The organism is Yinghuangia sp. YIM S09857 (assembly GCF_051388915.1).
GTDB lineage: Bacteria > Actinomycetota > Actinomycetes > Streptomycetales > Streptomycetaceae > Yinghuangia.
Window position 1 is genome coordinate 237,091 of the sequence record NZ_JBPKBH010000005.1, and the last position, 46,410, is coordinate 283,500.

Annotated in this window: 41 protein-coding genes and 2 tRNA genes; 12 read left to right on the forward strand and 31 right to left on the reverse strand. The window is 72.1% G+C overall.

All coding sequences use genetic code 11. From position 1 onward, the window contains the following. From ACRX5S_RS12545 to ACRX5S_RS12560, 4 genes are all read left to right on the forward strand, one after another. Positions 1–662, forward strand: a 662-nt coding sequence (locus tag ACRX5S_RS12545) for a beta-ketoacyl-ACP synthase 3 (RefSeq protein WP_436772961.1), incomplete at its 5' end; no start/stop codon positions are given. 124 nt (positions 663–786) lie between these two features. Next, the gene (locus ACRX5S_RS12550; RefSeq protein WP_436772962.1) at positions 787–1,029 is read left to right on the forward strand and encodes an acyl carrier protein; all 243 of its coding nucleotides are present in this window, start codon (positions 787–789) and stop codon (positions 1,027–1,029) included. 231 nt (positions 1,030–1,260) lie between these two features. Then, positions 1,261–2,559, forward strand: coding sequence for a beta-ketoacyl-ACP synthase II (gene fabF / locus ACRX5S_RS12555; RefSeq protein WP_436772963.1), 1,299 nt, complete (start codon positions 1,261–1,263; stop codon positions 2,557–2,559). Positions 2,560–3,150: 591 nt separating this feature from the next. After that, the gene (locus ACRX5S_RS12560; protein ID WP_436772964.1) at positions 3,151–3,390 is read left to right on the forward strand and encodes a hypothetical protein; all 240 of its coding nucleotides are present in this window, start codon (positions 3,151–3,153) and stop codon (positions 3,388–3,390) included. Positions 3,391–3,645: 255 nt separating this feature from the next. Here the strand turns inward: ACRX5S_RS12560 and ACRX5S_RS12565 are convergent, their stop codons facing one another. Continuing rightward, on the reverse strand, positions 3,646–4,140 hold the full coding sequence (locus tag ACRX5S_RS12565; protein ID WP_358348110.1) for a DUF3145 domain-containing protein: 495 nt from the start codon (positions 4,138–4,140) through the stop codon (positions 3,646–3,648). Positions 4,141–5,043: 903 nt separating this feature from the next. On the opposite strand from ACRX5S_RS12565, the gene ACRX5S_RS12570 reads away from it, so the two are divergent. After that, entirely contained in the window at positions 5,044–5,754 is a 711-nt protein-coding gene (locus tag ACRX5S_RS12570) for an SGNH/GDSL hydrolase family protein (protein WP_436772965.1), read from the forward strand. Between the two features lie 229 nt (positions 5,755–5,983). On the opposite strand, the gene ACRX5S_RS12575 is transcribed toward ACRX5S_RS12570, so the two are convergent. Continuing rightward, positions 5,984–6,057: transfer RNA gene (locus tag ACRX5S_RS12575), tRNA-Ile, on the reverse strand. Positions 6,058–6,421: 364 nt separating this feature from the next. Beyond that, positions 6,422–6,494: transfer RNA gene (locus ACRX5S_RS12580), tRNA-Asn, on the reverse strand. Between the two features lie 263 nt (positions 6,495–6,757). On the opposite strand from ACRX5S_RS12580, the gene ACRX5S_RS12585 reads away from it, so the two are divergent. Further along, a complete protein-coding gene (locus ACRX5S_RS12585) occupies positions 6,758–7,066 on the forward strand; it encodes a YtxH domain-containing protein (protein WP_436772966.1) in 309 nt (102 codons plus the stop codon). Positions 7,067–7,224: 158 nt separating this feature from the next. On the opposite strand, the gene ACRX5S_RS12590 is transcribed toward ACRX5S_RS12585, so the two are convergent. The 3 genes from ACRX5S_RS12590 to ACRX5S_RS12600 form a co-directional block, all read right to left on the reverse strand. Next, entirely contained in the window at positions 7,225–8,691 is a 1,467-nt protein-coding gene (locus ACRX5S_RS12590) for an FGGY family carbohydrate kinase (protein WP_436772967.1), read from the reverse strand. Between the two features lie 109 nt (positions 8,692–8,800). Continuing rightward, complete coding sequence (locus ACRX5S_RS12595) at positions 8,801–9,886, reverse strand: RNA polymerase sigma factor (RefSeq protein WP_436772968.1); 1,086 nt, start codon at positions 9,884–9,886, stop codon at positions 8,801–8,803. 216 nt (positions 9,887–10,102) lie between these two features. Beyond that, positions 10,103–10,867: a TetR/AcrR family transcriptional regulator C-terminal domain-containing protein gene (locus tag ACRX5S_RS12600; RefSeq protein WP_436772969.1), complete on the reverse strand. Its 765-nt coding sequence runs from the start codon at positions 10,865–10,867 to the stop codon at positions 10,103–10,105. A gap of 124 nt (positions 10,868–10,991) precedes the next feature. On the opposite strand from ACRX5S_RS12600, the gene ACRX5S_RS12605 reads away from it, so the two are divergent. After that, positions 10,992–11,615 carry an NADPH-dependent FMN reductase gene (locus ACRX5S_RS12605; protein WP_436772970.1) on the forward strand — a complete coding sequence of 208 codons (624 nt, stop codon included), beginning with the start codon at positions 10,992–10,994 and terminating at the stop codon, positions 11,613–11,615. Between the two features lie 29 nt (positions 11,616–11,644). Beyond that, complete coding sequence (locus ACRX5S_RS12610; protein ID WP_436772971.1) at positions 11,645–13,210, forward strand: DHA2 family efflux MFS transporter permease subunit; 1,566 nt, start codon at positions 11,645–11,647, stop codon at positions 13,208–13,210. 106 nt (positions 13,211–13,316) lie between these two features. Here ACRX5S_RS12610 and dnaG read toward each other — a convergent pair whose 3' ends face one another. From dnaG to ACRX5S_RS12735, 25 genes are all read right to left on the reverse strand, one after another. Then, positions 13,317–15,224, reverse strand: a complete 1,908-nt coding sequence (gene dnaG, locus ACRX5S_RS12615; protein ID WP_436772972.1) for a DNA primase — start codon at positions 15,222–15,224, stop codon at positions 13,317–13,319. Between the two features lie 90 nt (positions 15,225–15,314). Next, on the reverse strand, positions 15,315–15,752 hold the full coding sequence (locus tag ACRX5S_RS12620; protein ID WP_436772973.1) for a GNAT family N-acetyltransferase: 438 nt from the start codon (positions 15,750–15,752) through the stop codon (positions 15,315–15,317). A 167-nt stretch (positions 15,753–15,919) separates the two neighbouring features. Further along, a complete protein-coding gene (locus ACRX5S_RS12625) occupies positions 15,920–17,191 on the reverse strand; it encodes a deoxyguanosinetriphosphate triphosphohydrolase (RefSeq protein ID WP_436772974.1) in 1,272 nt (423 codons plus the stop codon). Positions 17,192–17,308: 117 nt separating this feature from the next. Beyond that, complete coding sequence (locus ACRX5S_RS12630) at positions 17,309–17,881, reverse strand: YdcF family protein (RefSeq protein ID WP_436772975.1); 573 nt, start codon at positions 17,879–17,881, stop codon at positions 17,309–17,311. A gap of 355 nt (positions 17,882–18,236) precedes the next feature. Next, positions 18,237–19,082, reverse strand: coding sequence for an RNA polymerase sigma factor WhiG (whiG, locus tag ACRX5S_RS12635; RefSeq protein WP_436772976.1), 846 nt, complete (start codon positions 19,080–19,082; stop codon positions 18,237–18,239). Further along, complete coding sequence (locus ACRX5S_RS12640) at positions 19,057–20,043, reverse strand: tyrosine recombinase XerC (RefSeq protein ID WP_436772977.1); 987 nt, start codon at positions 20,041–20,043, stop codon at positions 19,057–19,059. The genes whiG and ACRX5S_RS12640 overlap by 26 nt, the downstream gene beginning before the upstream one ends. Before the next feature lie 349 nt (positions 20,044–20,392). Continuing rightward, positions 20,393–21,550 carry a DNA-processing protein DprA gene (gene dprA / locus ACRX5S_RS12645; protein ID WP_436772978.1) on the reverse strand — a complete coding sequence of 386 codons (1,158 nt, stop codon included), beginning with the start codon at positions 21,548–21,550 and terminating at the stop codon, positions 20,393–20,395. Further along, a complete protein-coding gene (locus tag ACRX5S_RS12650) occupies positions 21,550–23,274 on the reverse strand; it encodes a YifB family Mg chelatase-like AAA ATPase (RefSeq protein ID WP_436772979.1) in 1,725 nt (574 codons plus the stop codon). Before ACRX5S_RS12650 ends, dprA begins: the two co-directional genes overlap by 1 nt. Before the next feature lies 1 nt (position 23,275). Then, a complete protein-coding gene (locus tag ACRX5S_RS12655; protein ID WP_436772980.1) occupies positions 23,276–23,686 on the reverse strand; it encodes a YraN family protein in 411 nt (136 codons plus the stop codon). Between the two features lie 265 nt (positions 23,687–23,951). Continuing rightward, the gene (locus ACRX5S_RS12660) at positions 23,952–24,278 is read right to left on the reverse strand and encodes a DUF2469 domain-containing protein (protein ID WP_345673291.1); all 327 of its coding nucleotides are present in this window, start codon (positions 24,276–24,278) and stop codon (positions 23,952–23,954) included. 76 nt (positions 24,279–24,354) lie between these two features. Continuing rightward, positions 24,355–24,942, reverse strand: coding sequence for an NUDIX hydrolase (locus ACRX5S_RS12665; protein WP_436772981.1), 588 nt, complete (start codon positions 24,940–24,942; stop codon positions 24,355–24,357). 117 nt (positions 24,943–25,059) lie between these two features. After that, positions 25,060–26,208, reverse strand: coding sequence for a signal peptidase I (gene lepB / locus ACRX5S_RS12670; RefSeq protein ID WP_436772982.1), 1,149 nt, complete (start codon positions 26,206–26,208; stop codon positions 25,060–25,062). An 87-nt stretch (positions 26,209–26,295) separates the two neighbouring features. Next, positions 26,296–27,099 (reverse strand): signal peptidase I, encoded by an 804-nt coding sequence (lepB, locus tag ACRX5S_RS12675; RefSeq protein ID WP_436772983.1) that lies wholly within the window; start codon positions 27,097–27,099, stop codon positions 26,296–26,298. 349 nt (positions 27,100–27,448) lie between these two features. Next, a complete protein-coding gene (lepB, locus tag ACRX5S_RS12680; protein WP_436772984.1) occupies positions 27,449–28,129 on the reverse strand; it encodes a signal peptidase I in 681 nt (226 codons plus the stop codon). Between the two features lie 1,695 nt (positions 28,130–29,824). After that, the gene (gene rplS, locus ACRX5S_RS12685; RefSeq protein WP_436772985.1) at positions 29,825–30,193 is read right to left on the reverse strand and encodes a 50S ribosomal protein L19; all 369 of its coding nucleotides are present in this window, start codon (positions 30,191–30,193) and stop codon (positions 29,825–29,827) included. A gap of 167 nt (positions 30,194–30,360) precedes the next feature. Then, positions 30,361–31,170, reverse strand: a complete 810-nt coding sequence (gene trmD / locus ACRX5S_RS12690; RefSeq protein ID WP_436772986.1) for a tRNA (guanosine(37)-N1)-methyltransferase TrmD — start codon at positions 31,168–31,170, stop codon at positions 30,361–30,363. Continuing rightward, on the reverse strand, positions 31,167–31,754 hold the full coding sequence (rimM, locus tag ACRX5S_RS12695) for a ribosome maturation factor RimM (RefSeq protein ID WP_436772987.1): 588 nt from the start codon (positions 31,752–31,754) through the stop codon (positions 31,167–31,169). The genes trmD and rimM overlap by 4 nt, the downstream gene beginning before the upstream one ends. A gap of 188 nt (positions 31,755–31,942) precedes the next feature. Further along, complete coding sequence (locus ACRX5S_RS12700) at positions 31,943–32,182, reverse strand: RNA-binding protein (RefSeq protein WP_235052715.1); 240 nt, start codon at positions 32,180–32,182, stop codon at positions 31,943–31,945. A gap of 2 nt (positions 32,183–32,184) precedes the next feature. Then, positions 32,185–32,649: a 30S ribosomal protein S16 gene (rpsP, locus tag ACRX5S_RS12705; protein WP_436772988.1), complete on the reverse strand. Its 465-nt coding sequence runs from the start codon at positions 32,647–32,649 to the stop codon at positions 32,185–32,187. Between the two features lie 340 nt (positions 32,650–32,989). Beyond that, positions 32,990–34,402, reverse strand: coding sequence for a proline--tRNA ligase (proS, locus tag ACRX5S_RS12710; RefSeq protein WP_436772989.1), 1,413 nt, complete (start codon positions 34,400–34,402; stop codon positions 32,990–32,992). 132 nt (positions 34,403–34,534) lie between these two features. Beyond that, on the reverse strand, positions 34,535–35,083 hold the full coding sequence (locus ACRX5S_RS12715; protein ID WP_436772990.1) for a GNAT family N-acetyltransferase: 549 nt from the start codon (positions 35,081–35,083) through the stop codon (positions 34,535–34,537). Between the two features lie 55 nt (positions 35,084–35,138). Beyond that, the gene (gene ffh / locus ACRX5S_RS12720) at positions 35,139–36,686 is read right to left on the reverse strand and encodes a signal recognition particle protein (protein ID WP_436772991.1); all 1,548 of its coding nucleotides are present in this window, start codon (positions 36,684–36,686) and stop codon (positions 35,139–35,141) included. A gap of 296 nt (positions 36,687–36,982) precedes the next feature. Further along, positions 36,983–39,328, reverse strand: a complete 2,346-nt coding sequence (locus ACRX5S_RS12725; RefSeq protein ID WP_436772992.1) for a [protein-PII] uridylyltransferase — start codon at positions 39,326–39,328, stop codon at positions 36,983–36,985. A gap of 292 nt (positions 39,329–39,620) precedes the next feature. Then, a complete protein-coding gene (locus tag ACRX5S_RS12730; RefSeq protein WP_358348032.1) occupies positions 39,621–39,959 on the reverse strand; it encodes a P-II family nitrogen regulator in 339 nt (112 codons plus the stop codon). Further along, complete coding sequence (locus tag ACRX5S_RS12735; protein ID WP_436772993.1) at positions 39,956–41,269, reverse strand: ammonium transporter; 1,314 nt, start codon at positions 41,267–41,269, stop codon at positions 39,956–39,958. Before ACRX5S_RS12735 ends, ACRX5S_RS12730 begins: the two co-directional genes overlap by 4 nt. 701 nt (positions 41,270–41,970) lie before the next feature. Between ACRX5S_RS12735 and ACRX5S_RS12740 the strand changes: the two genes are divergently transcribed. The 4 genes from ACRX5S_RS12740 to ACRX5S_RS12755 all read left to right on the forward strand — a co-directional run bounded on the left by ACRX5S_RS12740 (position 41,971) and on the right by ACRX5S_RS12755 (position 46,331). Continuing rightward, positions 41,971–42,939 carry an ABC transporter permease gene (locus tag ACRX5S_RS12740; RefSeq protein WP_436772994.1) on the forward strand — a complete coding sequence of 323 codons (969 nt, stop codon included), beginning with the start codon at positions 41,971–41,973 and terminating at the stop codon, positions 42,937–42,939. After that, positions 42,936–43,850: an ABC transporter permease gene (locus tag ACRX5S_RS12745; protein WP_436772995.1), complete on the forward strand. Its 915-nt coding sequence runs from the start codon at positions 42,936–42,938 to the stop codon at positions 43,848–43,850. The genes ACRX5S_RS12740 and ACRX5S_RS12745 overlap by 4 nt, the downstream gene beginning before the upstream one ends. Before the next feature lie 64 nt (positions 43,851–43,914). Next, entirely contained in the window at positions 43,915–44,991 is a 1,077-nt protein-coding gene (locus tag ACRX5S_RS12750) for an ABC transporter ATP-binding protein (RefSeq protein ID WP_436772996.1), read from the forward strand. Continuing rightward, positions 44,988–46,331 (forward strand): oligopeptide/dipeptide ABC transporter ATP-binding protein, encoded by a 1,344-nt coding sequence (locus ACRX5S_RS12755; RefSeq protein WP_436772997.1) that lies wholly within the window; start codon positions 44,988–44,990, stop codon positions 46,329–46,331. The genes ACRX5S_RS12750 and ACRX5S_RS12755 overlap by 4 nt, the downstream gene beginning before the upstream one ends. Positions 46,332–46,410 lie beyond the last annotated feature (79 nt).

The following is a 46,410-nucleotide window of genomic DNA, read 5'->3' on the forward strand; positions in this document are numbered from 1 at the left end:
CCGCCTTCGACGTGTCGGCCGCGTGCGCGGGCTTCTGCTACGGCCTCACGCTCGCGAACGACATGGTGCGCGGCGGCAGCGCCGAGTACGTGCTCGTCATCGGCGTCGAGCGGCTGTCCGACCTGACGAACCCCGACGACCGCTCGACGGCGTTCATCTTCGGCGACGGCGCCGGCGCCGCCGTGGTGGGCCCGTCGGACGTGCCGGGCATCGGCCCGGTGGTCTGGGGCTCGGACGGCGCCAACAAGGACACCATCACGCAGACCGAGTCGTGGGAGGAGCTGCGGAACAACTCCGACGCCCCCTTCCCGACGCTGCGCATGGAGGGCCAGACGGTCTTCCGCTGGGCCGTGTGGGAGATGGCGAAGGTCTGCCAGGAGGCCCTGGACGTCGCGGGCGTGCGGGCCGACCAGCTCGACGCGTTCATCCCGCACCAGGCCAACATGCGCATCACCGACGCGATGATCAAGGCCCTCAAGCTGCCCGCCGAGGTGCCCGTCGCGCGCGACATCGCGGAGACCGGCAACACCTCCGCGGCGTCCATCCCGCTGGCCATGGAGCGCATGCTCGAAACCGGCGAGGCACCCAGCGGGGGCACCGCGCTCGTCATGGGCTTCGGGGCCGGTCTCGTCTACGCGGGCCAGGTCATTACGCTTCCCTAGTCCCGCGCAGACCCGCGGTCGCCCCCGGCACGCCCGGGGGCTCCCCAGGACTCCCGCACATCGGCCGGCACCACGCGGCCGAGGACAACCACCACACGCACCACCGACGCATTCAAGGAGCACCATGGCAACGCAGGAGGAGATCCTCGCGGGTCTCGCCGAGATCGTGAACGAGATCGCCGGCACGGACGTCGAGGACGTCCAGGCCGACAAGTCGTTCACCGAGGACCTGGACATCGACTCGCTGTCGATGGTCGAGGTCGTCGTCGCCGCCGAGGAGAAGTTCGACGTCAAGATCCCGGACGACGACGTCAAGGGCCTGCGCACCGTCGGCGACGCCGTCAACTACATCCTCAAGGCCGCCTGACCCGGGCCGCCCCGAGGCACCGCCCGGCGGCGCCGAGCAGCGCCGGACCGCGACACGCGGCTCCGGCCGACCTGCCGGACGACGCCGGGCGAGACAGCCGACAGGTCCGGGTCCCGGACACGACCGCCCGGGCCGTCCCGCCGGGGCACCGGGCCCGGACCCGTCGGCGGCTGGCCGCCGACCGGCACCAGAACCACCTTCCGTTCCAACCTTCGTGGGAGTGATCTTCCAGTGAGCCCGACCAAGCGCACCGAGACCCCGCGCACCGTGGTCGTCACAGGTCTGGGCGCGACCACTCCGGTCGGCGGCGACGTCGCCTCGACCTGGTCCGCGCTGCTGGCCGGCAAGTCCGGCATCCGCACGCTGACCGAGGAGTGGGCCGAGCAGCTCCCCGTGCAGTTCGCCGGCCGCATCGCCGTCGAGCCGCTGGAGGTGATGCCGAAGGTCGAGGCGCGCAAGCTCGACCGGTCCGCGCAGTTCGCCATGATCGCGGCCCGCGAGGCCTGGGCGGACGCGGGCTACGCGGCCAAGAACACCGCCGGCGAGGACGGCGCCGGCACCACCGTGGAGCCCACCCGGCTCGGCGTGGTGATCGCGTCCGGCATCGGCGGCGTGACCACGCTGCTCGACGCGTGGGACGTCTTCAAGGAGAAGGGTCCGCGCCGCGTCGGACCGCTCGTGGTCCCGATGCTCATGCCCAACAGCCCGGCCGCCAACGTCGGCATCGAGCTGAGCGCGCGGGCCGGGGTGCACACCCCCGTGAGTGCGTGCGCGTCCGGTGCCGAGGCGGTGGCGTACGCGCTGGAGATGATCCGCTCGGGCCGCGCCGACGTGGTCGTGTGCGGCGGCACCGAGGCGGCCATCCACCCGCTGCCGATGGCCGCGTTCGCCAACATGATGGCGATGTCGAAGCGGAACGACGAGCCGCAGCGCGCGTCGCGCCCGTACGACAAGGCCCGCGACGGCTTCGTCATGGGCGAGGGGGCGGGCTGCCTGGTGCTGGAGAGCGCCGAGTACGCCGCCGCCCGCGGCGCCCGCGTGTACGCCGAGGTCGCCGGGGCCGGCATGACCTCGGACGGCCACCACATCGCGCAGCCCGAGCCCGAAGGCCGCGACATCGCGCGCGCGATGGCCTTCGCCATCGAGGACGCCGGAGCGTCCGTCGACCAGGTCGTGCACGTCAACGCGCACGGCACCTCGACCCCGGCCGGCGACATCACGGAGCTCAAGGCCATTCGCTCGGTGCTCGGCGACGCGGCTGCCGACAAGGTCACGGTGACCTCCACCAAGTCGATGACCGGCCACCTCCTGGGCGGCACGGGCGCCGTGGAGTCGGTCGCGACCGTGCTGGCGGTGTACCACCGCATGGCCCCGCCCACCATCAACGTCGACGACCCCGACGACGAGGTCTGCCTGGACATCGTCCGGAACGACCCGCGGCCGCTGCCGGACGGGGAGATCGTCGCCCTCAACGACTCGTTCGGATTCGGCGGGCACGACGTGGTCGTCGCCTTCCGCAGCACGGGCTGACGTCCGTTCGGGACGGAGTTGTCCCGCACCACGACCGTCACGGGCAACCGCCCGGCGGCAGCCGCGCGCGGCAGGCCCCGCACCGGCGGGGCCGCTGCTCCTGTCCCCCCATGCTCGACCACGTCGCAACGTTCTGCACCCGCCAGATGTCCGGCAGGCCGACCGGGACAGCGCCCCGCGCAACCCGCGGCTCCGCGAGGCCATCGCGGAGCCGCCGCGGGTGCGCGGGGCGCACGGGAACATTTCGCTGTAGCGGGCCATGGCAGTGGGCGGCCAACGGTTGGCAGTTGGTAGGGCGACGGTTGGCAGTTGGCAGGCGACGGTCGGCGGTTGGCAGTTGTCGGTCGGCCACGCCGCCGTCCGCGCCGGTGGCACGCCCACGTCGCCTACCTCTCCCCGTCTTCCTCTCCTCCTGCCACTCCTGACTCCTCCTGCTTCTCCTGCGTGCCTGCGGTCGGCTGCGCGTACGTCTGCTCGGCTGCGGTTGCCCCGTTGGAGTGATGGAGTGTGCCGCCCGCGCGTGCGGGTCGTTGGGCCGGGTGTCCACACGCCCCGCACGCCGGGCCGTACCCCAGCCAGAAGGGCAGTCCCATGCGCGCAAGTCGAGCCGCGGCAGCCACCGTCGTCGCCCTCGGAGTCGGGGCGGCCGTCGCACCCGTCGCCCAGGCCGCCGAGACGACGGCTCTCCCGGTACCCATCGAGCAGGTCAACCCGGCCTCCAACTGGTTCGGCCCCAACGACCTCTGGTACGCCGGGGGTTCCTTCGGCGGTTCGGGGACGACGTCGTTCGGCGGCTCGGGCGACACGTCCTTCGGTGGCTCGGGGAGCTGAACGGGGCACCGGCTGCACGTTCCTGACGGTGTCGGCGGGCGCCCGGGCACCGGGACGACGCCCGCAGCACGGCAACAGGACAGCAGGACAGCAGGACAGCCACAGAACGCCCGCGGAAGGCACGCGAAGGGGCCGCTCCCTCTCCCGGGAACGGCCCCTCGCCTTACGGCTCTTGTATGCCCGTCCTCACCCCGCGGCCCGGCCCCGGCCTCAATACCTCGCCGGGCCCGTCCCGCGCGGGTCCGCGGTCTTCGTTCAGACGACCTGGTGCAGCCAGCGCACCGGCGCGCCCTCGCCCGCGTAGCGGAACGGCTCCAACTCGTCGTCCCATGGCTTGCCGAGGAGCTTCTCGATCTCGCTCTGGAGATCGCACTCGCCGCGCGCGGCCCGCCCGAGCACCGCGCGCAGGCGGTCCTCCGGAATCAGGATGTCGCCGTGCGCGCCCGTGACCGCGTGGAAGATGCCGAGGTCCGGCGTGTTGCTGTAGCGCTCGCCCTCGGCGCCGGGCGACGGCTCCTCGGTGACCTCGAAGCGCAGCAGGTGCCATCCGCGCAGTGCGGACGCCAGCTTCGCCGCGGTGCCCGGGCGTCCGTGCCACGACATCTCGGCGCGCAGCATCCCCGGCGCGGCCGGCTGACGGACCCAGTCCAGGCTCAGGCGCACGCCAAGAACGCCCTGTGCGGCCCACTCGACGTGGGGACACAGCGCGCGCGGCGCGGAGTGCACGTACAAGACTCCACGTGTCGTCACTGGGACCTCCAGGCTAAGGACGAGGTTCGCCTTCCCCAGCGGCCTCGGGTCCTGCCTTGGTCACCCGTGTCGACTCACGTGCCCTACCGTGCGTCCGTCTTCTTCTGTCCTCTTGCTCCTCGACTGCCGTGCGGTACCGGCCGCATGTGCTCCTACGTGCAGTTTGCGCGCTTCATTGTGCCTCACACACATCGGAAGCACCACGAGCAACAATCACTCTCCGTATGCACAAAGAGCAATACACCGATAACCGGAGTTCCAAACGTCACTCACAGTCTCGGATTCTGTGAGCCACTGCACTCACCCTGCCCCCCGCATCGCGAACCCATCCCTCGGCACCCGAGCATTCACCCGAAGGGATGACATACCGTCAGGAGGAGCCGCAAACGCCAACCGCCCGCGACACCCGATGTGTTCGAGGGTAGGCGGCGGGGCGCGGATGCGCAGGAGGATTCGACCGGGCAATCCGCGTGGGTGGGGACGGAGGGGGCGACAGTGGGCATGGGGAGCGGGGCGGGGCTGCCGCGCGGGCGGAGGGCGGCGCGTTCCACAGCGGCCGGGCCGGACGCCGGCGAGGCCGCGGGGGTTCGAACGCCGGGGCGTGGCAAGGCCGGACGCGGACCGCTGCGGCGCAGAGCCGGTGCCGTACTGGCGTCCCTCGCTCTTGCCGCCGTCGCCGCGTGCTCCTCGGGGTCGGGCTCCGAGGGCGTCGCACGCGCGGGCGAGGATCTGGGCGTGGTCCCGGCCGGACCGACGGGTACGTCCGCGGGTCCGTTGGCCACGTCGTCGCCGACGACCGCCGGGCGGACACCGACGACGGGGCCGTCCACGGGAACCTCCGCGGCGCCGAGCACGAGCAGGCCGCCGACCCGGCCGGCCGGGCCCTTCCCGCGGCCGAGGTCGATGGCCGCGCTCGGCGACTCGATCACGCGTGCGTACGACGCGTGTTCGGTGCCGCTGAAGGACTGCCCGTCGAAGTCGTGGGCGACCGGCGACGATGTCGACAGCCACGCGAAGCGCCTCGGCGTGCCGCGCCAGGCGGTCCACAACAACGCGCGGACCGGCGCGCGCATGAACGAGCTCGACGACCAGGCGCGCGTCGCGGTCGGCCAGGGCGTGGAGTACGTCACGGTCCTCCTCGGCGCGAACGACGCCTGCCGCGACAAGGAGTCGCAGATGACGTCGGTCTCCGAGTTCGAGCAGCAGGTGCGCGAGGGCCTGGCGGTGCTGCGCGACGGCCTGCCCGGTGTGCGGGTGCTCGTGGTGAGCATTCCGGACGTCGCGCGCCTGTGGGAGGTGGCCCGCGGCGAGCGCATGGCCCGGGCGGTGTGGTCGACGGGCATCTGCCAGACCGTGCTGTCCGATCCGGAGTCGACGAAGCCGGACGACATCGAGCGGCGGCAGCGCGTACGGGACCGGGTCGTCGCGTACAACGAGGTGCTGCGGAAGGCGTGCAACGAATGGGCGGCCCAGTGCCGTTACGACGGCGGCGCGGTGAACGCGCACCGCTTCACGAAGAACGACCTGAGCCACTGGGACTGGTTCCACCCGAGCGGGCAGGGCCAGGGCGTCATCGCCGATCTGACGAGCCGCAACGGCTTCCGCTGGCAGTAGCCCACTCGGGGACGTGCCGCTCGGGCGCCACCCCAACGCCACCCACCCGAACGGGTGAAACCTCGCGGTTCGTTGCGGACAGTGTTGCTAAGCTCGCGGGCGAAGCGCGACAGTAGCCGGGCAAACACAATCTGTGATCGGCGATCGCACCCGGTGCGCACGGTTCCCTCCGCAGTTCCGGAGCAAACCGCGCGACCGGCCGGACGATCATGCGCGCCTACGTGACTTGTGGGGCGGGTGGGACTCGAACCCACGACCGAGGGATTATGAGTCCCTTGCTCTAACCGGCTGAGCTACCGCCCCGTGCCGAACCTGACCGGTATCGGCCCCGGCAGCATAGCCGTTCGCGATGCAACCCTGCTCGCCGGGTTTCCGGTCGACCGCCTCCCGCACTCCCCACGCACGCCCCGGGTACGCCTTCCGCGCAGGGTCCCGGGCACCGCGCACCGCTTGGGGGCGGGCGAAAAGCCGTTCCCGGGTGCCTCTTTCGCATTCCGCCGGGCACTGTGCTGCTTTCGGGTGACGGGGGATGTGACCGCAACTGGCGTGGGTATTGCGGCAGGTGCGGTGCGACGCCGCGTTTGGGCCGGGCGCGCGTACCGGTCGGCCGACAGCAGAAAGCCCCATGGCTACGGCCATGGGGCTTGTCGTGATCCTCGCGGGGCTGCTCCCCCGACTGGACTCGAACCAGTAACCTGCCGGTTAACAGCCGGCTGCTCTGCCAATTGAGCTACAGGGGATTGCGCTGACCGCCTTGGCGATCGCTGCGTGGAATACATTAGCGCACTCCGAGGGGTACCTCGTACACGGGTTTTCCGGGGCGATACGCCCGCGCCCGGCGGGGCACACCCGGCCTGGGAGGCGCCACCTGGCAGACTCACGGTCGACCCCGGCCTCCCGTGCCGTGCCCCGGCCTGCCCCCGCGGCGGTTGTCCTGCCGTCCTCGCGGGTAGTCGTGGACTCGCAGCAACGGACGGGGCCGCACCTTATGGAGGGAATCCCCATGGGCACCCGCATCACCTTCGTCGCCGGCCTCGCCGTCGGGTACGTCCTGGGCGCCAAGGCCGGACGGGACCGGTACGACCAGATCCGCAAGGCGACGCGCAGCTTCGTCGACAGCGCGCCGGTGCAGAGCGCCGGCCACGCGGCGGCGGGCTTCAGCCGCGACGCGGGCGGCAAGGCCGTGCAGAAGCTCGGCGAGCACCTGCCGGAGCGCGTCGGGCGCCATTTGCCGGACAAGTTCGCGTCGTCGGACGGCGTGCACCACAACGGGCGCAGTGCGGCGAATCGGCGGTACGACGACGGGCTCTAGGAGCCTTTGGAGTCGGGCTCGGGAGCTTATGGCTCGGGGGCTTTGGCTTCGGAGGTTGGCTCCGGAGGTTGGCTTCGGAGAGTGGGGCCGGCCCGGCGGCGCTCGCCTCTGGAGTGTGACTCCGGAGCCGGGGCGATCGGACCCGACCGAAACCGCCCTCAGCCCCGCCGGTGCCGTCCCGTCACGCCGCCCGCCTCGCGCGCGGCGGCCTCGGGGTGGAGTCCGTCGCGGACCTCCGCGTACTGCTCGCGTACCGCCGCACCGACCGCGAGGTCTTCGTCGCCGACGGCCGCGAAGGCCGTCGCGGGCCGGGGCCAGGCCGGGACGTCGGGCTTGCCGGACAGCGCCCACGCGGCCTGCCGGGCGACGCCCAGGGCCGCCGACCGCGCCGCCTCGGTCGGCTCGGGGACCGCCACCGGGACGCCGAACACCATCGGGGCCACCGCGCGCACCGCCGCCGAGCGCGCTCCGACGCCGACCAGGATCACGCGTTCGACCGGCACGCCGCAGGTGCGCAGCACGTCCAGCGCGTCGGCGAGCCCGCACACCATGCCCTCGACCGCCGCCCGGGCGAAGGCCTCGGGCGTCATGCTCTCCCGGTGCAGCCCGGTCAGCGTCCCGGCGGCGTGCGGGAGGTTGGGGACGCGCTCGCCGTCCAGGTACGGCAGCATCACCAGCCCGCAAGCGCCCGGGGTCGCACGGAGCGCGAGTTCGTCGAAGCCCGCCGTGTCGACGCCGAGCATGGCCGCGGCGCCGCGCAGCACGCGGACGGCGTTGAGGGTGCGCACGATGGGCAGCCGCCGCCCCGACGCGTCCGCGAGGCCCGCGACCGCGGGATCGGCGGTCGGGGCGTCGTGCACCGCGAACGCCGCACCGGCCGCGCCGACCGCGATGACGGCGTCGCCGTGTTCGAGGCCGAGGCCGAACGCGAGAGCCGCCTCGGCGCCCGCGCCCGCCGAGATGACGAGCCCTTCCGGAGTACGCCCGGCGGCCTCGCCGGGCGCGACGAGGTGCGGCAGGCGCACCGCACGCCCGAAGGCCCGCTCGGCGAGGTCCTCGCGCCAGCCGCCGGTCTGCGGGGACCAGTAGCCGGTGGTCGACGCGTCCGAGCGGTCGGTGGTCAACTCGGCCGGGCAGCCGAGGAGTTGCCAGGTGAGCCAGTCGTGCGGGAGGGCCGCGGCCACGACGCGGGCGGCCTCCTCGGGCTGGAAGCGCAGGAGGCGGCGCAGGTGCGACACCGCCGTGGCGGCGTTCGGGACCAGGCCGGTGGCGGTCAACCACTCCTGGGCGCCGCCCAGTTCCTCCACCAGTTCGGCCGCGGCGCCCGAGGCGCTGATGTCGTCGTGCGCGAGCGGCGGCGCTACCACGACGCCCTGGGCGTCCAGCGCTATGAGGCCGTGCCCTTGGGCGGTGACGCCGATGGCCTCGACGTCGTCCAGGGTGCCCCCGCCGGCCGCCTCGCCGAACGCCCGCAGCCACGAAACCGGGTCGCCGTGCGCACCGTCCGCGAAGCGCACCACCGCCTGGCGGCGGATGTCGCCGGTGTCGCCGTCGCACACGACGATCCGGGCGGCCCGGTGCGAGCAGTGGACCCCGGCGACGAGACGACCGCGCATGCTGACCATGGCCCGAGTTTAGGAGGCGGCAGGTGTGGCGCGGGGCCGGACCGTGTGGCCGGCGGTGCGGCCGGGCGAGCGGTCGCGTGCGGCGTTCCCTGCCGCCTTCGCGCCGGTGTCACGTGTCGAGGTAACCGCGCAACTGGTCGGCGTACGTGCGGTCGCGGAGCTTGGACAACGTGCGCGATTCGATCTGCCGTATGCGCTCGCGGGTGACCCCGAACTTGCGTCCGATCTCCTCCAGCGTGTGCGGCTGCCCGTCGGCCAGCCCGTAGCGCATCCGCACCACGCTCTTCTCGCGGTCGCCGAGCGTGGACAGCAGGGCCTCCAGGTGCTCGCGCAACATGAGGTACGCGGCGGACTCGGGGGGCGAGGCGGCGTCGGCGTCCTCGACGATGTCGCCGAGCAGCACTTCGTCCTCGCCGACCGGGGTATGCAGCGAGACCGGGTCCTGGGCGAGGCGCAGGACGTCGACCACCCGCGCCGGGTCGAGGTCGAGCACGGCGGCCAGGTCCTCGGGGGTCGGCTCCTCACCGCGCTCCTGGAGGAGGCGGCGCTGCACGCGGACGACGCGGTTGATCAGTTCGACGACGTGCACCGGCACGCGGATCGTGCGGGCCTGGTCGGCAAGGGCCCGGCTCATTGCCTGGCGGATCCACCAGGTCGCGTACGTCGAGAACTTGTAGCCGCGCGTGTAGTCGAACTTCTCGACTGCCCGGATGAGTCCGAGGTTGCCTTCCTGGATCAGGTCGAGGAGGCTCAGGCCGCGCCCGACGTAGCGCTTGGCGACGGAGACGACGAGCCGCAGATTGGCCTCGATGAGGCGGCGCTTGGCGGCGCAGCCCTCGGCCACGAGGAGTTCGAGTTCGGCGCGCAGGGCGCGGTCGTCGCGAGCGCGGTCGTCGCGGGCCGGGTCGTCGCGGGCGTGTTCGCGGGCCAGCTTCTCTTCGGCGAACACTCCCGCCTCGACCGTGCGGGCGAGTTCGACTTCGTCGGCGGCGCTGAGGAGCGGGATGCGGCCGATCTCGCGCAGGTATTGGCGTAGGAGGTCGGCGGAGGGGCCGTGTGAGTCGTCCAGCGCCGCGGGGCGTTCGGGCGCGGAGTCGGGGTCGGGGTCGGCCGGGTCGTCGGGGGCGTCTGTCCTCTGGTCCTGCGGAGGCGGCCGGCCGGGCGCCTCCGAGCGCCTCGTCGTGTGCTGCTGCACGTTCCCCAGTTTGGGGCAAGCACTCCCGGAAGCCGAGAGTGTGAACCTCCCGAGAATGACGAAATTGCCAGCGGGCTATGGCAGATCCGGCGGAACCAGAGGGAACCCGGGGATTCCGCCGGCGCCGAGCCGGCCCCGCCGAGCCCGCGGGCGCCGAACCCGGGGCGTCGAGCCCCCGACACCGAGCCCGCGGCGCCGGCCCCGCACGCGCCGGGCTCAGATCCCGAGCTTGGCCGCAATCCCGTCGAGCAGGCATTCGAGCCCGAACTCGAAGCGCCCCTCGGTGTCGTCCTTGCGCAGCGCATGGAGTCCGTAGCGGCGGTACACGGGGTAGCGCCCGCTCTCCATCAGCCACTGCATGTGCGGGGCGTACGCCTCCCGCAGGTCGTCGCGGGACTGCCACTGGCGACTCTTGAGCAGTTCGAGGTGCCCCACCTCGTCGGCGATGGCGCCGCGCACGTACGACATGACGGCGTACTGCGCGTCCGCCATGGTGTCGATGTCGAGCCCCAGCCCGTCGAACGCGGACAGTGCGCGCTCCACACTCGCCATGACGCGCGGCGTGATGTTGACGACGCTGCGCGCCGAGAGTTCGACCGTCCACGGGTGGCGCAGCGCGACGCCGCGGATCTGGTGGGCGTGGGCGCGCATGACGTCGCGCCAGGTCTCGCCGGGGACGACGGGGTTGCCGTGCTTCGCGTACGCCTCGTCGAGCATCAGTTCCAGCAGCTCTTCCTTGGACGCCACGTAGCGGTACAGCGCCATCGTCGTGACGCCCAGGTGGCCGGAGAGCTTGCGCATCGAGACGGCGTCGAGCCCTTCGGCGTCGGCGATCTCGACGGCCGCGGCGGCGATCGAAGCGTGGGTCAGGGTCGTGCGGGGAGCCTTGGCGGGCTTCTCCATGCGCTCCCACACCGAGGCATGGGGTGCTTGGGCCTGCTTGTCGGTCGGGTCGTTCGCCTTCTCGTCCACCTGGGCCATGGCCGGGGGCTCCTCTCGCTGATTGCGTACACCGTATCAAGAGCTGTACACCGTACACATTCGTGTGTACGGTGTACGCAGCTCGATAACGCCGTACACAGCGCTTGCTTTCCGGAGGATCACCATGAGCACCACGACCACCCCCCAGACCGACGCCGCGGCGACCGACACGACCCCGGTCCGTCTCGCCGTCGTCCTCGCGAGCACCCGCGACGGCCGCTTCGGACCGACCGTCGGCAAGTGGTTCACCGGGCTCGCCGGGCAGCGCGACGACCTGGTGGTCGACGTCGTCGACCCGGTCGAGACGCCCGTCCCGTACGCGATGACCTGGGGTGACCCGACGCCGGACGACGCCGCGCTGTTCGCCGCGGTGACGCCGCGGCTGGCCGCCGCCGACGCGTTCGTGGTGGTGACGCCGGAGTACAACCACAGCTTCCCGGCGCCGCTGAAGAACCTGATCGACCAGCACTTCGCCGAATGGCAGGCCAAGCCGGTCGGGTTCGTCGCGTACGGCGGCCTCTCGGGTGGCCTGCGCGCGGTCGAACACCTCCGTCAGGTCTTCGCCGAACTGCACGCCGTCACGGTGCGGGACACGGTCAGCTTCCACGGCGCGGCCGGTGCCTTCGAGGGCGACGTGCCCCGCGACCCCGAGGGCTGCGGGACGGCCGCCAAGACGATGCTCGACCAGGTCGTGTGGTGGGCCCGGGCGCTCCGCGACGCCAAGGCGGCCCGGCCGTACGGCTCCTGAGCGCTCCCCGACGAGGAATCGGAGCCGTGATGGCCACGACCGCGCTGGAGAACGACGACGGCCCGGGGAAGCTCGCGGGTCCCGGCACCACGCCGGATCCCGGCACCGCGCCGGGGCCCGGCACCGCCCCGGGCCTCGGGAGCACGGAGACCCACCGGGCGGAAGGCGAGGCTGCTGGGCCGCCGGGGAAGATCGGGCGGCACCTGCTGGCTGTCGCACTGGTGGTCGTCCTCGGCATGGCCATGACCGGGCTCGACATGACCGCCGTCAACGTCTCGCTCAACAGGCTCTCGTCGGACTTCTCGACCTCGCTGGCGACCGTGCAGTGGGTCGCGACCGCGTACACGCTCGCGCTGGCCGCGGTGATCCCGGTGAGCGCATGGGCGATCGGCCGCTTCGGCACGCGGCGCGTGTTCATGGCTTCGGTGGCGCTGTTCCTCGGCGGTTCCGTGCTGTGCGGCACGGCGTGGTCGATCGAGTCGCTGATCGCCTTCCGCGTACTCCAGGGCCTCGGCGGCGGCATGATCATGCCGGTCGGGATGACGATCATGGCTCGCCAGGCGGGCGACCGGATGCCGCAGGTCATGGCCGTCGTCGGCATCCCGATGCAGGTCGCGCCGATGGCCGGACCGCTGATCGGCGGCTGGCTGGTCGACGCGGTCTCGTGGCGCTGGATCTTCTACCTGAACGTGCCGGTCGCGATCGGCGCGCTGCTGCTCGCGGCGCGCGTGCTCGGCCCCGACGAGCCGTCGCCCACCCGGCCGTTGGACGTCAAGGGGCTGCTGCTCCTCTCCCCCGGGCTGTCCGCGCTGATCTTCGGCCTGACGACGGGCGCGCACAACGGCGACTTCGCCGACGTCTCGGCCGCGCTGCCCACCACCGCGGGCGCGCTGCTGGTGGCGACGTTCGTGACACACGCGCTGCGCGCCGAGCACCCGCTGATCGACCTGCGGCTGCTGCGCGAGCGGGCGGTCGCCACGTCGGCGGCCACGCTGGCGCTGTTCATGTGCGGGTTCTTCGGGATGATGCTGCTCGCGCCGATGTACTACCAGATGGTGCGGGGCGAAAGCGCCACCGCCACCGGCCTGTTGCTGGTGCCGTCGGGGCTCGGCACGGTCGTCACGATGCCGCTGGGCGCGCGCCTCATGGGACAGGTCGGGCCGCGGCGGATCCTGCTGACCGGGCTGTCGCTGGCGACGGTCGGGCTGAGCACGTTCGCGGTGCTCGTGGGGTCGGACGCGTCCTACTGGGCCCTCGGCGCATCGCTGTTCGTCACCGGCGCGGGCATGGGGATGACGATGATGCCCACGATGACGTCCGCGATGCAGACGCTCCAGCCGGACGCCGTGCCGGTGGCCAGCACGCTGCTGAACATCATCCAGCAGGTGGGCGCCTCGGCCGGGACCGCGCTGATCTCGCTGGTGCTGGCGAACGCGCTGTCGGGACGCGCGGCGGCGGACGCGCCGGCGGCGTTCCAGATCAGCTACGCGGTGGGCATCGGCCTGCTGGTGCTGGCGCTCGTACCGGCGTCGCGGGTGGCGCGGGCGATGGCCCCGACCGAGGCACCGGGTCGGATCGGGCACGCACCGGGTTGAGTCCGGCCGCCAGGTTGAGTCCGGCCGCCGAGTTCGGTCCGGTCGCCGGGTTGGGCCGGGAACCGCTCCAGGTCGAGCCGGGACCGTCTGGGGGGCGCCCCGCACGTCACAGTGCGGCGGCACCCGCGTCGATGAGGGCCCGTCGGTACTTCTCCAGGTCGAGCAGTTCCTGCCACGTCGCCGTGTACTCCTCGGCGCCGGACACCGGGTCAAGGCGCTGGAGCCGCGACTTGACGTCGGCGATGCGCGTGTCGGCGGAGAACGTGCGCAGCCGGACGAGGCACACCCCCGCGTATATCTCGTCGGGCGCCCGTGGAGTACGCACCGGCTCCACGGCCAGTTCGGTGACCAGCGCGCGCACCGCGTCGTCGGCGGCGGCCTCGCGGACCGCGGCAATCCAGCCGCCGTGCGCGGAGGGGCCGTTCGGCCCGCCGGCGGCCGCTATGGCCTCGCGGACGGCAGCGTACGGCGGCACGGTGAACTCGTCGGCACCGTAGCTGTCGAACACCCGGGCGACGAGCTGCGGGTACTGCAACGCGAGCTTCAGGACCTCGCGCTGCACCATGTGCCGGGGGTCGCGGGCGTCCGGGCGGAACCCGTGCTGCCGAGACGCCGGAGCCGGCTGCTCGGGCGGGGCCGTACGGCCGTCGCGCCCCTGCTGGTTGCCGCGGGCGCGCTCGCGCTTCCAGCGGGCCAACTGGCCCACCCGGCCCACGACGAAGCGCTCGTCGAGGAAGCCGAGCCAGGAGTCGAGGCGTACCGCGTAGGTGTGGCGCAGGGCCTGGTCCTTGATGTCCGCGACGATGGGCGCGGCGGCGTCGAGCGCGGCGACCCGGCCCTCGGCGGTGGACAGGTCGTGCCCCTCGATGCGGCTGCGGATCGCGAACTCGAAGAGCGGCACGCGCGCGTCGACCAGGTCGCGCACCGCCTGGTCGCCTCGGGTCTGGCGGAGGTCGCAGGGGTCCATGCCGTTCGGCTCGACCGAGACGAACGTGCGGGTCACGAACCGCTGGTCCTCCTCGAACGCGCGCAGCGCCGCCTTCTGCCCGGCCGCGTCACCGTCGAAGGTGTAGATGACCTCGCCGCGGAACTCCCCGCTGTCCATCAGCAGGCGCCGCAGGATCTTGATGTGCTCCTCGCCGAACGCCGTGCCGCAGGTGGCGATCGCCCCCGTCACGCCCGCGAGGTGGCAGGCCATGACGTCGGTGTAGCCCTCGACGACGACGGCGCGGCCGGTGCGGGCGATGTCCTTCTTGGCGAGGTCGAGGCCGTACAGCACCTGGGACTTCTTGTAGATCGGCGTCTCGGGGGTGTTGAGGTACTTGGGCCCGTTGTCGTCGTCGCGGAGGCGGCGGGCGCCGAAGCCGATGACGTCGCCGCTGATGTCGCGGATCGGCCACACCAGGCGGCCGCGGAAGCGGTCCATGGGACCCTTGCGGCCCTCGCTCGCCAGGCCGCTGGTCAGCATCTCCTGGGGGGTGAAGCCGCGGCCGCGCAGGAAGCGCACGAGGTTCTCCCACCCGGCCGGGGCGTACCCGATGCCGAAGTGCTCGGCGTCCGCCTGCGTGAAGCCCCGGTCGGCGAGGAACTGCCGGGCGATCATCGCCTCGGCGGAGCCCAGGTGCTCGGTGAAGAACGCGGCGGCGACCTTGTGCGCCTCGACGAGGCGCGTCCGCTGCCCCTGCTGGCGCCCGGGGTTGTAGCCGCCCTCCTCGTAGCGCAGCTCGATGTTGTACTGCCCCGCGAGCCGCTCGACCGTCTCGGAGAACGTGAGATGGTCGACCTTCATCACGAACTCGATGACGTCGCCGCCCTCTTGGCAGCCGAAGCAGTGGTATAGACCCTTTGCGGGCGAGACGTTGAAGGACGGGGACTTCTCGTCGTGGAAGGGGCACAGGCCCTTGAGGTTGCCGCCGCCCGCGTTGCGGAGCTGGAGGTGCTCGCCGACCACGTCCTCGATACGAGCCGCGTCGCGGACCCGCTTAACATCCTCGTCCCGAATCCGGCCCGCCATGGGCTGAAGTCTACGTCTCCGGGGGGACACCTCCGGCGGCGTGGCCGGGCCGGGGTGACGGGGTCCTGCGGGGTTGTGGAGGTACCGGCCTTACCGCGTGACCTTGTACGTGAAGACGTAGTGCGGCGTGTGGGTCGGGGCCGGGTGGAACAGGTCTCCGGTGGGCGCGAAGCCGAGGTGCTCGTAGAAGTCCTGCGCGGACGTACGGCCGTTGCACCAGATCAGGTCCGCGCCCCGGGCGGCCGCCTCGGCGATGCCGGCCCGCAGGACGGCGGCCCCGTAGCCCTGGCCGCGCACGTCGGGCGCGCTGGCCATGCCGCGGAAGCGGTACGCGGGGGCGCCGTCGAGCTCGTCCGGGAAGAACGAGACACATCCGGCGACGCGGCCGTCGGGGTCGTAGGCGGCCAGGTGAAAGGTGTCGGGCAGCGCGTCGTCGGAGTAGACCGCGGTCTCGCGCGGGAGGCCTTCGCGCAGCACCGACCAGCGGAGGTCGAAGATCTCCTCGACCGGGACATGTTCTATGCGCACGTGATCTCTCTCCGTCGTTCCGTCTTCTCGCGGCGGCGGCTGGTCGTCCGCTTTGGTACGTGATGGCGCTCGGGTGTGCCGGCGTCGGCGTCCAGTTTCCCATGACGGACGAAGCGGGCTGTTTCGCTCGCGCGGAGGGTGGGTGGACGGCGATGCGGGGCGGCGGGTCAGACGCTCAGGGCCCGGTGCAGCGCCTGGGCCGCGTCGTCGGTCAGCGACGCGACCTGGTCGACGATGACCCGCAGGCGCGCGGCGGCGTCGGACGCTGCCTCGTGATCCGGGCGCAGCGCCGGGTCGAGCGCGTCGGGGGCGCCCGCGGCCAGCATCTCCACGAGGTCCGTCACCACCGCGCGCTGCCGGGCGCGCAGTTGTTCGAGGTCCGCGCGGGCCATGACGTAGTGCGCGGTGAGTGCCTTGAGGACGGCGCATTCGAGACGGGCCTCGCGCGGTACGAGGAGGTCTGCCGCGTACCGCACACCCGGGATCGGGCCGAAGAAGTCGCGCGTCTCGGTCTCGGCGGCCAGGCACAGGCGGCCGATCAGTTCGCTCGTGGTGTTCTTGAGGCGGGCCTGCGCGCGGCGCGAGGCGTCGAAGCCGGTGGGCCAGAACTCGGTGGCCAGCAGGCGGTCCAGCGCCTCGGCCAACTCGTCCTCGGGGGCGAGAGCGTAGCGGCGGGCCGCCAGGGCCAGGACGTCGGCGCGTTCGCCTGGAGCGTTGAGGCGGTCGAGGTCGATACGGCCGGAGTACACCGCGTCCTCGAAGTCGTGGACGCTGTAGGCGACATCGTCCGACCAGTCCATCACCTGGGCCTCCAGGCTGCGGCGGCCCTCGGGGGCGTCGCGGCGGATCCAGTGGAACACCTCGACGTCGTCCGCGTAGACGCCGTACGTGCGCACTCCCTCGCGGCGCGGCCACGGGTACTTGAGCACGGCGTCCAGCCCGGCGCGGGTGAGGTTGAGGCCGACGCTGCGCGACGCGTCGAAGGTCTTGGGCTCCAGGCGCGTGAGCAGCCGCAGGCTCTGGGCGTTGCCCTCAAAGCCGCCGCAGGGCGCCGCGGCCCGGTCGAGCGCCTCTTCGCCGTTGTGGCCGTACGGCGGGTGGCCGAGGTCGTGCGCGAGGCAGGCGGCCTCGACGAGGTCCGGGTCGCAGCCGACGGCCTTGCCGAGTTCGCGGCCGATCTGGCCGCATTCGAGCGAGTGCGTCAGGCGTGTGCGGGGGACCTGGCGGCCGTCGGGCGGGCTTTCGCCGGGTACCACGACCTGCGTCTTCCCGGCGAGCCTGCGCAGCGCGGCGGAGTGCAGGACGCGCGCGCGGTCGCGCTCGAACGCGGTACGTCCGACACGCTTGCCGGGCTCGGGGATCCAGCGCTCGCGGTCGGCGTCGTCGTACTCGGTCTGGGGTTGTGCGGGCACTCTTATCCGGCTTATCCGGTCGGGCATGGTCCAACAGTAAGTAGGGGATCGGACAAGAGCGGTCGGACCACGCCGACGACCCAGGTCGAGCGGGGCTCGGCGCGGGCGGAGCCGAACCGGGCAGGACCGGGCTTGGGGGCCGGGTCAGACCACGCCGTGGCCGAAGCCGGAGCTGCGGCGGAGGATCCACCAGTGCAGGTACGCCGCCGTCTCGCGTCCGACGTACTTCGCCTGCGTGGACCTACTACTGACCGCCGGGCCCTGCCGGGCGGGCGACGTCGAGGCGTCCAGTCCCTCAGCCCGGGCGATCGAGCGCGAACGCAACGCGTGCCAGGGGTCGGTGACGATGACGACGCTGCTCCAGCGGTACGTCCGCATCAGCTCGGCGACCGCGCGCACGCTCTGGAGCGTGTCGCGTCCCTCGGGGACCGCGAACACGCTTGTCTCGGCCACCTCGTGGGCGACCAGCCAGCGGCGGCCCGTGCCCGCCTCGGTGAAGCGGTCGCCGGGCATGTTGCCGCCGACGGTGACGATGCGCGGCGCGACGCCCTCCCGGTACAGCGCGAGCGCGTGTTCGAGACGCGCCAGCAGCACCGGGGACGGGCGGCCGTCGTACTGGCTCGCGCCGAGGACGAGGATCGCGTCGACGGTCGGACGGGCGTCCTGCCGGGCGACCCACCACACACGGGCCGCGGTGCCGACGATGACGGCGAGCACGGCGCACAGGGTCCACGCGACGAGTCGCCGCGCGCGACGCATGTACGTGCGCCCGCGCGAGGGCCGCGGGCCCGCGGCCTTGCGCCGTCCGCGCGCGGGCGGACGGCCCGCGGCACCGTCCTCCGAACTGGACACGCGCTCGGGGCCCGACCCGACACCGGCTTCGGGCCCGTCGTCGGACCTGTCGCCGGGCCCGTCGCCAGGTCCGCTGTGGCGCGGGACGTCGGATGACGTGCCGGAGGGACGGGGGGCCGGGAGGCGGAGATCCGTGCGCTGCATCGCGGCACAGCCTATGCCCTCAGAGTGATCAACTTGCAACACGCTGTGATGAATCGCAGGTCGGCGGCCTGCCCGGTCACCGCATATCCGAGAGCTTGCCGCGCAGTTGCAGCACCGCTTTCGTGTGGATCTGGCACGTGCGGCTCTCCGTCACACCGAGCACGTGGCCGATCTCGGCGAGGGTCAGCCCCTCGAAGTAGTACAAGGTGACCACCGTCTTCTCGCGCTCCGGCAGCGCGTTGACGGCGCGCGCGAGCAGGTGCCGCATCTCGCGCGCCTCGGCGACCTCGACGGGGTTGTCCGCGGTGGTGTCCTCCAGCGTGTCGACCAGGCTGAGCCGGTCGCCGGTCTCCGAGCCCGCGTGCAGGAGTTCGTCCAACGCCATGACGTTGACCAGCGAGAGCTGGCTGAAGATGGCGTGCAGGTCGTCGAGCGGGATGCCCATCTCCGTCGCCACCTCGGCGTCGGTGGGCGTGCGGGTGAGACGGCCTTCGAGGGTGGCGTACGCCTGCTCGACGTTCCGCGCCTTCTGCCGCACCGAGCGCGGGATCCAGTCGAGCGCCCGGAGTTCGTCGATGATCGCGCCGCGAATGCGGCTGATCGCGTACGTCTCGAACTTGATCGCCCGGTCGAGGTCGAACTTCTCGATCGCGTCGATGAGTCCGAAGATGCCGTACGAGACGAAGTCCGCCTGGTCCACGTTCGCGGGCAGGCCGACGCCGACCCGGCCCGCGACGTACTTGACCAGCGGGGAGTAGTGCAGGATCAGGCGTTCCCTCAGCCGCGGGTCCCCGGACAGCTTGAACTCACGCCAGAGGGCGTCCAACGCGCGGTTCGGGTCACCACCACCGCGCGGTCCGGCCGTTTCCGGCTCGGACACGGTCGTGGTGCTGCCGTCACGCCCTGGGATGTGCTTGGGCATACGTGGCCTTGAGTCGTTCCACCGAGACGTGCGTGTAGATCTGCGTGGTCGCGAGCGTAGCGTGACCGAGCAGTTCCTGAACGCTACGAAGGTCCGCGCCTCCTTCGATCAGGTGGGTCGCGGCGGTGTGCCGCAACCCGTGCGGACCGAGGTCGGGTGCACCCGGGACGTCCGCGAGACGGGCGTGCACCAGAGAGCGCACGGCCCGCTGATCGAGCCTGCGCCCGCGTACGCCGAGCCACAGCGCGGCGCCGCTGCGCTCCCCCCGGAGCGCCGGTCGCCCCCGCTCCAGCCAGGCGCACACCGCGTTGACGGCCGGTACGCCGAGCGGCACCGTGCGCTCCTTGCCGCCCTTGCCGAGCACGCGTATGACCCGGCGTTCGAGATCGAGGTCGTCGATGTCGAGGCCGACCAGCTCGCCGACCCGGACGCCTGTCGCGTACAGCACTTCGAGCACCGCGCGATCCCGGAGGTCCACGGGCGTGTCGGGCTCCGCCGGGCGCTCAGGGCCGTCATCTGTGCCCCCACGGTCGGACGCGGCGGCGCCGGTCGCCTCCAGCAGCGCGCGGGCCTGGTCCTGCCGCAGCACCGGCGGCAGCGTCCGGTGCGCCTTCGGCGTCGCGAGGAGCGCGCCCGCGTCGACGTCGACCACTCCGTTCGCCGCGAGCCACCCGGTGAAGGCCCGAGCCGCCGCGGCCCGCCGCGCGATGGTCGTGCGCGCCCGTCCGCTGCTGCCCAACCGCGCGAGCCAGCTCCGCAGCACCGCGAGGTCGACGCCGCGTGGCGAGGTCACCCCCATCCGCCGCGCGTGCTCCAGCAACGCGGCGATGTCCCCCGCGTACGCCCGCACAGAATGCGCCGACAACCCCCGCTCCGCCCGCAGGTGCCGGGTGAAGCCCTCAGCCGCATCAGCCAGTTCAGCAGGCAGCGCGCCACCGCCCGCACCATCTCCGGGAGCCATCCCCTTACGGTGATCAGTCCGCAAGCCATGGTCAAGCACCGCCACGGCCAATGGGCGCGGCCCCAACCAGCGAACCGGAACGACCCGAACGATGGAACCGCCACGGCAACGCCCCGCCCGACAGCCGGCAACCCGGCGGTCCACCGCAACGACCGTCGACCCGACCACCGCACGGCGGCAACAACCCACCGCACGGCTGTCCTGGCCCATGTGCGGCGCAGCGCGGCCGCCGCACGGCTGGGGACATCGCGGCGCAGCGTCCCCGCCGCCCGCGGGTCGTGCGGCGAGACACGTTGCCGGCGTCAGAGCTGTGGCTCGGTGTGGCTCGTCGGTGTCGCGGATCTCCGTGTCACTTCGGCATGGTGCGGATCCAGGTCTCCTCCCCCTCTGCGTCCTCCCCCGCGTCGTCGGTGTCCGGAGGCAACCGGGCCGCCACCAAACCCCGTTCGCTGAGGGCCTGGAGGTGGAGGCGTACTGCGGTCCGGCCTACCCCCGCGTCGCGGGCGATGGCGCTTTCCGAGGCCGGGCGGTGCGGCGGGACCGCTTCCAGGACGCGTGTCGGCTCGGGGTCGAGGGTGTCCCAGAGCTGTGGCGGGCCCTCCACGCACGGGGCGAGGTCGTCGCCGATCACGCCGATGTTCTCGATGACCTCGGCGGCGCTGGTCACCAAGGCGGTCTCCTCCTCACGCAGGAGCTGGTGCACGCCGGCCGACTGCGGGGCGGTGACCGGGCCCGGCACGCCTATGACCACGCGGCCGAGCAGGCGCGCTCGGCGGGCGGTGACGAGCGCGCCGCTGCGTACCGCCGCCTCCACCACGACGGTGCCGCGTGCCAGGGCGGCGATCACCCTGTTGCGCTCGACGAACCGCACCCGGCTCGGGGTGCAGCCCGGCGGCAGTTCGCTCACCAGTGTCCCGGTCTCGGCGATCCGGGCCAGCAGCCGCTCGTGGCCGCGCGGGTACGCCACATCCACGCCGCAGGCCAGCACCGCCACGGTCGGCCCGCCACACGCGAGGCTGCCCCGGTGTGCGGCACCGTCGATGCCGTACGCCCCGCCCGACACCACCGTCCACTTGCCGTCGGCGAGCCCGCTCGTCATCTCGTGGGTGACGTAGGTCCCGTAGTCGGTGCAGGCCCGCGAACCCACCACCGCGACCGAGCGCAGCACGGCATGTCTCAGGCGGACCGGGCCGCGCTCCCACAGCCCGACCGGGCGCGCGTCGCCCAGATCGTCCAACTGCGTCGGCCAGTACCGGTCGCCCGGGACCACGAACCTGCCGCCCATGCGCGTGACCGCCGCCAGGTCGTCCGCCGCCGCCGGGCCGCCGAGCCGGACCCGGTAGCCGTCCGGGTCGCGTCTGCGGAACTCGGTGGGCAGCGGTCCGTCCGCCTGCAAGGCGCGCAGCACCTCGTGCGGGCCGTGGACCCGCAAGGCCGCGCCGAGTGCGGTGTCGCCCGGTTCGGCGAGGCGGCTCAGCGCCGCCCTGGCCACCCGCTCGCCGTCCACTACGCCTCCCCCACGGTCTCGTACTCCGGATCGTGCAGCTCCCGGTCGACGTCCATCGTGGCGAGCTGGGCCAGCGTCGCCTGGGCCATGTCGGTGGTCATGCGCGGCGCCCGACCGGACCGCCCGACCGTGGCCGTCACGTCGGAGGCGGCGCCGCGCCGCACGCCGGTGCGGAACTCCAGGGCGGTGTCGACGTCCTCCATTGACGGCCGGTCACGCCCGCGGAGGTCGGCGATGGTCCACGCGACGCGCAGCACCCGGTCGAGGCCGCGCGCGGTCAGCATGCCGCGCTCCAGGTCACGAGCGGCGGTGCTCAACGCGTCCGGCTCCGTCGCCCAGCGAGTACGCAGCTCCCGGCCCGGCACCTCGGCATTGGTGGCCCACGGTGTGCCCTCGAACCGGTACGCCGCGCGCTCCCGGGCCTCCCGCACCCGGGCCGCGACGACCTTGGTGGACTCGCCCGTGCCGCCGGGCTCCAGCAGCTCGGCCCGCGAGACGGGATCGACCGTGACGCGCACGTCGATCCGGTCCAGCAGGGGCCCGGACAGCCGGGCGAGGTATTTCGCCCGCATCGCCGCCGAGCACGTGCAGTCCAGGCCCTTGCCCGCGAAGCGCCCGCACGGGCACGGATTCGCCGCCAGGACGAGCAGGAAGCGGGCCGGGAACCGCAGCGTCCCGGCACTGCGCGCCACGGTGACCGTGCCGCTCTCCAACGGCTGCCGCAAGGCGTCCAGCGCCCGGCTGCTGAATTCGGGCGCTTCATCCAAAAATAGGACGCCCTGATGCGCCAAGGAAACGGCTCCCGGGCGCGGCAGCCCGTTGCCGCCGCCGACGAGGCTCGGCATGGTCGCCGAGTGGTGCGGGGCGCAGAACGGCGGCTCCTCGACGAGGGGGCGGTCGGGGGGCAGCGTCCCGGCGACCGAGTGCACCGCGCTGACCTCCAGCGCGGCGGAGGTGTCCAGCGGCGGCAGCAGACCGGGCAAGCGCTCGGCCAGCATCGTCTTGCCCGCCCCGGGCGGCCCCAGGAGGTACAGGTGGTGCCCGCCCGCCGCACACACCTCCAGGGCGCGCCGCGCCCTCGCCTGACCGGCGACCTCGGACATGTCCGGCGCCAACGCGCCCAGCACGCTCGGTCCGCTCACCAGCATCGGCCCGACCGTGTCCGGATCGGGGCCGGGACGCGTGTCTGGCGTCGGCTCGTCGGGCACCGGCTGCCCGCGCAGCACCGCGAGCAGGTGGCGCAGCGAGCGGACGCCGAGCACGGAGACGTCCGGCACCAAGCGCGCCTCGACCGCCACCGACTCCGGGACCACGACCCGGCGGCAGTCGGCGGCCGCGGCCGCCATGACCGACGGCAGGATGCCGCGGACCGACCGGACCCGGCCGTCCAGCCCCACCTCGCCGACCATCACGAGGTCGGCCAGCCGGTCGGGGTCGAGCTTGCCATTGGCGGCGACGATCGCGCAGGCCACCGCGAGGTCGAAGCCGCTGCCGGTCTTGGGCACGGTCGCGGGCGACAGGCCCACGGTGATGCGTCTCGGCGGCCACTCCTCGTCGCTGTTGACCAGCGCGGCACGCACCCGGTCGCGCGACTCGCTGACGCTCTTGTCGGGCAGCCCGACCAGGTTGAAGACGGCGAGACCCGGCTCGATGTCGGCCTGCACCTCGACCAGGACGCCGTCGACGCCGAGCAGGGTGACCGAGCGGGTGCGGGCGAAGGCCATCTCAGCACGCCCCCTTCACGTGCTCGACCAGGGCCGCGCCGCGGACGGCCGGGATCACCGAGACGAGGTCGATCCGCACCTCGCAGTCCGCCCGCACGAGGTGCGGGTGCGCGGCGATCCAGTGCTCCGCCAGGATTCTGAGCCGCGCGGCCTTGTCGGGGCCGACCGCGGCACACGGATGCTCGAACGAGGCCGAGCTGCGGGTCTTGACCTCGCAGACCGCCAGCACCGGGCCGTCGAGCGCGACCAGGTCGAGCTCACCCGCCGCGCAGCGCCAATTGCGGTCGAGCACGACCAAGCCCGCCTCGACCAGGCGGCGCTCGGCCACCCGCTCGCCGTACCCGCCCACGGCGGTGTTGCGGGGAGCCCTCCCCGAAGGCCCGGGACCCGGGATTTTCGCGTTGCCGGTCATGCGACCACCTCCGCCCCCGACCCTGCCGGGTCCGGGGGCGGAGGCGCCTTTTCAAGATCACCGGCCTGTGGAAAACCCCGCCCTGTGGACGGGGAGTCCCCCTTTCGGCCGCTTGTGGTCCACCGTCGAAGCAACCGCGACAACCCACGGCACTCACCGCGCTCACCGCACTCACGGCACTCACCGCACTCACGGCCACGGATCCGCACACCCCACGACCGCTACATCCCGAATGCCGCCACGGGCCCGCACAACCCCGCGACCGCTACGTCCCGAATCCCTCGTTACCCGAAGGCATCTCCAGGTCGCTCTTCGTCAGCTCCTCGACATTCACGTCCTTGAAGGTCAACACCCTGACGTTCTTCACAAAACGGGCGGGCCGATACATGTCCCAGACCCACGCGTCCGCCATGGCGAGTTCGAAGAACACCTCGCCGTCGGCCGAGCGCACATGCAGCTCGTATTGGTTCGTGAGATAGAAGCGCCGCTCCGTCTCGATGACGTACTTGAAGAGGCCGACGACATCGCGGTACTCGCGGTAGAGCTGAAGCTCCATCTCGGTCTCGTACTTTTCGAGATCCTCCGCACTCATGCGCGCCCCTCGCTCCTGCGCTTCGCTGTCGTTCCCATTGTGTACCGGGGTCCGGTCCACACTCGCGCGGTACCGCTCAGTTCCACCACTCGAACGGCTCGTCCACCAGTTCTCCGGCCAAAAACCCGGGCAGCAGCGCAGGGAGCCGTCCGGGGTAGAAGTGCATCGGACTGGTGACGATCTCCTCCAGGGTCCACCACCGCGCGCCCACGTACTCGTCGACCTCCTCCTCGGTCCACCCGTGCGCGTCGATCTCGGGCGCCTCGGCGTCCACCCTGGCGGCCACGACATACTCATGCTGCACCCGACGGTACGTCCCACGCGTCCACGTCGAGCTCCGCCGCCACAACGGCGCCCCTATCCCCTCCGGGTCCAGGCGCAGGCCGGTCTCCTCCGCGATCTCCCGCACCGCCGCGTCGACGTACGTCTCCCCCGGGTCGAGGCCGCCGCCCGGCAGGTCCCACCATTCGTCCGGAGAACTGGCCGACACCTGGTTGTGGAACAGCAGGATGCGGTCCGAGGCGTCCAGCAGGACCACCCGCACGGCCTTCCGGACCAGGTCGACCCGCAGATCCGGCGGGTAGTCGGGGACCGGATGCGGCAATGCCTCCGGCCACGGGTTCAGGTGTCCCGCCGGCTGCGGGACGGCGGCGTTCGCAGTCATCTGCCGATTGTGCCCCCACCGGACGGACAAGAGGCCGGATTCGCACTGGCGTACGAATTCCGGCCTCTCCCGACCACGGTCCGCAAGCGGACCGGAACGCACAAAGGGCGACGCCTGTCAGGCCGGCGGCGCACCCGCTCCCGCGTCCGACCGCCGCGCCTCGATCCAGCGCCGACGCCACAGCAGCAGCGGTACGGCTCCCGCCGCGCCCAGCGCCATCGGCGCCGCCGACGACGCCAGGCCCTTCTGGTCGAAGGTGTCGGGGACGCCCAGCCAGTGCATGCGCCCCAGCGGCCAGATCACCGTGAACGCCCGCCCGATGACCTGGTCCTTGTCGACCGTCGCCGCCACCGGGTCGCCGCCGCTCAGCTCGTAGTGCGCACGCGAGTCGCGCGAGTTGCTGCGGTTGTCGCCCATCACCCAGATGCGGCCCTTGGGCACCGTCACCTTGAACGGCTTGTCCGACGGCAGCACACCCGGCTTCAGGTAGGTCTCGTTCAGCGGCACGCCGTTGACCAGGATGCGGTTCTGCGCGTCACAGCACTCCACCGTGTCGCCGCCCACCCCGATGACGCGCTTGATCAGGTCCTTCTCGTTCGTCGACGGCATCAGGCCGACGAACGACAGCCCCTTTTGCAGCCCGCGCACGAACCCGTTGCTCGACTGCTCGGGCTCACCCTCAAGCCAGCCGCCCGGGTCCTTGAACACCACGACCTCGCCGCGCTCCGGCTCGGATCCGAACCACGGCGTCAGCTTGTCGACGAGCACGCGGTCGCCGACCTTGATGGTGTCCTCCATCGACTCCGACGGAATCGAGAACGCCTGGACGAGGAAAGTCTTGATGATCAGCGCGAGGACCAGCGCGATGCCCAGCAGCAAAGGCAGTTCACGCCAGAAGGAGCCCTTCTTCGCGGGCTTCTTGGGCTTCTTGCCCTTCTTGCGCCCGGACGCCTCGCCCTGCACGTCGCCCTCGCGCGCGGCGGTGGCGCCTCCCGCACCCGCGTCAGAGTCGGGAGAGCCCGGCGTCCCCGGCGGTACGGCCCCCTCCGCACCGGACGGCCGCCCCTCGGCACCCTGGTCCGGCGCGGTCCCGGGATGCGGTACGGACGGCCCCGCGGAGTCGGAATCAGGCACCGGAGCACCGTCCGCCGGAACGCCGCGCGCCCCGTCACCCCCCTGCGGATCGTGCGGACGCGGCTCCTCGGGCCGCCGACCCGACTCGTCGTCCCCACCTGCGGACCGTGCTCCGACCACGACTTCCCCCACGGCGCCTCCTCGTACCTGTGACGGCGTCGTCCGGCGTGCCGGCGCGCTGCCATCCGTCCATCGTCATGCTTCTCGATTCGGCACGCATCACGTGCCGGGGAGGCGCGCCTGGAAGTCCCGGTCCCGCGGGCGCGAGCGTACACGCCGACGGACCAGCACCACCGGAACGGCACCCGCCACCCCCATAACGACCGGAAGGGTCGGGAGAACCGCAGCCGTGTTGCCAGGATTGGTAAATTTCCCGGCCCCCTCGAAGGTCTTCGGGACCGGCAGACCGCGCCACCTGCTCACCGGCCAGGCCACCGTGAACGCGCGTCCTATGACGTCGCCCTCGGAGATCGTGCCCTGGTAGGGACGGTCCTGGTGGGCCCGCGAGTCCGAGGAGTCGCCGCGGTGGTCGCCCATCACCCACAGCCGCCCGGGCGGCACCTTGACGGAGAACGGCAGGTTGGACGGGGCGTCGCCGGGATAGACGTACGGCTCGTCCAGCGGCACGCCGTTCACCGTCACGCGTCCCGTCGCGTCGCAGCACGCCACGGTGTCACCGCCGACACCGATGACCCGCTTGATCAGGTCCTGCTCGTCGTCCGAGGGCAGCAGCCCCACGAAGACCATGGCCTGCTTGAGCTGCTTCACTCCCGGCGGCGGCTCGGACTTGTGCTTCTGGCTCAACCAGCCGCCGGGGTCCTTGAACACGACCACTTCGCCGCGTTTCGGCTTGGCGCCGAACCAGGGGGTGAACTTGTCGACGAGCACCCGGTCACCGATGCCGATCGTGGTCTGCATCGAACCCGAAGGGATGAAGAACGCCTGTACGAAGAAGGTCTTGATGACCAGGGCGAGTATCACCGCCACGACGATCAGCAGCGGCAGTTCGCGCAGCAGCGACACCGGGCGGTCCTTGCGGCGGAAACCCCGGCGCGGCGTCCGCCCGCGGGCGGCGGCACGGCCGCGGTAGGGCTCCGGGGACTCCGGTGGCACCGCGCGCAGTTGTGCGGTGGCCTCCGGATCGGGCGGGGTCCCACCGTCGAGGGACGCGGGATCCGGGACGCGGGGGGCCGTCGGGCCGGACGGCGTACCGCCGGGGGGCGTTCCCGAAGAACCACCCGAACGGGGTACACCGAGGGCTCCGTCGCGCGCGACGCCGTTGCGGGACCCCGCGTCCGCCGCCTCCCCCGCTCCGGTGGCCCCCAACCGCTCGCGTCCGCCCGGAAACCGTGACTCGCGGGGCTTTCCCCGCTTACCCACGGCCCGGGACCACCGCAGGCTCCTGCCGGCCGATGCCCGGCTGCGAGAACGTCGACGGCCGGTCGACGCCGCCCATCCGGCCGAACGGCCAGATGATCCAGTCGACGCGCCCGATGACGCGGTCCTCCGGAACGAAGCCCCCGCCGGGCGCGGCGATGTGCTCGCGCGAATCGGCGGAGTTGGAGCGGTGGTCGCCCATCACCCACAACTCGCCCTTGGGCACGATCACGTTGAACGGCATCGCCGAGGGCACGTCACCGGGATAGAGGTATCCGGACTCGTCGAGCGGCACGCCGTTCACGGTCACGCGCCCGTGGGCGTCGCAGCAGATGACGTGGTCCCCGCCGACACCGATGACACGTTTGACGAAGTCGGTCTCGTCGGAGTCGCCGAACCCGAACATCGACCCGACGCCCTCGAACGCCTTGCCGAACGGGTTGGAGGAGTGGCCCTTGCCCTGCTCGGTGAAGATGCCGGTGCCGTCGAACACCACCACATCACCGCGCTGCGGCCGATCGCCGAACGTGTACGCGAGCTTGTTGACGAGCACCCGGTCGCCGACCTCAAGCGTGTGCTCCATGGAACCGCTGGGGATCACAAACGGCTGAGCGACATAAGAGTGCAGCACAACGACAACCAGCAGCCCGAACGCCAGCATGAGCGGCAACTCCACCCAAGCCGGCAACCGCCGTCGCCGCCGTTCCTCGTCGTCCGCCTCTTCCTCATCCGCGACCGACCGCTCGACCCCGCCCTTGGTCAGGTCAACCTTCGGCGCAACCGCCGACGCCTCGCCCCCACCGTCAGGCGACTTCGCCGCAGGCGTCGGACGTTCCCCGTCACCGGACGACGGACGGGGACGGGACGGAGACGCAACCGCCGGACCACCGGGACGCGAGGCCCGCACGGTGCGGCCAGGCGGCGGCGAGTCGGTCTCGTCGGCGTCGGGGGTCGTGGCCTTGGCGGACCCGGCCGAAGGAGCCGAACCCTCACCGTCGTCGCGCGACTTCGGGGCAGCGGGCGGCCGGACGTCGCCGGGTGCGCCACGCGGCGGGGCACCACCAGCAGCACGCGACCCGCCCGGGCCGTCGGCTACCGGACGGCCTGAACGGGCGGCGCGCAACTGCACCGTGCGGTCAACCGTGCCGGTGGCGTCGCCGTTGTCGGGATCGGGGTCGGCGGCGTCAGCGGGCTTGGTGGGCTTGGTGGGCTTGGTGGGGGCAGGCGACGATCTGCCGTCGCTCCCCCGCGGCTTCGCCGAGTCGGCGGGCGGCTTGGGCTCGCCCGGCGCACGGCGGGGTGATCCGCTTTCGCCGTCAGGTGACTCGCAGGAGCCGTCACCGGGTGCCGGACGGCCCGGTCGCGCGGCGCGCAGTTGCACCGTGCGGTCGGGCGCGGGGGTGTCACTTTCGGGGGGATTGGCATCGGAGGTCGCGGATCCGGCCGACCCGGCACGAGCGGGCGAACCGTCGTCACCGCCGGACTCCGACGCAGCGGACCGCTCGGGGTCGCCGGGGGCGCGGCGGCGGGGAGCAGCTTCGGCCGAACCCTCGCCGCCGTCGCGTGACTTCGGGTCAGCAGGTGGGCGTTGCCCGTCGACGGACGCGGAGCCGCCGGGCCGGGGCGCGCGCAGTTGCACGGTCCGGTCGCCCGAAGCGGCCGCATCGTCGGAGCCGCGGTCGGCAGCCCCGGCTTCGGCTTCGCCGTCACGCGACTTCGCCGGAGCGACCGGCCGCCGCGGAGTGCCCGGCGCACGACGAAGCGGTGCGCCTTCGGCGGTGGACGACGCGCCGGAGTCGTCGGCGACCACTGCCGAACGGCCCGGTCTCGCGGCGCGCAGTTGCACGGTGCGGTCGGGCGTCGGGGGGTCGGCGTCCGGAGAAGTTGTCTCGGAGGCCGTCGGCTCGGCGGACCCCTCCGGCGCGGGTGAACTCCCGTTGCCGGGGCGCGATTTCGGTGCGGGGTTAGGACGCCGGGCGTCGCCTGGGGCGCGGCGGCGCGGCGGCGGACCGTCCGTGGCCTCCGACTCGACCGCCGGGCCGCCGGGGCGCGGGGCGCGCAATTGCACCGTGCGGTCGGGGGCGGGGTCGGCCGGGGGCGAGGCGGCTGCTGCATCCGGCTCGGCTGCCGCAGCCCCGGCGGATTCCGCAACCCCGACGGAGGCCGGGGGCCGGGCGGATTCCGGGGGCCGGGCGTGGGGCGGCCGCGGCTCCGGGCGGTCCTTGGGGGGAGCGCCGGTGGAGGATTCCACCGTGGAGCCGCGGCCGGGGTCCGGTGTGGCGGGTCGCGGGGTCTTCCCCGTGTCGACCGCGCGCGCTGCTTCGTCCATTGCGAAGGAGCCTAACGGGCAGGTCGGCCCGCCTTCTCGGGACTAGACCGTGGTACGGCCGGAAGCGTCGCGCTTCTCCTTGATCTTCGCGGCCTTGCCGCGCAGGTCACGCATGTAGTACAGCTTCGCGCGACGGACGTCGCCGCGCGTCACGACCTCGATCTTCTCGATCACCGGCGTGTGCACCGGGAAGGTGCGCTCGACGCCGACGTTGTAGCTGACCTTGCGGACCGTGAAGGTCTCGCGGACGCCCGCACCCTGGCGACGCAGCACGAAGCCCTGGAAGACCTGGACGCGGGACTTGTTGCCCTCGATGACGCGCACGTGCACCTTGAGGGTGTCGCCGGCGCGGAAGGCCGGGATGTCGTCGCGCAGGGAGGCCGCGTCGAGGCCGTCGATGATGTTGGCCATGGTGGCGTCGCTTTCTCGCGGGTGCCACAGGTCACCCACGGCATGTCGTGGTTTCTACGAAGAGAGGGCCGTCGACCTTCGCGGTGGTACTCCCCCTGTGGCAGGGGCACCCCGGCGCCTCCGCGGTTGGAGCGCGGCGCCGGATCAGGTCGTACGGCAACAGCTGTTCAGTCTGCCACAGGGGTGGCGTCCGGAGAAAACCGGCCGTCCCGCTCCGTCCACCCCACGGCCGCGAGAGCCGCCCGGTCGTGCTTGTCCGCGTCCTCCGCCGGAAGGCGTTCCAGCAGGTCGGGGCGGTTTTCCGCAGTCCGCCGGAGGGCCTGGTCGCGGCGCCAGCGGGCGATCGCCCCGTGGTTCCCGGACAGGAGTACGGGCGGCACCTCGCGCCCCCGCCACTCCGCCGGCTTCGTGTAGACCGGCCCTTCCAGAAGGTTCGCCATCGCCCCGGGGGCGAAGGAGTCGTCGCGTACGGACTCCGCGTTGCCGAGCACGCCCGGCAGCAGCCGCGCGACGGCCTCGACGATCACCAGCACCGCGACCTCGCCCCCGGCGAGGACGTAGTCGCCGATGGAGACCTCGTCCACGCGCATGCGCGTCGCCGCGTCCTCGATGACCCTGCGGTCGATGCCCTCGTAGCGCGCGGGGGCGAAGACCAGCCAGGGTTCGGCGGCGAGTTCGACCGCGAGTTCCTGGGTGAACGGCCGTCCCGACGGCGTCGGCACGATCAGGCGCGGCACCTCCCCGCCGTCCGGCGGCGCGACCGCCTCCAGCGCGGCCGCCCACGGCTCGGGCTTCATCACCATGCCCGGACCGCCGCCGTAGGGCGTGTCGTCCACCGTGCGGTGAACGTCGTGGGCCTGGTCGCGGAGCTGGTGCAGGCGTACGTCCAGCAGTCCCCTGGCCCGGGCCTTGCCGACCAGCGAGACGTCGAGCGGCGCCAGGTACTCCGGGAAGATCGAGACGACGTCGATCCTCACGACCCGGGCTCGCCTTCCAAGGCATCGGCCCCGTCCCCACCGGAGTCGTCGCGCGAGGACGCCACCTCCGCGTCGTCCGGGTCGATCAGCCCCGGCGGCGGCGTGACGACGAGGCGCTGTTCCGCCAGGTCGATCTCCGGCACGATCTCCTCGACGAACGGCACCATCACCTCGCGGCCGTCCGGCCGTACGACGATGAGCAGGTCCTGCGACGGCAGGTGCGCGATCTCGCGCACCTCGCCGATCTCCGTCCCGTCGGCCAGCACGACGTCCAGCCCGACGAGCTGGTGGTCATAGAACTCCTCGGGGTCGTCCGGGAGTTCGTCGGGGTCGACCTCCGCGATGAGGAGGACGTTGCGCAGCGCCTCGGCGCCGTTCCGGTCCGCGACGCCCTCGAACGTCAGCAGCAGCCGTCCGCTGTGCACCTTGCCCGCGGCGATGGTCAGCGGCCCGGCCGACGGCGGGTCGGTCATCAGCACCGCGCCCGGCGCGAGCCGCAGTTCCGGCTCGTCCGTGCGCACCTCGACGCTGACCTGCCCCCTGATGCCGTGGGCCCGGCCGATGCGGGCGACCACCAGTTGCACTGTTCTCTCCTCAAGGGCGCGGAAAGGCCATGGACCTTCCCCGGCGTGCGGTCCGCCGCCGGGGAAGGTGGAAGTCCGAAGAAGTCGGCAGAGGTCGGGAAACAGAGCGGCCCCCCACATCGTTCGCACGGATTCGCACGGATGTGGAGGGCCGCCCATTGCGCTGTGACGCGCGCCGGGTGCTCGGGTCAGCGCACCTGGTCGACGTCGACGAGGTCGACGCGGACTCCCCGGCCGCCCAGGGCGGTCACGACGGTACGCAGCGCCCGAGCCGTACGCCCACCGCGCCCGATGACCTTGCCCAGGTCGTCGGGGTGGACGCGGACCTCAAGGATGCGGCCGCGGCGCAGGTTGCGCGCGCGGACCTTCACGTCGTCCGGGTTCTCGACGATGCCCTTGACCAAATGCTCGAGGGCCTCCTCGAGCATGGTCAGCCCTCGCTCGGCGCCGACTCGGCGGCGGCCTCGGCGGCGGGAGCGGCGTCGGCTGCGGGGGCCTCGGCCTTCTTCTCCTTCTTCGCCTTCGGCGTGGTGGCGCCGTCCTTCGGCTCGTCCGCAGCTTCCTTGGCGGCGGCCTCGAACAGGGTCTTCTTGTCGGCCTTCGGCGCGGCGACCTTGAGCGCGTTCTCCGGAGCCGGCAGGCCCTTGTGCTTCTGCCAGTCGCCGGTGAGCTTGAGGAGCACGGCGACCGCGTCGGTCGGCTGCGCGCCGACACCCAGCCAGTACTGCGCCCGGTCGGAGTCGACCTCGATGCGCGAGGGGTTCTCCATCGGGTGGTAGATACCGATCTCCTCGATCGCGCGACCGTCCCGCTTGGTACGGGCGTCGGCGACGACGATGCGGTAGTGCGGGCTGCGGATCTTGCCCAGGCGCTTCAGCTTGATCTTGACTGCCACGAGAGTGGTGTCTCCTGCATCTTGACGTGGGTGAGCGACCGCGTCGTCACGTGGGGACATGCGACCGGCCGGTCAGTGGACACGAAGTCATGCGGAGAGAGGGTCCGACGATGCTCCGGGTACTCAGCGGGCCATTCTGCCAGACCCACACCCGGGATCCCAAACCGCGCGGACGCCCCCGTCCACGACAACCCGCGCCGCCGGACGCCCCGCGCTCCGGGACAGCACCGCTGCCTCCGAGCCGGGGCGTCCGCACGACAACGACACACTCACGGCGGACCAGCCCGTCGGACCGGCCCGTCGGACCGGCCCCGTCAGATATCCGTGTCGGACGACCGCGTCAGTACGCGCGGGCCAGGATCGCCACGTTGCCCGCCTGGTCCTCGGCGTCCGGCATCCCGCCGTCGTCGGCCACCAGGCAGCGCACCGAGACGCCCTGCTCGGCGAGCTTCGCCTCGCCCTCGGCCCCGAGGTCGGCCCACGGCATCCGCGCCCAGCCGGTGGCCGCGGCCTCGACCGCCTCACCGATCGAGGTGACGTCGACGGTACGCGCCACGCGGCGCTCGCCCGACTGCGCAAGGAGCAGCGCCTGGTCCTCGTCCAGCACCGCCGCGACCGTGTCCACGACGGAGTCCAGCGCCACCGGGCTCTTGCCGCCCGCGATGCGGCGGGCCAGCATCGCGGTGCCGCCCTCCAGGTCGCGCGGCCCGATCTCCAGGCGGATCGGCACGCCCTTGAGCTCCCAGTCGACCGCGCGGCGGCCGAAGGGGGTGTCGGTCCTGTCGTCCACGACGACCCGCACGCCCGCTGCCTTCAGGCGGTCGCCGAGCGCGCGCACCGCCTCGACCACCGCGTCGTCGCCCTTGATCGCCATGACGACGACCTGGACGGGCGCGAGGCGCGGCGGGATGCGCAGGCCGTTGTCGTCACCGTGGCTCATGATGAGTCCGCCGACCATGCGCGTGCTGCTGCCCCACGAGGTCTGCCAGACGTACTCGCGCTCGCCGGTGTCGGCCAGGTACTGCGTGTTGAAGGCCTTGGCGAAGTTCTGGCCGAGTTCGTGCGACGTGCCCATCTGGAGGGCCTTGCCGTCGCCCATCATGCCTTCGAGGGTCAACGTGTTGATGGCGCCCGCGAAGCGTTCGCGCGCGGTCTTGCGGCCGAGCACGACGTCGATGGCCAGCACGTTGCGCATGAAGTCGTCGTAGACCTCGTGGTGGATGCGTGAGGCGTACGCGCGCGCGTCCTCGTACGTCGCGTGCGCCGTGTGCCCCTCCTGCCACAGGAACTCGGTCGTGCGCAGGAAGATGCGCGGCCGCAGCTCCCAACGCACCACGTTCGCCCACTGGTTGATGAGCAGCGGCAGGTCGCGGTACGACTGCACCCACTTGGAGAAGTACTCGTTGATGATCGTCTCGGAGGTCGGCCGCACCACGACCGGCTCCTCCAGTTGCTTGCCGCCGCCGTGCGTGACGACCGCGAGCTCGGGGCTGAAGCCCTCGACGTGCTCGGCCTCGCGCGTGAGGTAGTTCTCCGGGATGAACATCGGGAAGTACGCGTTCTGCGCCCCGGCGTCCTTGATGCGCGCGTCGACCTCGGCCTGCATCCGCTCCCACAGCGAGTAGCCGTACGGTCGGATGACCATGGTGCCGCGCACCGGCCCGTTGTCCGCCAGTTCGGCCTTGCCGATCAGGTCCTGGTACCAGCGCGGAAAGTCGTCCGCCTGGGGGGTGAGGATGGGAGCCTTTGCCATGAGGCCACATGGTACGGGCATCCCGGCCGCGGTCCGAACCCGTTCCCGCGCCGCCCCCGCCCGACCCCCGCACCGCCCCGCCGCGCGACGCGTCCGCGAGGCGCCCCACCACGCCTCCCGTCCGCGAGGCCGTCAGCCGAGTCCCGGCCACTCCTCCGCGGTCATCGCGAACCGCTCGTGGTCGCGCCACGCTCCGTTGATGTGGATCATGCGCGGCGAGAAGCCCTCGTGCCGGAAACCGAGCCGCTTGGCCAGCGCGATCGAACGCTCGTTGCCCGGCTGCACGTTGACCTCCAGCCGGTGCAGCTCCAGTCCGCCGCGCGACGCGGGGGCGAAGCCGCGGTCCACGACCAGGGCCAGGCCCTCGCTCATGCGGCCGGTCCCCGCGTACGGCAGGTACGCGTCGTAGCCGATCGTCGCGTTGCGGAAGCCGCCGCGCACGATGTTGGCGATGTTGATCTTGCCCGCGATGCCGCCGTCGGCGAGGTCGACGACGAAGAACGTGCGCATCGTCGCGCCCTGTGCGGCCAGGATCTCCGGGAACCCGTCGGGCCGCGCCGGGTTCCACGCGGTGATGTGCTCCAGCGAACGCAGCACCGCGGCCCGGTACGCGGCCGCGTCCTGCTCCCGAACCGGCCGGATCCCGACCCGGTACCCGGGACGCGTGTACGCCGCCGTCACGAGGGGCCCCCGCCCGGCACGGGAAGTACGGGAAGTGCCATGTCCGTCTCCCGGACTACTTCAGGTAGTCCTCGAATCCCTTCGGGAGCTCGAAGTCCGTCGGGTCCGCGGCCCCGTCGCCCGGCATCTGGAAGGCGTTCGCGGCCCGCTCCTCGCGGCGCTGCGCCGCGGCCAGCTCCTCCTGCTTGCGCTTCATCGGGTTGCCCGACTGGCGCTTGCCCTTGGCCTGCTTGGGGGCCTTGCCCTTCTTCTTGCCGCCGCCGGCGCCCGGCATCCCGGGCATCCCCGGGAAGCCGCCGCCGCGCGCCATCGAGGTCATCATCTTGCGGGCCTCGAAGAACCGCTCGATGAGGTTGTTGACCTCGGTGACCGTGCAACCGGAGCCCTTGGCGATACGGGCGCGGCGGGACCCGTTGATGATCTTCGGGTCGTCGCGCTCACCGGGAGTCATCGACTTGATGATGGCCGCGACCCGGTCCAGGTCGCGGTCGTCGATGCTGTCGATCTGCTCCTTCATCTGCCCCATGCCGGGCAGCATGCCGAGCAGCTTGGAGATGGACCCCATCTTCTTGACCTGCTCCATCTGCTGGAGGAAGTCGTCGAGGGTGAAGTCCTTGCCGCCCTTCTGGATCTTCTCGGCGGCCTTGAGCGCGAGGTCGGCGTCGTACTTCTGCTCGGCCATCTCGATGAGGCTGAGCATGTCGCCCATGCCGAGGATGCGCGACGCCATGCGGTCCGGGTGGAACGCGTCGAAGTCGTCGAGCTTCTCGCCGTTGGAGGCGAACATGATCTGGCGGCCGGTGACCTGCGCCACGGACAGCGCGGCACCGCCGCGCGCGTCGCCGTCGAGCTTGGAGAGCACCACGCCGTCGAATCCGACGCCGTCGAGGAACGCCTGCGCGGTGGTCACCGCGTCCTGGCCGATCATCGCGTCGACCACGAACAGGATCTCGTCGGGGCTCACCGCGTCGCGGATGTCCGCGGCCTGCTGCATCATCTCGGCGTCGATGCCGAGGCGGCCGGCGGTGTCGACCACGACCACGTCGTACTGCTTCTCGCGGGCGTACTCGATCGAGTCGCGGGCGACCTTGACCGGGTCGCCGACGCCGTTGCCGGGCTCGGGCGCGTAGACCGCGACGCCCGCCCGCTCGGCGACCACGCTGAGCTGGTTGACCGCGTTGGGGCGCTGGAGGTCGCAGGCCACCAGCAGCGGCGAGTGCTTCTGCGTCTTGAGCCACTTGCCGAGCTTGCCGGCGAGGGTGGTCTTGCCCGCGCCCTGGAGGCCCGCGAGCATGATCACGGTCGGCGCGGTCTTGGCGAAGCGCAGCCGCCGCGTCTCGCCGCCGAGGACGCGGACCAGCTCCTCGTTGACGATCTTGATGATCTGCTGGGCGGGGTTGAGCGCCTGCGACACCTCCGTGCCGCGCGCCCGCTCCTTGACGTGCGCCACGAACTCGCGGACGACGGGCAGCGCCACGTCGGCTTCGAGCAGCGCGACCCGGATCTCGCGGGCGGTGGCGTCGATGTCGGCCTCGGAAAGGCGACCCTTGCCACGGAGGTTCTTGAAGGTCGCTGCGAGGCGGTCGGAAAGAGTGTCGAACACGTCGGCAGAGGTCCTTCGTCGCGGGAGTTGGGGTTGCGGTCCGCTCCAGCCTACCCGGGGAGCGCTCGCAAACGTCCCGAGCGGTCCGGCCGACTTGCGGCCCGGCTCCCGGTCCCGGGGGCGGGTCTTGGCCGCCCAAGGGTCGGCCCGGCCCGTGCCCAAGGGTCGGCCCGGCCCGTGCCCAGGGGCCGGCCCGGCGCACGCCCCGGGTCGGGTCTTGGCCGCCCAAGGGTCGGCCCAGCTCATGCCCAGGGGGCCGGCCCGTGCCCAGGGGGCGGCCCGGCGGCGCCCCTGCCTCAGGCGAGGGCCTTCTCCAGTGTCCTGGCCAACTGCCGGGCGGCGTCGGCGGCCAGCGGCTCCCCGTCGCCGTCCACGACGTAGAACGCGTCGACCGCGTCCGCGCCGTGCGTGCTCACGCGCGCCTGCCGCACGCTCACCCGGGCGTCGGCGAGCGCCTTGCCGATCCGGTGCAGCAGGCCCGGGCCGTCGTGGGCGCGCACCTCCAGGACGGTGGCCGTCTCGGACGCGCCGTGCACGACCTCCACGCGCGGGGGCGCGGGGACGGCCCCGCGCCGGGGGGCGTACGCCGCCTCCCGCCGCGCCAGCTTGCCCGCCACGTCGAGCCCGCCGTCCAGCGCGCGCCGCACGTCCTCGCGCACCGCGGCGGGGTCGGGGAGGCCGCCGAACTCGGTCTCGACGGTCCACACCGTGATGCCCGTGCCGTCCACGACGTCGGCGACCGCCGAGCGCACGGTGAGCCGGTGCAGGGCCAGCACCCCGGCGGCGAGTGCGAGCAGCCCGACCCGGTCGGGGGCCGCGACGGTGACCTCGGCGCCGTACGACAGCGGTTGCAGGGTGACCGCGAAGCCGCCCGCGCCGGCCCGCTCGAACTGCTCGGCCAGGCGTACCCGCGCGGTGTCGATGGGCTGCCCGACGGCGGCCGGACGGCCCGCCAGCACCGCCCGGGCCCGCGCGACCAGGTCGCGGCACAGCGCGTCGCGCCAGTCGCTCCACGCGGCCGGTCCGGTGGCCGCGGCGTCGGCCTCGGTGAGGGCGTGCAGCAGCTCCAGCGTCTCCACGCCGCCGATCGCCTCGGCGAACGCCGACACGGTGACGGGGTCGTCCAGGTCGCGGCGGGTGGCGGTGTCGACCAGCAGCAGGTGGTGCCGGACCAGGGTGGCGATGACGTCGACGTCGTCCTTGGGGAAGCCCATGCGGGCGGCCGCCTCGCGCGCGATGACCTCGCCGCTGACGCTGTGGTCGCCCGGCCAGCCCTTGCCGACGTCGTGCAGCAGCGCGGCCACCAGCAGCAGGTCGGGGCGTGCGACTCGGCGGGTGTGCGCGGCGGCCTGGATGGCCGTCTCGACCAGGTGGCGGTCGACGGTGAAGCGGTGCACGGCGTTGCGCTGCGGCCGGCAGCGCACCCGCTCCCAGTCCGGCAGCAGCCGGGTCACCAGGTGTTTGGACTCCATGGCCTCCCACACCGGGAGGGCGCTGCGGCCGGCGCCGAGCAGCGCGACGAAGGACTCGCGGACCGCGGGCGGCCACGGGTCGGGCAGCGGCGGGCTCTCCACCGACAGCCGCTCCACGGCGTGCCGGGACAGCGGCAGCCCGGCCTGCGCGGCGGCCGCGGCAGCCCGCAGCAGCAACCCGGAATCGCGCGCCGGGTTCGCGCCGTGCGCGAGGACCGCCTCGCCGCCGTGCTCCACGACGCCCTCGGCGAGCGGGCGGCGCTCGGGTCCGGGCGCGCGCCCGCGCAGGACCCGGCGCACGGGTCCGACGCGCGCCGCCAGCACGCGGTTGACCTCGCGCCAGGTGATGTCGAAGGCGTACGACATGGCGCGGGCCGACTCGGAGACGCGCCGCAGCAGGGTGTCGGCGTCCAGCAGGCCCAGGCCGCGGGCGACGGCGTCCTGCTCCTGGAGCAGCAGGCGGTCCCCGGCCCGGCCGGTGGCCAGGTGCAGCGCGTCGCGTACGTCGAGCAGCGTCGCGCGGGCGCCGTCCACCTCCTCGTGCGGGGCGTCCGCGACCCACGAGGCGGCCACGGCGCGCAGCGCGGCGGCGTCGCGCAGCCCGCCGCGTGCCTCCTTGAGGTCCGGTTCGAGGAGGAACGCCAGCTCGCCGAACTTCGCGGCGCGCTCGTCGCACGACTCCAGGAGCTCCGGAAGCCGCTTGGGGGCGTTGGTGCGCCAGGCCGTGAGGGCCGCGGTGCGGACCTGTCCGGTCAGGTCGGCGTCGCCCGCGACGTGCCGGGCGTCCAGGAGGCCGAGGTGGACGCGCAGGTCGTCCTCGGCCGCGCGGCGCGCCTCGTCGGGGGTGCGCACGGAGTGGTCGAGGGACAGGCCGGAATCCCACACGGGGTACCAGACGGAGTCGGCGAGGGCGGCGATGTCGCCGCGGCCGTCGTGCAGCAGCACCACGTCCAGGTCGCTGCCGGGCGACAGTTCGCGCCGGCCGTAGCCGCCGACCGCGACGAGTGCCACGCCCGGCCGGGCTCCTCCGGCCTCGTCCAGCAGTTCGGCGAGCCAGCGGTCGGCGAGGGCGGCCAGGGCGCGCCGTCTGGTCGGGCCTGTCTGGTCGTCGGCGCCGAGCAGCGCTTCGCGGTCGCGGGTGTAGCGGGCGGTCGACGGGCGGGGTTCCACGACGGGCGGCCCTCCTTGTCGGTGACGGCCGTGATCACCGTAAGTCATGATCGGCGATCGTCTCGGGTGCCGGGCCGAGGCGGGCGGGTGCCTCGGCCGACCGGTGCCCGGCCGTGGGCCTGCCGCGAGCGGCGGGCCCTTCCGGCCACGGCACGGTCGGGGGACGGCGCAAGCCCGCCCGCCGGGTGGGCGGTGCGGGCTCGCGTCGCGGTGCATGTCGCACGGGCGGTTCTGGGCGGGCGGTGCGCGCCCCGCGGATCCTCACGGTCCCGCGGGGAATTTGCGGACACGACTAGAGCGCCTCGGGGCCGCGTTCCCCGGTCCGGACCCGGACGACGCTGTCGACCGGGACCACCCAGGCCTTGCCGTCGCCGATCTTCCCGGTGCGGGCGGCCTTGACGATGACCTCCAGCAGTTCCTCGGCGTCCTCGTCCTCGGTGACGACCTCGATGCGGACCTTGGGGACCAGGTCGACCTGGTACTCGGCGCCGCGGTAGACCTCGGTGTGGCCGCGCTGCCGGCCGTAGCCGCTGGCCTCGGTCACGGTGAGGCCGTGCACCCCGTACGCCTGGAGCGCGTTCTTCACGTCGTCGAGCCGGTGCGGCTTGACGACCGCGGTGATGAGCTTCACGCGTCCACCTTCGTCTCGGTCGTCTCGGTCGCGCTCGGGGCGCCGGCGCCGACGGTCGCACTCGGGCGCCCGACCGAGCCGCCCAGGCTCGCGAAGTCGTAGCCGGTCTCGGCGTGCTCGACCTGGTCGATGCCGTTGACCTCGTCGTCCTCGCTGATCCGGAACCCGATGGTCTTCTGGATCAGGGTGCCGATGACGAACGTGGCGACGAAGGAGTACGCCATGACCGCGGCGACCGCGGTGACCTGCTTGACGAGCTGCTCGGTGCCGCCGCCGTAGAAGAGGCCCTCGGCGTCGCTCTGGATCTTGCCGGTGGCCAGCAGGCCGGGCGCGATCGAGCCGATGATGCCGCCCACGAGGTGGACGCCGACGACGTCGAGGGAGTCGTCGTACCCGAGCTTGTACTTGAGGCCGACCGCCCAGGCGCAGACCGCGCCGGCGACGATGCCGAGGGCGATCGAGCCCATCGGGCTGAGCGCGCCGCACGCGGGGGTGATGGCGACGAGGCCGGCGACCGCGCCGGAAGCGGCGCCCAGGGTGGTGAAGTGGCCGTCGCGGATCTTCTCCAGGGCGAGCCAGCCGAGGACCGCGGCGGCGGTGCAGATCTGGGTGTTGATGGCGGCACGTGCGGTGACGCCGTCGGCGCCGAGCCACGAGCCGGCGTTGAAGCCGAACCAGCCGAACCACAGGAGGCCGCAGCCGAGCATCACGAACGGCAGGTTGTGCGGGCGCATGGGGTCGCGCTTGAAGCCGACGCGCTTGCCGACCACGAAGACCAGGGCCAGCGCCGCGATGCCCGCGTTGATGTGCACCGCGGTGCCGCCCGCGAAGTCGATGACGCCCTTCTTGAACAGCCAGCCGTCGGCGGCCCACACCCAGTGCGCGACCGGGAAGTAGACGATGGTGACCCACAGGGCCACGAAGACCGCCCACGAGACGAACTTGACGCGGTCCGCGACCGCGCCGCTGATCAGGGCGGGCGTGATGATCGCGAACATGAGCTGGAAGATCGCGAACGCGGTGATGGGGATCGAGTAGCCGTCCCAGAGCTCGCTGAGCCCGATGTCGCGCATGCCGTACAGGTCGAGGTTGCCGACCAGCCCGCCGAAGGCGTCCGTGCTGAACGCCATCGAGAACCCGTAGAGCACCCACAGCACGGTCACGACGGCCAGGCAGATGAAGGACATCATCAGCATGTTGAGGACGCTCTTCACGCGGACCATGCCGCCGTAGAAGAACGCCAGCCCGGGCGTCATGAGCATGACCAGTGCGGCGCTCAGGAGTACGAAAGCGGTGTTACCCGTGTCCATACTCTGCCTCTCTTCTCCGTGCCCCGGCCGACCCCCGGGGCTCATGGGAAGGAGCTTCGAGCCGTGAGGTTTCACGGCGTGTCGCCGCGTGTTTCGCACGCGTGACGGTTCCCGCACGAGTGTTTCGGGAACGTGAACGCCTGCTCACGGCCGGATACGCAGCCCCGGTTCGGCCGCGGAGCCGGCCAGACGGCACCCACCGCGTCGCGACGCGGCGTGGTCGGCCCCTCACGCGTACGCGTGAGGGGCCGACCACGCCGCGTCGCGACGCGGCGTGGTCGGCCCCTCACGCGTACGCGTGAGGGGCCGACCACGCCGCGTCGCGACGCGGCGTGGTCGGCACCTCACGCGTACGCGTGCGTATGGAATGACATCCCGTCAGATCCGCCGACCGAAGCCGAATCGTTACTGGTCAGACGGGATGCGGAAACTGCCACCGTACGGTTGGCAAAGCCTGGACGGGCCGGTGAGACGGATCACTCGAATGCATTGACATTGATCGCACTCACTGCCGTAATTAATCACCGCGCTTAACTGACGGGTCGTCATGGCACGTGTCACCAACCGGAATCGCCCCGTCACCCCGCGCGCGGCCGGTGCGACGCACCCCGAGCGTCCCGCACCGGCACAGAGCTCCACACAGCCCCGAAAATCTTCCACACCGTCAGCCGACCAGACCTGCGAGAGGGGGTGACGCCGTCGTGTTGCGCCTGCTCGGTCGCAAGGTCCTTCATCTGATCCCGGTGTTGTTCCTGGTCACGCTCGCCACCACAGCGATGCCGGACATCATGAAGCTCGGCGATTCGTCCGCAACTCCGGTGGCGCCCTTGCTCACCGCCGACATGACACCCGCGGATGTCAAGGCGCTTGAGCACGAGTACGGATACGACCAGCCGCTGTTCGAACGCTACGGGCGGTGGCTCGGCGACGCCCTCCAGGGCGACCTGGGCACCGCCATGGTCAGCCAGCAGCCCGTGATGGAGAGCGTCAAGGACCGGTACCCGGTCACGCTCGAACTCGCGCTGGTGTCGCTGCTGCTGGCCCTTGCCGTCTCCGTACCGCTCGGCGTATGGGCCGCGGCGAAAGCGGGTCGACTACCGGACAAGATCCTGGGCGGCGTGTCGTCAGGCCTCCTGGCCGTGCCGCCGTTCATCAGTTCGATCCTGCTGGTCTACCTGTTCGCCGCTCCCGGAACCCTTGGACAGGTATTTCCGAACACCGGCTGGATCTACGCCTCCGATTCCCTGTCAGGGAATATCGAGCACCTGATGCTCCCGGCGATCGTCCTCGCACTCGCGGAGATTCCACAGTTCCAGCGATTGCTGCGCAGTGACATGCTGGGCACTCTGCAAGAGGACTACATCCTGACGGCCAAGTCGAAGGGCATGTCGTCACCGTACGTACTGTTCAGACACGCCCTCAGACCGTCGTCCTTCTCGCTGATCACCATCTCCGGCCTGACTCTCGGCCGCCTCATCGGCGGCACGGTGATCGTCGAGGTCTACTTCAGCATCCCGGGCCTCGGAAAGAACATCGTCGACGCGATCACGAGCAATGACGTCGTCGTCGTGCAGGGCACGGTCGTCATCATCGCCGTCGGCTACGTACTGCTGAACACCCTGGTCGACGTCGCCTACATGCTGATCGACCCGAGAGTGAGGGCGCGATGAGCCTCGTCGATACCGAGAACAGCCTCGGCCTGACCGAATCGGGCGTCGAGACGCCGGGTGAGGCCGCGGCCGAGCGCAAGGGCAAAAAGAAGAAGAAGACCGCCGGCCTGCTGTGGTGGTTCGCCATCACCTGGCTGTCGCTGATCGTCCTCCTGGTGATCATCGCGGACCTGCTGCCGGCCGAGTACGACCGGCCGATCGGCGACTCCAATCTGTCGCCGTTCCAGGCGTGGCCCGAGTTCCTGGGCACGGACTACCTGGGCCGCAGCACCCTGTCGCGCATCGCGGCGGGCGCCCGGACCTCGTTGATCGTGTCCACGGTGCCGATCGTCAGCGGCGTGGTCATCGGCGGTCTTCTCGGCCTGACGGCGGCGTACTTCCGCGGCATCGCGGAGACCGTGATCGACATCTTCGCGGACGCGCTGCTGGCCTTCCCGCCGCTGCTGCTCCTGCTCATGCTCTCGTCGGTGCTCACCCCGCCGAGCGTCTGGACCATCACCCTCGGCCTGTCGGTGCTGACCATCCCCGGCTTCTACCGGCTGACCAAGGCCAACGCGATCGCGCAGTCCAAACGCGAGTACGTCGTGGTGGCCAAGGCCATGGGGGCGAAACCCGGGCGGATCATGTTCAAGGAGCTCATGCCGAACACCGTCGCGACGATCATGTCGTACGCGGTGATCGTCATGGCGATCATGATCGTGGCGGAAGGCTCCCTGTCGTTCCTCGGCGTCGGCGTCCCCGACCCCGAGCCGAGCTGGGGCGGCATGGTCTACAAGGCGAAGGACTCCCTGGAGGACTACCCCGCACAGGTGTTCGTCCCCTGTGGCGTGCTCTTCCTGACCGTCTTCTCGCTCAATGTCATCGGCGACCGCCTGCGGGCGAAGTTCGATGTGCGCGACTCCAACCTGTAGTCGGCGCCTCTAGTCAGCCACAGACCCAAGTCTCGACAACGGGACTGTATTCATGGAGCGATTCATGGAACGGAACAAGGACGCACCCGCGTCGGATGTCCCGCTGCTGGAGGTGCAGGACCTCAAGGTTCACCTCAACACCCCGCGCGGCGTTCTCAAGGCGGTCGACGGCGCGTCGTTCCGCATCGGGAAGGGTGAAACCCTGGGCCTGGTCGGCGAGTCCGGCTCCGGCAAGTCGATGCTCGTGCGTGCCCTGATGGGCATCAGCCCGGCGATCGCCAAGATCAGCGGCAGCGTCAAGCTGGACGGCACCGAGCTGGTGGGCATTCCGCGCAAGCAGGCGCGGAAGACCTGGGGCAACGACATCGCCATGGTGTTCCAGGACCCCATGACCTCGCTCAACCCGGTGGTGCTGATCGAACGTCAGCTCACCGAGTCGATGCGGGAGCACATGGACATCTCCCGTGCGGACGCCAAGACCCGCGCGGTGGACCTGCTCAAGCTCGTCGGCATCCCCGAGCCGGAGAAGCGTGCGAAGCAGTACCCGCACCAGCTCTCCGGCGGCATGCGCCAGCGCGTGACCATCGCGATGGCCCTCGCCTGCGACCCCGAGCTGCTGATCGCGGACGAGGCCACCACGGCGCTCGACGTGACCGTGCAGCGGCAGATCCTGGACCTGTTGCAGGAGATCCAGGCGGACCGCGGCATGGGCATGATCCTGGTGAGCCACGACCTCGGCGTGGTGGCCGGGCGCACCGACGAGATCGCGGTCATGTACGCGGGCCGCATGGTGGAGCACTCCCCCACCGAGGAGCTGTTCCAGCACCGCAAGCACCAGTACACCGAGGCCCTGTTGGCCGCGGTGCCGCGCCTGGACGTCCCGAAGGCCCAGCGGCCCAAGCCCATCCCGGGCACGCCGCCGGACCTGGTGACGTTCAAGGGCGGTTGCGCCTTCGCGGCACGCTGTGCGGCGTCCGACGACAAGTGCGCGACCGAGCAGCCGCCGATGGTCTCCAACGGCAACGCGCTGCACCTGTTCGCGTGCCACCACCCTGTCGGGGGCGGGGCGGCCGAGGACGGGGCGTCCGACGACGCCGCGGCGAAGGCCGACACGAGTCTGAGCAAGGAGGTCTCGGCATGACCGCCGACACCCTGGACGGGGTGGCCCCCGCGCCGTCCCCCAAGGAAGACGAAGTCCTGCTCACCGTGAGCGACCTCGTCCAGCGCTTCCGGGTGCCGGGCGGCGTGATGAACGCGGTGGCGGGGGTCGGCTTCGAGCTCAAGCGCGGGCGGACGCTCGGCCTGGTCGGCGAGTCCGGCTGCGGCAAGTCGACGCTCGCCCGGGCGATCCTCCAGCTCACCAAGCCCACCTCGGGCTCCGTGCTGTTCGACGGGCAGGAGCTGACCAAGCTCAACAAGGAAGCGCTGCGCGTCATGCGCCGCCGCATCCAGATGGTGTTCCAGGACCCGATCTCGGCGCTCAACCCGCGCCGGAAGATCAAGGACATCGTCGGCGAGGGCCTGGTCATCGCCGGGGTGCCCAAGGAGGAGATCGAGCCCCGCGTCGCGGCGATGCTGCGCAAGGTGGGCCTCGACCCGGACCTGGTCTCCGAGCGCCGTCCGCACCAGTTCTCGGGCGGCCAGTGCCAGCGCATCGCCATTGCGCGGGCCATGGTGGTCAACCCCGACCTGCTGATCTGCGACGAGCCGGTGGCCTCGCTCGACGTGTCGGTCCAGGCTCAGGTGCTGGACCTGCTGGACGAGATGAAGGCGTCGACCGGAGTGTCGATGATCTTCGTGGCGCACGACCTCGCGGTGGTCCGCAACATCAGCGACGAGGTCGCGGTGATGTACCTGGGCACCATCTGCGAGACCGGGGACACGGACGCGATCTACGACTCGCCCGCGCACCCGTACACGCGGGCGCTGCTGGACGCCGTCCCGGCGCCGAACCCGGGTGCGCAGCACTCGGGCCCGGCGCTCAAGGGCGAGATCCCGTCGCCGATGAACCCGCCGAGCGGCTGCCGGTTCCGCACCCGCTGCCCGCTCGCGTCGCCGCGTTGCAGCTCCGAGGTCCCGCAGTTGCGCGAGGTGGCGCCGGGTCACCGGGTCGCCTGCCACTACCCGCTGGTCGGGGAGGCGGCACCGGAGCTGGTCGAGGTCTCCGCCTCGGCCGAGGCCGCGCCCGCGGACGAGGCGCCGGAGCCGGTCGAGGCCGCTGCCGAGACTGCTGTGGAGGCGAAGCCCGAGGCCGCCGAGGGCGATGCCCCGAAGGCGGCGGAGGAGTCGGCCGCGGCGGACGGGAAGGCCGAGTCGGAGAAGGACACCGAGGCGGACACCGAGGCGGACGCGAAGGCTGACGCGAAGAAGGACGCCAAGGCGGACGGCGAGGCCGACGAAAAGGCCGACGAGAAGGCTGCCGAGGACGACACCTCAAAGTCGGCGGAGGACGCGTCCGACGCGCCCAAGAACGCCTCCTGACACCCCGCACAACGCACCACCACTGCTGTACCGCGACACCACCAGCGCGCCGGGGGGCCGCCTGGACCTCCGGGTCCGG

Excerpts from the sequence above, each read along its gene's own strand:
- ACRX5S_RS12550 (WP_436772962.1), top strand. The coding sequence starts at position 787 with ATGGCAACGCAGGAGGAGATCCTCGCGGGTCTCGCCGAGATCGTGAAC.
- ACRX5S_RS12560 (WP_436772964.1), top strand. The coding sequence starts at position 3,151 with ATGCGCGCAAGTCGAGCCGCGGCAGCCACCGTCGTCGCCCTCGGAGTC.
- ACRX5S_RS12570 (WP_436772965.1), top strand. The coding sequence starts at position 5,044 with ATGGCCGCGCTCGGCGACTCGATCACGCGTGCGTACGACGCGTGTTCG.
- ACRX5S_RS12585 (WP_436772966.1), top strand. The coding sequence starts at position 6,758 with ATGGGCACCCGCATCACCTTCGTCGCCGGCCTCGCCGTCGGGTACGTC.
- ACRX5S_RS12590 (WP_436772967.1), bottom strand. The coding sequence starts at position 8,691 with ATGGTCAGCATGCGCGGTCGTCTCGTCGCCGGGGTCCACTGCTCGCAC.
- ACRX5S_RS12600 (WP_436772969.1), bottom strand. The coding sequence starts at position 10,867 with ATGGCCCAGGTGGACGAGAAGGCGAACGACCCGACCGACAAGCAGGCC.
- ACRX5S_RS12605 (WP_436772970.1), top strand. The coding sequence starts at position 10,992 with ATGAGCACCACGACCACCCCCCAGACCGACGCCGCGGCGACCGACACG.
- ACRX5S_RS12610 (WP_436772971.1), top strand. The coding sequence starts at position 11,645 with ATGGCCACGACCGCGCTGGAGAACGACGACGGCCCGGGGAAGCTCGCG.
- dnaG (WP_436772972.1), bottom strand. The coding sequence starts at position 15,224 with ATGGCGGGCCGGATTCGGGACGAGGATGTTAAGCGGGTCCGCGACGCG.
- ACRX5S_RS12625 (WP_436772974.1), bottom strand. The coding sequence starts at position 17,191 with ATGCCCGACCGGATAAGCCGGATAAGAGTGCCCGCACAACCCCAGACC.
- whiG (WP_436772976.1), bottom strand. The coding sequence starts at position 19,082 with ATGCCCAAGCACATCCCAGGGCGTGACGGCAGCACCACGACCGTGTCC.
- ACRX5S_RS12640 (WP_436772977.1), bottom strand. The coding sequence starts at position 20,043 with ATGGCTCCCGGAGATGGTGCGGGCGGTGGCGCGCTGCCTGCTGAACTG.
- ACRX5S_RS12650 (WP_436772979.1), bottom strand. The coding sequence starts at position 23,274 with ATGGCCTTCGCCCGCACCCGCTCGGTCACCCTGCTCGGCGTCGACGGC.
- ACRX5S_RS12655 (WP_436772980.1), bottom strand. The coding sequence starts at position 23,686 with ATGACCGGCAACGCGAAAATCCCGGGTCCCGGGCCTTCGGGGAGGGCT.
- ACRX5S_RS12660 (WP_345673291.1), bottom strand. The coding sequence starts at position 24,278 with ATGAGTGCGGAGGATCTCGAAAAGTACGAGACCGAGATGGAGCTTCAG.
- ACRX5S_RS12665 (WP_436772981.1), bottom strand. The coding sequence starts at position 24,942 with ATGACTGCGAACGCCGCCGTCCCGCAGCCGGCGGGACACCTGAACCCG.
- rplS (WP_436772985.1), bottom strand. The coding sequence starts at position 30,193 with ATGGCCAACATCATCGACGGCCTCGACGCGGCCTCCCTGCGCGACGAC.
- ACRX5S_RS12700 (WP_235052715.1), bottom strand. The coding sequence starts at position 32,182 with ATGCTCGAGGAGGCCCTCGAGCATTTGGTCAAGGGCATCGTCGAGAAC.
- proS (WP_436772989.1), bottom strand. The coding sequence starts at position 34,402 with ATGGCAAAGGCTCCCATCCTCACCCCCCAGGCGGACGACTTTCCGCGC.
- ACRX5S_RS12735 (WP_436772993.1), bottom strand. The coding sequence starts at position 41,269 with ATGGACACGGGTAACACCGCTTTCGTACTCCTGAGCGCCGCACTGGTC.
- ACRX5S_RS12745 (WP_436772995.1), top strand. The coding sequence starts at position 42,936 with ATGAGCCTCGTCGATACCGAGAACAGCCTCGGCCTGACCGAATCGGGC.
- ACRX5S_RS12750 (WP_436772996.1), top strand. The coding sequence starts at position 43,915 with ATGGAACGGAACAAGGACGCACCCGCGTCGGATGTCCCGCTGCTGGAG.
- ACRX5S_RS12755 (WP_436772997.1), top strand. The coding sequence starts at position 44,988 with ATGACCGCCGACACCCTGGACGGGGTGGCCCCCGCGCCGTCCCCCAAG.